This is a genomic window from Streptomyces sp. NPDC047886 (assembly GCF_043204435.1).
GTDB lineage: Bacteria > Actinomycetota > Actinomycetes > Streptomycetales > Streptomycetaceae > Streptomyces.
In genome coordinates this window covers 198,874-255,609 of record NZ_JBIDCF010000009.1, presented here as the reverse complement: position 1 = coordinate 255,609, position 56,736 = coordinate 198,874, and the positions used below count along the sequence as shown (strand labels likewise).

Below are 56,736 nucleotides of genomic sequence, written 5' to 3'. Positions count from 1 at the left end.
TCCAGGCCGCGCACCAGCTTCGGGTCGTCCTCGAAGGAGACGCCGGCGGCCGTGATCAGCTCGCGCACCTCCTCGTGGTACGCCTTGCACGCGTCGCACAGGTAGTCGCGCAGCAGCGGCGCGCCGACGAGCTGCTTCTGGACGTCGGCGCGCTTGTCGTCGAGGACGCGCAGCGGGTTGATGTCGACGCGGCGACGGGTGTCCTCGTCCAGGTCCAGGCCGCGCAGGAAGTCCTGGAGGGCGGCGCGGTAGACCGGGCGGCACTCCTTGTCGCCGAGCGAGTTCAGCAGGATGCGGAAGTTCCGCAGGCCGAGCGAGCGGTACGCCTGGTCGGCGAGGATGATCAGCTCGGCGTCCAGGGCGGGGTCCTCCGCGCCGATCGCCTCGGCGCCGACCTGCGAGAAGTGGCGGTAGCGGCCCTTCTGCGGGCGCTCGTAGCGGTAGTACGAGCCCGAGTACCAGAGCTTGACGGGGAGGTTGCCCGCCTTGTGCAGGTTGGCTTCGAGAGCGGCGCGCAGGACGGACGCGGTGCCCTCGGGGCGCAGGGCGAGCCGGTCGCCGCCCTTGGTCTCGAAGGCGTACATCTCCTTGGTGACGATGTCGGTGGATTCACCGACACCGCGCGCGAACAGCTCGACGTTCTCGAAGCCGGGCGTCTCGATGTAGCCGTACCCGGAGTTCCGCAGCGGCGCGGCGATGGCCTCGCGCACGGCGAGGTAGGTGGCGCTGTCCGGCGGGAGCAGGTCGTAGGTGCCCTTGGGGGCCTGGAAGGTACTCACGGGGTTCTCTCGTCACATTCCTCGTCGGGGAGCGTCCGCGCTCCCGAGGCCGGCGGCCACGTCCCTGAGGTACGGGTTGGTGGCGCGCTCGCGGCCGATGGTCGTCTGGGGGCCGTGGCCGGACAGCACCACGGTCGAGTCGTCGAGGGGCAGGCACACGCGGGCCAGCGATCCGAGCATCTCGTCCATGTCACCGCCGGGCAGGTCGGTGCGTCCGATGGAGCCGGCGAACAGCAGGTCGCCCGAGAAGAACACGGACGGCACGTCCGCGGCCTCGGGCATCCTGAAGGTCACCGACCCCTTGGTATGGCCGGGCGCATGCGCGACGGAGAACTCCAGACCTGCCAGCGTCAGCCGCGCGCCGTCGGTGAGCTCGCGGACGTCGTCCGGCTCCCCCACGGTCAGCTCGCCCATCAGCGACGCCCCCACGGAGCGGCCGAGTGCCTTCTCCGGGTCGCTCATCATGTAGCGGTCGGCCGGGTGGATCCAGGCCGGAACGTCATGGGCCCCGCACACCGGGACGACGGAGGCGACATGGTCGATGTGGCCGTGGGTGAGGACGACGGCCACGGGCTTGAGCCGATGCTTCGCGAGCGTCTCCTCGACTCCTCGGGCCGCCTGGTGGCCCGGGTCGATGATCACGCACTCCTCGCCCGCGGCAGGGGCGACCAGGTAACAGTTGGTCCCCCAGGCCCCGGCGGGGAACCCGGCAATAAGCACGATCGTCCTCAAAAAGTCGTCCGGCGGAAGAATGCAGCAGTTCAGAGCCTACCGGCGCTGCTCATTCCACAGCCAACCCGTATACCGTACGGGCACATCCGGCCCGGACAGAACATTCGATCGACAAGGAGAAGACCCGGTGGTCAGCAGCGATCAGCGGCGGCGGCAGCTCGCCAGGGAGAAGTTCGAGCGGCAGCGGCAGCGCCGTGAGGAGGCGCGCAAGAAGGCCAGGCGCCGCAACTCGATCATCGCGGCGGCGCTCGCCGTGGTGATCGCGGCGGGAGTGGCCGCGTACGCCTCGGTCGGGCTGTCGGACGGGGACAGGAACGACTCGGCGTCGGATGCCGCCGGCAGCCCGTCGCCGAGCGAGAGCGCGACGCCGGAGCCGTCGATGGCCATCGACGAGAAGGCCGCGTACACGATGTCCCTCAAGACCGGCCAGGGCGACATCACGATCGCGATGGACGCCGCGAAGACCCCTCGTACGGTGAACTCGTTCAAGCACCTCGCCGACAAGAAGTACTTCGACACCACCAAGTGCCACCGCCTCACCACCGAGGGGATCTTCGTCCTCCAGTGCGGCGACCCGAAGGGCGACGGCACGGGCGGCCCCGGCTACAACATCCCGGACGAGAACCTGACCGCCCTCGGCAAGGCCGGCGCCGACGGCACCGTGACCTTCAAGGCGGGCACGGTGGCCATGGCCAACACGGGCCAGCCGGACAGCGGCGGCAGCCAGTTCTTCCTGGTGTACAAGGACACGAAGCTGCCGCCGTCGTACACGCCGTTCGGCACGATGGACGCGGCCGGTCTGAAGGCCGTCCAGAAGATCGCCGCGAGCGGTGTCGAGGGCGACGTCAAGGACGGCGCGCCCAAGAAGGCGGTCGTCATCCAGAAGGCCACCGTCAGCAAGGCGTGACCGGCGGCGCGGGCCCTCGGGAGGCGTCGGCGGGACCGCTCGCAGGGAGGCCCGGACGGCCCCGCCGAATTCGGTCGCGCTGGGAGCGGACAGCCGGGCGGCCGGTCGCCTAGATTGGCGTTGTGCAGCGCGGGCTGGTTTCGCGCTGTGGAGGGCGGGCGAGGCCCGCCGGGAAACTGTGGACGATGCCCAGGGGTGGGAACCCCTCGTCGGCATCATGTGGAGGAGGCGCTGTGAGCAGCGACCCGTGGGGCCGCGTCGACGAGACCGGCACCGTGTACGTGCGTACAGCCGACGGCGAGAAGGTCGTCGGATCGTGGCAGGCCGGTACTCCCGAGGAGGCGCTGGCCTACTTCGAGCGCAAGTACGAGGGCTTGGTTGTCGAGATCGGCCTCCTCGAACGGCGGGTGAAGACCACCGACCTGTCGGCGAAGGACGCGATGGCCGCCATCGACCACCTTCGTACGCAGGTCGACGAGCACCACGCCGTCGGTGACCTGGACGCGCTGTCCAAGCGGCTCGACAAGCTGGTCGCGACGGTGGAGTCCCGGCGCGAGGAGCGCAAGGCCCAGAAGGCCAAGCAGACCGACGAGGCCCGGCACGCCAAGGAGGCGCTGGTCGTCGAGGCCGAGGAGCTGGCGCAGAGCGAGCAGTGGCGGGCCGCCGGGGAGCGGCTGCGGGCGCTGGTGGACACCTGGAAGGGCCTGCCCCGGCTCGACCGGAAGTCCGACGACGAGCTGTGGCACCGCTTCTCGCACGCCCGGTCGGCGTTCTCCAAGCGGCGCAAGGCGCACTTCGCGTCGCTCGACGCGCAGCGCGAGGAGGCCCGCAAGGCGAAGGAGAAGCTGGTCGCCGAGGCCGAGGCGCTCTCCGGCTCCACCGACTGGGGTGCGACGGCCGCCCGCTACCGCGAGCTGATGGCGGACTGGAAGGCCGCGGGCCGTGCGCAGCGCGAGCACGAGGACGAGCTGTGGAACCGTTTCCGCGGCGCCCAGGACGTCTTCTTCGCGGCGCGCAGCGCGGTCTTCGCCGAGCGTGACGCGGAGCAGAGCGAGAACCTCAAGCTGAAGGAGGAGCTCGCCGCAGAGGCCGAGAAGCTGATGCCGGTGAAGGACCTGAAGGCGGCCCGCGCGGCCTTCCGGGCCATCAACGAGCGCTGGGAGGCGATCGGTCATGTGCCGCGTGACGCCCGCCCGAAGGTCGAGGGCCGGATGCACGCGGTGGAGCGGGCGATCCAGGAGGCCGAGGAGGCGGAGTGGCGCCGTACGAACCCGGAGGCACGCGCGCGTGCGGCGGGTCTGACGGGGCAGCTCCAGGACGCGGTCGACAAGCTGCGGAAGCAGATCGACGCGGCTCGCGCGGCGGGCAACGACGCCAAGGCGGACAAGCTCGCGCGTGAGCTGGAGGGCCGTCAGGCGCTGCTGGACCAGGCCCTGAAGGGTCTTCAGGAGTTCGGCGGCTGACCCTCTTTCGCGGGTGCTGACGCACTCCGCGCGACGGCGGCCTCGGTACGGGTGTTCCGTACCGGGGCCGCCGTCGTGTCGGGGCCTCGTGCGGAGCCGGCGTACAGGGCAGTCGTACGGGGCCGGCGTACAGGGCCGGCTCACGAGCAGTTGCACGGGGCCGACGTACGGGCAGTCGTACGGGGCCGACGTGCCGCGTCGCGCGCGGGCAGGCGTACACGGGCGGCGGCCGGAGCCGGGGCCGGGACGGGGCAGTCGTACGGCCCTGTCGTCCGGCCCCGGCCTCCGGGGGTTACGGGCGGCGCGCCGAGGTCACGCGGTACACGTCGTACACGCCCTCCACGCCCCTGACGGCCTTCAGGACGTGGCCCAGGTGCTTCGGGTCGCCCATCTCGAAGGTGAAGCGGGACGTGGCCACCCGGTCGCGGGACGTCTGCACGGCCGCCGACAGGATGTTGACGTGCTGGTCGGACAGGACGCGGGTGACGTCCGACAGGAGCCGGGACCGGTCCAGGGCCTCGACCTGGATGGCGACCAGGAAGACCGACGACTGGGTCGGCGCCCACTCGACGTCGAGGATCCGCTCGGGCTGCTGCGACAGCGAGTCCACGTTGACGCAGTCGGCGCGGTGAACCGATACGCCGCTGCCCCGGGTGACGAAGCCGATGATCGGGTCGCCGGGCACGGGCGTGCAGCACCGGGCGAGCTTGACCCACACGTCCTCGACGCCCTTGACCACGACACCCGGGTCCGCCTTCGTACGGCGCTTGCCGCGGCCGCGCGACGGCGGCACCGACTCGGCGATGTCCTCGGAGGCCGCCTCCTCGCCGCCGAGCGCCTGCACCAGCTTCTGCACGACGCCCTGGGCGGCGACATGGCCCTCGCCGATCGCCGCGTACAGCGACGAGATGTCGGGGTAGCGCATCTCGTGCGCGAGGGTGACGAGGGAGTCGCCGGTCAGGATCCGCTGGATCGGCAGGTTCTGCTTGCGCATGGCGCGCGCGATGGCGTCCTTGCCCTGCTCGATCGCCTCGTCGCGGCGCTCCTTGGAGAACCAGGCGCGGATCTTGTTGCGGGCGCGGGGCGACTTGACGAAGCCCAGCCAGTCGCGGGACGGGCCCGCGCCGGCCGCCTTGGAGGTGAAGACCTCCACCAGGTCGCCGTTGTCCAGGGTCGATTCGAGGGGCACGAGGCGCCCGTTGACGCGGGCCCCTATGGTGCGGTGCCCGACCTCGGTGTGGACGGCGTAGGCGAAGTCGACCGGGGTGGCGCCCGCGGGCAGCGCTATGACATCGCCCTTGGGGGTGAAGACGAAGACCTCGTTGCGCGACAGGTCGAAGCGCAGGGACTCCAGGAACTCGCTGGGGTCCTCGGTCTCCTTCTGCCAGTCCAGCAGCTGCCGCAGCCACGCCATGTCGTTGATGTGGTCGTCCTTGCCGGCCTTCTTCGGTACGTCGGTGCGCACCTTGGAGGCGCCGGCGACAGCGTCCTGCTTGTACTTCCAGTGCGCGGCGATGCCGTACTCGGCGCGGCGGTGCATGTCGAACGTGCGGATCTGGAGCTCGACGGGCTTGCCGTTGGGTCCGATGACCGTCGTGTGCAGCGACTGGTACATGTTGAACTTCGGCATCGCGATGTAGTCCTTGAACCGGCCGGGGACCGGGTTCCATCGCGCGTGGACGGTGCCGAGCGCGGCGTAGCAGTCGCGGACCGTGTCGACCAGGACGCGGATGCCCACCAGGTCGTAGATCTCGGCGAAGTCCCGGCCGCGGACGATCATCTTCTGGTAGACGCTGTAGTAGTGCTTGGGGCGTCCGGTGACGGTGGCCTTGATCCGGGCGGCCCGCAGGTCGGCCTGGACCTCGTCGGTCACTATGGCCAGGTACTCGTCCCGTTTGGGGGCGCGCTCGGCGACGAGCCGCACGATCTCGTCGTACATCTTGGGGTAGAGGATCGCGAAGGCGAGGTCCTCCAGCTCCCACTTGATGGTGTTCATGCCCAGGCGGTGGGCGAGCGGCGCGTAGATCTCCAGGGTCTCGCGGGCCTTCTTCTCCTGCTTCTCCCGCTTGAGATAGCGCATCGTGCGCATGTTGTGCAGGCGGTCGGCGAGCTTGATGACCAGGACGCGCGGGTCCTTGGCCATGGCGACGACCATCTTGCGGACGGTCTCGGCCTGCGCGGCCTCGCCGAACTTGACCTTGTCGAGCTTGGTGACGCCGTCGACGAGGAGCGCCACCTGGTCGCCGAAGTCGCGGCGGAGCGCGTCGAGCCCGTACTCGGTGTCCTCGACCGTGTCGTGCAGCAGACCCGCCATGAGGGTCGCCGGGTCCATGCCGAGCTCGGCGAGGATGGTGGTGACGGCGAGCGGGTGCGTGATGTACGGGTCGCCGCTCTTGCGCTTCTGGCCCCGGTGCCAGCGCTCGGCGACCTGGTAGGCGTGTTCGATCTGGCGGAGCGTCGAGGTCTCGATCTTCGGGTCGTTGCCGCGGACTATCCGGAGCAGCGGCTCCAGGACCGGGTTGTACGGCGACGAGCGCTGCACGCCCAGCCGGGCGAGGCGGGCGCGGACGCGGTTGGACGAGGCGCCCGCGCGGGCCACGGCGGGCGGTGCGGGCTTGGGTGCCGAAACCGGGGTCGGAGCGGAGTCACCGGCGCGCTGGGGCGTGGCGGGGCTCGGCTTCTCGCCGGGCCTGGGCCCGGCGGGCTTGTTCGGCGGCGTGGCCGAGGCTGCCGCGGCCTTGTCGGCCCGCTGGTCGGGGTTCGCGGCGGAGAGTGGCTGGGCCTCGTCTGGCAAGAGCGCTCCTCGTGCGGGTCCGGGTCCCCCGGTGAGGCCCGGAAATCCCATGGTATCGACCCCGGGCGTCACAGTGCTCACGGAGTTCCCGCACCGGGCGGCCGTGGGCGGGCGGCCCGTCCCCGGTGGGGGCGGGCCGCCGGTCGGGCAGCCGGGCCCGGACGCGCCGATGGGCGCTCCGGAGGGGTCCGGAGCGCCCATCGGGGCTCGTTCATCGCGCCGGCCGGGAGGCCGTGCGTACCGCGTATGCCGTGCGTACGGCGGCGGTCAGATCCGGATGAGGGCCTCCAGCGGGGCGCCCTCGAGGGAGCGCTCCAGCCGGGTGCGGCCGTCGAGGAAGCCGAGCTCCATGAGCACGGCGACCCCGGCGACCTCGGCCCCGGCCCGCCGGATCAGCTCCAGCGACGCCTCGGCCGTACCACCGGTGGCGAGGACGTCGTCGATGACCATGACCCGGTCGCCCGGTACCAGGTCCTCGGCGTGCACCTCGATCTCGGCGGTGCCGTACTCCAGCTCGTACGCCTGGCGCAGCGTCGCTCCGGGCAGCTTGCCCGCCTTGCGCATGGGCACGAAGCCCAGTCGCGCGGTGACGGCGACCGGGGCGGCGAGGATGAACCCGCGCGCCTCCAGACCGACGATCTTCGTGGCCTGCTGGCGTACGCACAGCTCGGTGAGGGCCTCGGTGAGCGCGGCGAAGGCCACCGGATCGGCGAGCAGCGGCGTGATGTCCTTGAACGTGATGCCCGGCGTGGGGTGGTCGGGAACGTCGCGGATACGGCTGAGCAGGAGCTCCCGGGTGTCGACGGTCATCAGCGCTGCCCGGTGGAGCGGCCGCGGACGCGGCTCGCCGGGTGGTTGCCGCGCGGGCCGACGACGGGTCCGGCGCCGACGCGGCCCGGCTCGTCGTCGGAGACCCGGGTGGAACCCTCGTCCGGCCCCGCCGTGCCGTTCTCCTCGTCGTCGGGGTCGTCCTCGCCGAGGCCGCGCTCGGCTCGCTTGGCCCGCTTGGCCAGGACGCGCCGGTCGTGCGCCACGACGTCCGGCTCCCGGCCCTTCAGCTCGACGACCACCGGGGTGGCGAGCATGATCGAGGAGTAGGTACCCGCGGTGAGGCCGACGAACAGCGACAGGGCGATGTCCTTCAGCATGCCGCCCCCGAGCAGGCCGGCGCCGATGAAGAGCAGGCCGCCCACCGGCAGCAGGGCGACGATCGAGGTGTTCACCGAGCGGACCAGGGTGGCGCTGAGCCCCTGGTTGGCGAGATCGCCGTAGGTGTAGCGGGACTGGTGGGTGAGGGTCTTGGTCTTCTCGTTGACCTTGTCGAACACCACCACGGTGTCGTAGAGCGAGTAGCCGAGGATCGTCAGCAGGCCGACCACCGTGCCGGGGGTGACCTCGAAGCCGACGATGGCGTACACGCCGACCGTGATCAGCAGGTCGTGGACGAGTGCCACGAGAGCGGCGGCCGCCATACGCCACTCGAAGGCGATCGCCAGGTAGACGCTCACCAGCACCAGGAAGATCGCCATACCCGTGAGGGCCTTGCTGGTCATCTGGTCGCCCCAGCTCGGGCCGACCAGCTCCGCGTCGAGCTTGTCGGACGCGATGCCGAGGTCCTTGGCGAGGGCTTCGCGGGTCTCACCGGAGGTCTCGGTGTCCAGGCCGGTCACCGTGATGCGCAGCGCGCCGTTGCCGAGCTTCTGCACCCGGGCGTCGCTGCCGGAGGCGGCCTGCGCGGTGGAGCGGGCCTCCTCGATGGAGATCGGGGCGTCGGCCGGGGTCGTGAAGACGGCACCGCCCTGGAACTCGACGCCCATGGACAGGCCCTTGAAGCCCAGTCCACCGAGCGAGATCGCGATCATGATCAGCGAGATCGCGTACCAGACCTTGCGGCGACCGATGAAGTCCACAGCGGTCTCGCCCCGGTACATGCGGGCGCCGAAGCTGCCGATCCGTGACATCTCAGGCCTCCTTCGGGTCGGCGGACTTCAGGGCCGAACGGCGTCCGCCTCGGATCGGTGGCCGGCCGGCCAGCCGCTTGGGGTCAAGACCGGACCACGGGTGGCCACTGGAGAAGAACTTCCGCCGGGCCAGCAGGCTGGTCAGCGGCTTGGTCAGCAGGAACACCACCACGACGTCCAGGAGGGTGGTGAGCCCGAGGACGAAGGCGAAGCCCTGGACCGAACCGACGGCGGCGAAGAACAGCACCACGGCCGCGAGGAAGGAGACCACGTCGGAGACGAGGATGGTGTGCCGGGCCCGGGGCCATGCCCGTTCGATGGCGGGGCGCACCGACCGCCCCTCGCGGACCTCGTCCCTGATCCTCTCGAAGTAGACGATGAAGGAGTCGGCCGTGATACCGATCGCCACGATGGCACCGCAGACGGCGGGCAGGCTGAGCGCCAGGCCGATGGCCGGACCCAGCAGGCTCATGATCGCGTAGGTCATGGCGCCCATGGCCAGGAGGCTGGCGATCGCCACGGCGGCGAGAGCCCGGTAGTACATGATCAGGTAGAGCATGACGAGCGCCAGACCGATGGCACCCGCGATCAGGCCCGCCTTCAGCTGCTCCCCGCCGAGCGTCGGCGAGATGGTGAGGACGTTGGCCTCTTCGAAGCTGAGCGGCAGCGCACCGTAGGACAGGATGTTGGCCAGGTCCTGCGCCGACTCCTGGGTGAAGCTGCCGGAGATCTCGGCGTTGGCGCTCAGCGTCTGCTGCACGGACGGGGCCGAGACGACCTGGCCGTCGAGCGTGATCGCGAACTGGTTCATCGGCGGCGACTGCTGCGACAGCTTGCTGGTGATCTTCTGGAACTTCTTGGAACCGGCGGAGGTGAACTCCATCTGCACGATCCACTGGCCGCGCTGCTGGTCGATCGTGGCGTTGGCCTTGTCCACGTCGGTACCGGCGACCTCGGCCGGGCCGAGGATGTACTTGGCGTCGCCTTCGGTGCCGCATGCCACGGTCGGCTTCTCCGCCGGAACGTTGCTGGCCGGGTTGGGCACGGCCTTCTTGTCGCCGGACTTGGCCGCCTTGGGCGTGCAGTCGAGCGCGGCGAACTGCTGCTCCAGCTGCGCGTCGGCCGCGTCGCCGGGAGGCGTGGGCGCCGTCGGCGTCGGGGACCCCGAGGCGTCCGGCGAGGTGGAGGCGCCGGGAGTGGTGCTCGGGGTGGGCGCCTTCTTCAGAACGTCGCTGGCGGCACGGCCCTGCGTGGTGGCGCTGGCGGAGGGTGTCGCCGAGGTGCCCGCACCGGCCGAGGCCGAGGTCGACGGGCTCGCGGAGGGCTCCGTGGACGAGGTGGGGCTGTCGGACGGCGTGGGCGCGGTCGGTCCGCTCGGGGCCCAGGTCAGCACCGGACGGAAGTGCAGCTGAGCGGTCGTGCCGACCTGCTCTCGCGCCTGCTTCTCGTTGGTCCCCTTGGGGATGGTCACGACGATGTTGCGGTCACCCTGTGTCTGGACCTCGGCCTCGGAGACACCCAGACCGTTGACCCGGCGGTCGATGATGCCGACCGCGGTGTTCAGGTTGGTCGGGTTGACCGCTTCCTCCTGACCCGGCTGCGCCTTCGCCTCCAGCGTGATGGTCGTCCCACCCGCGAGGTCGATGCCCAGCCGCGGCGTGGTGGCCTTGAAGAGGAACATTGCCCCCCCGAGGGCCACCATGACGCTCAGGATGAGGGCGAGCGCACGGCCCGGCCTGCCTGGGCCGCTGGGCCTCCGGCCCTTCTTCGGTGCTGCCACCTTCTCGATTCTCCCTGTCCAACCGCCCCGCGCAGGGTGTGCGCGGGGCGGCCACGAAGTGTGTGTGGGGACCTGCCCCCGCAGATACCGATGTGGACACGACCCGGGGACCGCGGACGCCGGTGGGCGTCACCGCGGTCCCCGTACGCGTCTACTTCGCGTCGGCCTCGCCGCCGCCCTTGCCGTCCCGCGGCTCGGCGTCGTCCGTGTCGGCCTTCTTGGTGAGGTCCGGCTTGGCGTCGCCCGAGGCACCGCCGGCGGCGTCGGTGGGCTCGGTCAGCGAGGACGCGTCGTCCGGGACGACCGGGCCGTCGACCTTGAGGTCGCCGGCGGTCTCACCGTGAACGATGCGGTTGTACTCCTCGTCGTCGAGGACGGCGCCGATCGCGTTCTTCGCGTACACCGCGTGAACGCCGGGCGCGACCTCGAGGAGGACCGTGTCGTCGCCGACCTCCTTGACGGTGGCGTACATCCCCCCGATCGTGCGCACACCGGTGCCGGGCTGCATCTGGTCGCGCATCGCCGCCGCCGCTTGCTGCTTCTTCTTGGCGGAGCGGGTCATCAGGAACATGGCCCCGATGAGCACGATGAAGGGGAGGAGAGTCACGAAATCCACGGGACGGTATTCCTTCGCACGACCGCGCTGGTGAGCGGCCTGGTCTACGGGGGTGGGCACGCCGACCTGAAAGGGCGGCATCGGCGGAGTCTAGGCGAGTCCGCATCAATGGAACAACGCCCAGCATCGCACCGCGGTTCCTGACCCCGCGAGTCTCCGCGCCGTCACGTCCCGAACAGCCCCTGTTGTCCGCTTGCGGGCCCGCCCGCCTGCGGCGCGACCAGTCCGAGATGCGCCCACGCGGCGGGCGTCGCTACCCGGCCACGGGGCGTGCGCGCCAGCAGCCCCTCCCGCACCAGGAACGGTTCGGCCACCTCCTCGACCGTCTCGCGCTCCTCCCCCACGGCCACCGCGAGGGTCGACAGACCGACCGGTCCGCCGCCGAACAGCTTCAGCAGGGCCTCCAGGACGGCACGGTCCAGCCGGTCCAGCCCCCGGGCGTCGACCTCGTACACCGCGAGGGCCGTCGCCGCGATGTCCCTCGTGACCAGCCCGTCCGCCTTCACCTGCGCGTAGTCCCGGACGCGGCGCAGCAGGCGGTTGGCGATGCGGGGCGTGCCACGGGAGCGGCCGGCGATCTCGGCGGCGCCCGCCGGGTCGATCTCGACGTCGAGGAGCTGGGCGGAGCGGTGCACGACGCGCTCCAGCTCGGCCGGGGCGTAGAACTCCATGTGGGCGGTGAAACCGAACCGGTCGCGCAGCGGGGGCGGCAGCAGGCCGGCCCGGGTGGTGGCGCCGACCAGGGTGAACGGCGGCAGTTCGAGGGGGATGGCGGTGGCGCCCGGGCCCTTGCCGACGATGACGTCGACGCGGAAGTCCTCCATCGCCATGTAGAGCATCTCCTCGGCGGGCCGGGACATGCGGTGGATCTCGTCGAGGAAGAGGACCTCGCCCTCCTGGAGGGAGGAGAGGATCGCGGCGAGGTCGCCGGCGTGCTGGATGGCGGGGCCGGACGTGATCCGGATGGGGGCGCCCATCTCCGCCGCGATGATCATGGAGAGGGTGGTCTTGCCGAGGCCGGGCGCACCGGAGAGCAGGACGTGGTCGGCGGTCGCGCCGCGCGCCAGGGCTGCCTTGAGTACCAGGTCGAGCTGCTCGCGGACGCGCTCCTGCCCCACGAACTCGTCCAGCGACTTGGGCCGGAGCGCGGCCTCGACGGCCTGGTCCTCGCCGTCGGCGGACGCGCCGACGAGCCGCTCGTCGGCCCCGTGCCCCGGCGCGGGCACCCGGCCGGCCGGGGTCTCGCGGGCGGTGTCGTCGCTGGTGTCGTCCCAGTCCATGGGGGTGTGCCTCACGGTCTTCCGGTCGTCGCCGCTGGTCAGCGGGTGCGGTTCAGGGTCTGGAGGGCGGCCTTGAGCAGCTGCCCGATCTGCGGTTCACCGGCGGCCGCCTCGGCCTGCGGGGCGACCGCGGCCACCGCGTCGTCCGCCTCACGCGTCGCGTAGCCGAGGCCGATCAGCGCGGCGTGCAACTGGTCGCGCCACGAGGGGGCGGCCGCGGCGGCGGCCCCCTGGCGGCCGATGTGCGCGCCGGTCGGCTCGCCGAGCCGGTCCTTGAGCTCCAGCAGCAGCTTCTGGGCGCCCTTCTTGCCGATGCCGGGCACGGCGGTGAGCGCCTTCTCGTCGCCGGTGGCGACCGCGACGCGCAACGCGTCCGGGGTGTGCACGGCCAGCATGGCCTGGGCGAGGCGCGGGCCGACGCCGCTGGCGGTCTGGAGCAGTTCGAAGACCTGGCGCTCGTCGTCGTCGGCGAAGCCGTACAGGGTCAGCGAGTCCTCGCGGACGACCAACGACGTGGCCAGCCGGGCCTCCTGACCGACCCTCAGGCCAGCGAGGGTGCCGGGGGTGCACTGGACGGCCATGCCGACGCCGCCGACCTCGATCACGGCCGTGGTCGGGGCGAGGGCGGCGACGGGGCCGCTCACGAAGGCGATCATGCGGTATGGCCTTTCGCTGCGCGTCGCGCGGATACGGGGGCGGGGCCACGCGCCGGGGGCCGCGCGGCCCGGTGCGCCGCGGCCGCCTGCTGGAGGCGGTTCTGCGCGGGCGCCCGCCAGATGTGGCAGATCGCCAGGGCGAGGGCGTCGGCCGCGTCGGCCGGCCTGGGCGGGGCGTCGAGCCGCAGCAGCCGGGTCACCATCGCGCCCACCTGCGCCTTGTCGGCCCGGCCGCTGCCGGTGACGGATGCCTTGACCTCGCTGGGCGTGTGCAGCGCGACGGGGATGCCACGGCGGGCCGCGCACAGCATGGCGACCGCGCTCGCCTGGGCGGTGCCCATCACCGTCCGTACGTTGTGCTGACTGAACACCCGCTCGACAGCGACCAGTTCGGGGCGGTGCGCGTCGAGCCACTCCTCTATGCCGCGCTCGATGGCGACGAGGCGGTCGCCGATGTCCGCGTCGGCGGGGGTACGGACGACTCCGACTCCGAGCATGGTCAACGGCCGCCCTGCCACACCCTCGACGACACCGATACCACAGCGGGTCAGACCCGGGTCCACACCGAGAACGCGCACGCCACCCCTCCCCTCTCCGCACCTGACGACTGCGGTCAGACTAACCGCCGCCTCTGACAACGCGACGGGCCGACGGGGGTGTGTTCCCGTCGGCCCGTCGTGCGTACGCGGATCAGGCGTCGACCTTCTCCATGACGTCGTCGGAGACGTCGAAGTTGGCGAAGACGTTCTGCACGTCGTCGCTGTCCTCCAGCGCGTCGATCAGCTTGAAGATCTTGCGCGCGCCCTCCTCGTCCAGCTCGACCTGCATGGTCGGGACGAAGCTGGCCTCCGCCGACTCGTAGTCGATACCGGCGTCCTGGAGCGCGGTGCGGACCGCGACGAGGTCGGTGGCCTCGCTGATGACCTCGAAGTTCTCACCGAGGTCGTTGACCTCTTCGGCACCGGCGTCGAGGACGGCACCGAGGACGTCGTCCTCCGTCAGCTCGCCCTTCGGCAGGACGACGACGCCCTTGCGGTTGAACAGGTACGACACCGAGCCCGGGTCGGCCATCGAGCCGCCGTTGCGGGTCATGGCGACCCGGACGTCCGACGCGGCGCGGTTGCGGTTGTCGGTGAGGCACTCGATGAGCACCGCGACACCGTTCGGGCCGTAGCCCTCGTACATGATCGTCTCGTAGTCGGCGCCACCGGCCTCCAGGCCGGCACCGCGCTTGACGGCGGAGTCGATGTTCTTGTTCGGGACCGAGCTCTTCTTCGCCTTCTGGATGGCGTCGAAGAGCGTCGGGTTGCCGTCGGGGTCGGCGCCGCCGGTACGGGCCGCCACCTCGACGTTCTTGATCAGCTTCGCGAAGAGCTTGCCGCGCTTGGCGTCGATCACGGCCTTCTTGTGCTTCGTCGTAGCCCATTTAGAGTGGCCGGACATCTGCCTGTCTCCTTCGCGTAACCCATACTGAACGAACCCCAGAGATCCTACCGGGATCCTCTCAGGCCGCCGCGCGCACCATCTCGACGAACAGCGCGTGCATCCGGTGGTCGCCGGTGAGTTCCGGATGGAACGAGGTGGCCAGCGCGTTGCCCTGGCGCACGGCGACGATGTGACCGTCGTACTCGGCGACGACCTCCACCCGCGCTCCCGTCGACTCGACCCACGGGGCGCGGATGAACACGCCCTCCACGGGGCCGCCCTCGACACCGGCGACCTCGACGGACGCCTCGAACGACTCGTTCTGCCGCCCGAAGGCGTTACGGCGGACGATCATGTCGATGCCGCCGAACGTCTCCTGGCCCGAACGCGGGTCGAGGATCTTGTCGGCGAGCATGATCAGACCGGCGCAGGTGCCGTAGACCGGCATCCCGGCCGCGATGCGCTCACGGAGCGGCTCCAGCATGCCGAAGAGGTTCGCCAGCTTGGAGATCGTGGTGGACTCGCCGCCGGGTATGACCAGGCCGTCGACCTCGGCGAGCTCCTCGGGGCGCCGGACCGGCCTGGCCACGGCGTCGGCCGCGGCCAGGGCGATCAGGTGCTCCCGTACATCGCCCTGGAGCGCCAGGACGCCGATGACGGGAGTGGTCATCACCAGCCCCGGTTCGCGTAGCGCTCGGCCTCGGGCAGCGTGTCGCAGTTGATGCCGACCATGGCCTCGCCCAGGTTGCGGGAGGCGTCCGCGATGATCTTCGGGTCGTCGTAGAAGGTGGTGGCCTTCACGATGGCGGCGGCGCGCTTGGCCGGGTCGCCCGACTTGAAGATGCCCGAGCCGACGAAGACGCCCTCGGCGCCGAGCTGGCGCATCAGCGCGGCGTCGGCCGGGGTCGCCACGCCACCGGCGGAGAACAGCACCACCGGCAGCTTGCCGAGCTGGGCGACCTCCGCGACGAGCTCGTACGGGGCACGCAGCTCCTTGGCCGCGGCGTACAGCTCGTTGTTGTCGAAACCGCGCAGCTTGGCGATCTCGTTCTTGATCTGGCGCAGGTGGCGGACCGCCTCGACGACGTTGCCGGTGCCGGCCTCGCCCTTGGAGCGGATCATGGCCGCGCCCTCGGCGATCCGGCGCAGGGCCTCACCGAGGTTGGTGGCGCCGCACACGAACGGGGTGGTGAAGGCCCACTTGTCGGAGTGGTTGACCTCGTCGGCCGGGGTCAGGACCTCGGACTCGTCGATGTAGTCCACACCCAGCGACTGCAGAACCTGGGCCTCGACGAAGTGCCCGATGCGGGACTTGGCCATCACGGGGATGGAGACCGCGTCGATGATCTCTTCGATCATGTTGGGGTCGGACATACGGGCGACGCCGCCGTCCTTGCGGATGTCGGCGGGGACCCGCTCCAGCGCCATGACGGCGACGGCGCCGGCGTCCTCGGCGATCTTGGCCTGCTCGGCGTTGACCACGTCCATGATCACGCCGCCCTTGAGCTGCTCGGCCATGCCGCGCTTGACGCGCGCGGTGCCGGTCTCGGGGGACTGCGGGCTGGTGGGGAGCGTGCTGGACACGGAGGACCTCACTGGGGAAAACGGGACGGGTGGAACACCCGAGGACAACACCAGTGAGGAAACACGGACCGACCAGGCCACAGCAAGGGCCAATGGGGAGCCGGTGGCTCGTTTTGGGGTGGCTAGGACGCGCGGTCGGCGAGCGCGACGGGCGGCTCGTCGTCCATCTCGAACGCCATCGGGAACGGCGCGTGCCCCGCGAGCCGGAACCAGCGCACCTTGCGGTGCCTGCGCAGCGCGCGTGCGGCCCGTACGGCGTCGTTGTGGAACCGCCGGGCCATCGGCACCCGCCGTACGGCGGCGGCGAGCTCCCCGGCCGCCTCCTCACCCCCGGGCGCCTCCCGTACCGCGTCCACCTGCTCCTGCTCGCCGAACACGGCCCGCAGCGCCTGGCTCAGCTCGCTCTCGGCGACCTCCCGCTGCTCCTCCTCGGCCTGCCGGGCCGCGTGCGCCGCCTGGTACAGCACGATCGACGCCGCCGGATCCAGCACCCCCGATGTGGCCAGCTCCTGGGTGACCGAGGCCCGGCGCAACAACTGGGCGTCGAGCGCGGCACGCGCGGCGTCGATCCGGGCGTGCAGCCGGTCGAGCCGCCCCGCGGTCCAGCTGAGGTACAGGCCGATCGCGAACAGGGCGACGACGATCCAGATCAGGGTTACGGTCACGGCCCGAAAGGCTACCCCCGCCCACCGAGGAGACCACGACACAGACCGCACCCGGCGACAACAACGCACGCGGCCGCAACCAACCCCCAAAGGCCCAACCCACGCCACACACGCACCCGGCCACAACAACGCACGCGGCCGCAACCAGCCCCCCAAGGGCCACAACCCACACCACACAGAGACCCGCACCCGGCGACGGCGACGGGTGGGGCCGTGGAGGGTCGTCCCCGCAGGGGTCGGCGGCCGCTGTCGGGCACGCGATACGTGTACGGAGGGCCGCCGGCCCCGAGGAGTCGAGCCCGGAACGGTCACGCCCCCACCCACCGCGCCGGCCGCGCCGGAGAGGCGCTAGTCCCGGGCGAGGCCCCAGCGGGCCCAGAGGCCGGTGCGCTCGTCCGTGGCGACCGACGCCGCGCCGTCCGTCACCGTCTCGTACACCGCCAGGATGTCCGCGCCGACCGTCGACCAGTCGAAGCGCCGGACGTGCGCGCTGCCCCGCTCGCTCAGCTCCGCCCGTCGCGCCGGGTCGTCGAGCAGCCGGATCGCGGCGCGCGCGAGGGCGTCGGCGTCCTCGTTGGCGAACAGCTCTCCCGCCGCGCCCTGGTCCAGCACCTGCGCGAACGCGTCCAGATCGCTCGCCAGCACGGGCGCGCCCGCCGACAGCGCCTCGACCAGGATGATCCCGAAGCTCTCGCCGCCGGTGTTGGGCGCCACGTACACGTCGACGCTCCGCAGCAGCCGCGCCTTGTCCTCGTCGCTGACCATGCCGAGGAACTCCACCCGCTGCCGCATGTCCTCCGGCAGCGACGCGACGGCCTCCTCCTCGTCGCCGCGTCCCGCGACGAGCAGCCGCGTCCGGGGCCGGGCTTCGAGGATCTTCGGGAGCGCCTTCATCAGCACGGGCAGGCCCTTGCGGGGCTCGTCGATCCGCCCGATGAACCCCAGGGTGTCGCCCTGCCACGCCTCCTTCGGCTCGGCCCTGGCGAAGAAGTCCACGTCGACGCCGTTGGGGATGACCACCGCGTCGCCGCCGAGGTGCTCCACCAGGGTGCGCCGCGCGTACTCGCTCACCGCGATCCGGGCGCTGATCTTCTCCAGCGCCGGCTGGAGGATCGGATACGCCGCGATCATCGCCCGCGACCGGGGGTTGGAGGTGTGGAACGTCGCGACGATCGGCCCCTGCGCCGCCCAGCAGGACAGCAGGCCCAGCGACGGCGACGCCGGCTCATGGATGTGGATCACGTCGAACGTGCCGTCGTGCAGCCAGCGACGTACGCGGGCGGCCGACAGGAAGCCGAAGTTCAGCCGGGCCACGGACCCGTTGTACGGCACGGGTACGGCGCGGCCCGCCGACACCACGTACGGCGGCAGCGGCGTCCCGTCGTCGGCGGGGGCCAGCACGGAGACCTCGTGACCGAGCCGGATCAGATGCTCCGCGAGGTCCCTGATGTGGAACTGGACGCCGCCGGGGACGTCCCAGGAGTAGGGGCAGACGATGCCGATCCTCACGAGGCGCCCTCCGCAGAAGAGTCTCCGGCCGCGGACGAACCCCCGGCAGGCCCCCCAGGTCCCTCATCACCCACAGAACGCACATCACCCACAGAACCCACAGAACCCACCGCACCCACATCACCCGCAGAACCCACCGCACCCACCGCACCCACATCACCCGCAGAACCCACCGCACCCACATCACCCGCAGGGGCCTTCGCCGGATCCAGGTCCGCGAGCCAGAGCCGCTGGAGCATGTGCCAGTCCTGCGGATGGTCGGCGATACCGGTCGCGAACGCGTCGGCCAGCGCCTGCGTCATCACGGCGGTCCGCTCGCCGCGGGTCCCCGCCTCGGGGACGTCCACCGGCGGGTGCACCCGCCCCTTCATCACCGGGGAGTCGTCGTACCACAGCGTCACCGGGAGCAGCAGCGCCCCGGTCTGCTGGGCCAGCAGCGCGGGCCCGGCCGGCATCCGCGCCGTCTCGCCGAAGAACTTCACCTCGACACCCGAGGCCGACAGGTCACGGTCGGCGACCAGGCACACCAGCCCGCCGGACCGCAGCCGCCGCGCCAGCGTCCCGAACGCCGCGCCACCCGTGTGCGGCAGCACCTCCATGCCCAGCGACTCCCGGTACGCCACGAACCGGTCGTACAGCGTCTCGGGCTTCAGCCGTTCCGCGACGGTGGTGAACGGCACGCCCAGGGCACGGGTCACCCACACCCCGGCCAGGTCCCAGTTCGCCAGGTGCGGCAGCGCCAGGACCACTCCCTTCCCGGCGGCGAGCCCGTCCGTCAGGTGGTGCACGTCCCGCACGTCGAAGCCGCGCTTCACCCGCTCCGCGCTCCATGTCGGCAGCCGGAACGACTCCATCCAGTAGCGCATGTACGAGCGCATCCCGGCCTTGGACAGCTCGGCGAGCCTGGCCGGCGAGGCATCGGGGACGACCCGCGCCAGATTGGACTCCAGCCGCCGCACGCTCGTACCGCGCCGCTTCCACGCCGTGTCGGCGATGCGACGCCCGAGCCCCGCGGCGACCGGCTCCGGAAGCTTCTTCACCGTGCTCCACCCCAGCCCGTACAGGGCGTCGGTCAGCCGGTCCCTCGCCGCGCTCATGACGTGGCCTCACTCCCCCTCGCGCCTTCGGCACCCGCGCCCCCGGCACCCGGCTCGGCGCCCGCCGCGGCATCCGCCTCGGCCGCCTCGCGCCGTACCGTCACCACTCGCTGCCCCAGTGTCACCGCGCTGCCGACGGCGACCACCCAGAGGGCGATCGGCAGCAGGATCTGGATCCCCGGCACCCCGAACCCGTGCAGGCCCGCGAGTCCCGCCGCCACCAGCGAGACCACCAGCCGCTCCGCCCGCTCCACCAGGCCGTTCACCGCCACCGGAAGCCCGATCGACTCACCGCGTGCCTTCGTGTACGACACCACCTGCCCGCTCGCCAGGCAGAAGATGGCCACGGCACACAACACATTGTCGTCGCCACGGCCCGCGTACCACAGGGCGAAGCCACCGAAGACGGCGCCGTCGGCTACCCGGTCCAGCGTCGAGTCGAGGAACGCGCCCCACCGGCTGGACACACCGGCCTGACGGGCCATGTTGCCGTCGACGAGATCGGAGAACACGAACAGCGTGATGACGATCGTGCCCCAGAAGAACTCCCCGCGTGGGAAGAAGACCAGCGCACCCGCCACCACACCGGCCGTACCGATCAGGGTGACGGCGTCGGGACTCACCCCGCGACGCAGGAGAAACGCGGCGAACGGTGTGAGAACACGCGTGAAGAACGCACGCGCGTACTTGTTCAGCATGGCCTTCCCGAGGGGTCGGAGAGCCGCGCGGCCCCATCGGCCACCGGCTGGCCCATCGTAGTCACGCCCACCCCCCGTCGGCGCCGGGCACCCGGCGCCACCCGCCCCGACGTCGCCGTATGTCCGACGTATGGACGCGGCGCCACGGGAGTGGAAAGCTCGAAAGACCACCGCGGGCACCGCCGGAGCTGCCCCGCCAGCGCCTGGGCCCGTGCGGCTCCCCCGCGCCCGCGCCCCCCACCTCACCGTCCCCTTGCGATCGGGAGGAAGAACCATGGGCGACAAGGCGAACACCCACCCCGGGGCCGCCGGCAGTGCGGTAACGGCCGACCAGCCGTCATCGGTACGGAATGTGGTGCTGGTCGGCCACAGCGGATCGGGCAAGACCACCCTCGTCGAAGCCCTCGCCCTCACCGCGGGAGCGATCAACCGGGCGGGGCGCGTCGAGGACGGCGGCACCGTCTCGGACTACGACGAGATCGAGCACCGCCAGCAACGTTCCGTACAGCTCTCCCTCGTCCCCCTCCAGTGGGGCACCTACAAGATCAATCTGCTGGACGCCCCCGGTTACGCCGACTTCGTCGGGGAGCTCAGGGCCGGTCTGCGCGCCGCGGACGCGGCCCTCTTCGTCGTCTCGGCCGCTCAGGAGGCCGACGCCGTCGCCGGATCCACGCGCATGGTGTGGGAGGAGTGCGCAGCCGTCGGCATGCCGCGCGCCATCGTCGTCACGCACCTCGACACCGCGCGGACCGACTTCGAACAGCTCACCGCCATCCTCAGCGACATCTTCGGCGGGGACGACCCCGACGCCGTCCTCCCGCTCTACCTGCCCGTACTCGGCGCCGAGGCACCCGACGGACACGCGCCGGCCACCGGACTCGTCGGACTCCTCACGCAGAAGATCTTCGACTACTCCACGGGTGAACGAAAGGAGAACCCGCCGGACGACACCCAGCGCGCCCTCATCGAAACGGCCCGCAACCGGCTGATCGAAGGGATCATCGCCGAGAGCGAGGACGAAACCCTCATGGACCGCTACCTCGGCGGCGAGGACATCGACCTCAAGACCCTCATCGACGACCTCGAGAAGGCCGTCGCCCGCGGCACCTTCCACCCCGTGCTCGCCGCCGCACCCGCCGCGCCGGGCGGCCGGCAGGGACTCGGCACCGTCGAACTCCTCGACCTCATCACCCGCGGCTTCCCCACCCCCCTGGAACGCCCCTCGCCCACCGTCACCGCGCCCGACGGCTCCCCGCGCCCCGAGATCGGCTGCGACCCGGACGGGCCGCTGGTCGCCGAAGTCGTCAAGACCTCGTCCGACCCGTACGTCGGACGCATCTCCCTCGTCCGGGTCTTCTCCGGCACCCTCCGCCCCGACGAGACCGTCCACGTCTCCGGGCACGGACTGACCGACCGCGGCCACGAGGACCACGACGTCGACGAACGGATCGGCGCGCTCTCCGCCCCCTTCGGCAAGCAGCAGCGGCAACTGGCCCACTGCGTCGCCGGCGACCTCGCCAGCGTCGCCAAGCTCAACCGCGCCGAGACCGGCGACACCCTCTCCGCCAGGGACAACCCGCTCCTCATGGAGCCCTGGACGATGCCCGACCCGCTCCTGCCGCTCGCGATCGAGGCGCACAGCAAGGCCGACGAGGACAAGCTCTCCCAGGGTCTGGCCCGGCTCGTCGCCGAGGACCCCACCATGCGCCTCGAGCAGAACCAGGACACCCACCAGGTCGTCCTGTGGTGCCTCGGCGAAGCCCACCGGGACGTGGCGCTCGACCGGCTCCGCAACCGCTACGGCGTCCAGGTCGACGTCGTCCCGCACAAGGTCGCCCTCCGCGAGACCTTCGGCGACAGGGCCGCCGGACGCGGACGCCATGTGAAACAGTCCGGCGGACACGGCCAGTACGCCATCTGCGAGATCGAGGTGGAACCCCTGCCGCCCGGCTCCGGCATCGAGTTCGTCGACAAGGTCGTCGGCGGAGCCGTACCCCGCCAGTTCATCCCCTCCGTCGAGAAGGGCGTCCGCGCGCAGGCCGCACGCGGCGTCGCCGCCGGATACCCCCTGGTCGACGTCCGCGTCACCCTTGTCGACGGCAAGGCCCACTCCGTGGACTCCTCCGACGCCGCTTTCCAGACCGCCGGTGCCCTCGCCCTGCGCGAAGCCGCCGCCGACACCCGCATCCACCTCCTGGAACCCGTCGCCCAACTCCAGGTCCTGGTCCCCGACGAGTACGTCGGCCCCGTCATGAGCGACCTCTCCGGCCGCCGGGGCCGCGTCGTCGGCACCGAACAGGCGGGCCAGGGCAGGACCCTCGTACGGGCCGACGTACCCGAGATCGAGATCGGACGGTACGCCGTCGACCTCCGCTCCATCTCCCACGGCACCGGCCGCTTCGACCGCGTCTACGCCCGGCACGAGGCCATGCCGCCCCAGATCGCCGACAAGGTCCGCGAGGAGACCGCGGCCTGACCCCTGGTGAGAACCGGTGGACCCGGCCGCCCGCCAACTCCCCTCCGGCGGGCGGCCTTCACCGCCCCGTACGCCCGAATCGGCCGAATCCGCCGTCCACTGACGCGCGCGCCACGACCCCGATAGGCTGTAGTGCCCAGCTCAGCAGGTGTGCGAAGCACGCCAGTTGGGAACAGGGCGCAGTGCGGACACATACGGCAGCGGCGGATGCGGCAGCCGCACACGCGGCGAGGGGGCGGCAGTGACCATGGACAGTTTTGGCCCCGGGGCGCAGATCCCGCTCCAGGGCTCGGCCGGAGCGACGGTGGCCACGCACGCACTGGCCTCCGCGGCCTACCGCGACGACCCCGTCGAGAAGATCCTCGAAGCCAACAACGAATGGCACCAGTCGACGGTCAAGAAGGGCAAGTTCTCCCTCTTCGAACCCAACCTCGGCGAAGCGTTCTCCCGGGCCGTGCAGGTACGCATGCTCGGCGGCGGCCGCAAGCCCCTCATCCAGTCCTTCGGTACCGAACCCCAGCCGATCGTCGAGCACTGCCTCGCCGCCACCCGCATCCGCAAGCAGCGCGACAAGCTCCTCACCCTGATCACCGTGGTCTGCGGAGTCGTCTTCCTGCCCGGCATGCTGCTCTGGCTCATCGTCTTCCAGCTGCGCCGCAACCTCGCCGGAGCCTCCGGCAAGCGGTCCGGCGCCCTCGGCACCGCGCTTCTCCTCGGCGTCGGCGCCCTCGCCGTCGTCTACCTGCTCCGGCTGCCCTTCACCGGACTCGTCGCGCTCTACCTCCGCGCGATGATCATCGCCCCGGTGGTCGGCTGGTTCCTCGCCAAACGCGTCTGCGAGACCACCGCCAAGGACCTCCGCGCCCGCTGGGACGCCCTCCTCAGCGGCGGCGGCGTCGCCGCCAAGATCCCCGAGGCCGTTCCCCAGGACCCCAACGAGACCGCCGCCGAAGAGCTCCGCCAGTCCCTGGAGAAGCTCACCGCCGAAATGCGCTCCAACGTCGTCTTCTACGCCGGCCCCAAGGGCATACTCGGGATGGGAACGCGCTGGGGCAGCTGGCAGCTCGCCGAAGAACTCGTCCCCCGGGACGGCAAGGAGATCCACGCCTTCCGCACCTGGGACGTCATACGGCCCATCCACGACCAGCTGAAACTGCTCGAACGCGGCACCCTCAAGACCGGCTTCCCGACGCCGTCCGTCAACCACTGGATCGTCGTCCCCGTCGGCGAAGGCGCCAAGGAGGTGGCCCGCCCGGAAGGCGAGGACGTCGTCACCTTCCAGGTCAAGCCGCACGAGATACAGCGCGTCTGCAACGAGAACCAGTTCGGCAAGGGCAACCGCCACTACCTCGGCGTGCAGTTCGTCCTCTGGGACGGCCAGCTCGTCCTGACCATGATGGTCACCGTCACCGCGCTCCTGCACACGCTGCGCATCGAGGTCACCGGACACGCCCTCGGCCCGGTCCACTCCCTCTTCACCGGCAAACCCGCCGCGAAGACCAAGGAAGTCGCCAAGCAGATCCGCTTCTGGGAGACCAAGGAGATCACGCTCCCCTTGGTGGAGACCAACGAGGTCGTACGCCTCGCCGTACGGGCACCCCTCACCTGGTTCCCGCCCGTGCTCGACTTCCTCGGCGGCAAGCTGGTGCTCCCCGAGCCCTTCGGACTCCGTCACGCATGGGCCGACAAGCCCTGGCGCCACCGCTTCATGGCCGACGACGCCATCCGCGCCGCCACGCCCGTGATGCGCGCCGTCCACGCCGCCACCATCAAGATGCTCGAAGAGCACGGCGTGGACACCGAACGCTTCACCAACCGCTCGCTCGTCCTCAGCGGCCTCGTCCAGGACCCGGGCCCGAAGAAGGCCGACACGTACGACGCGTGACCGGGCGCCGGCCTTCCGTCGACTCAGGCGGGAGGCCAGGCGTCCGCGAGCATCCGGCGGGTGTCGGCCAGCAGCTGCGGCAGCACCTTCGTGTGTCCCACGACCGGCATGAAGTTGGTGTCGCCGCCCCAGCGCGGCACGATGTGCTGGTGCAGGTGTGCGGCGATACCGGCACCGGCCGCGTCCCCCTGGTTCATCCCCAGGTTGAACCCGTGGGCCCCCGACGCCGCGCGCAGCGCGGTCATCGCCCGCTTGGTGAACACCGCCAGCTCGGCCGTCTCGGCCTCGTCCAGCTCCGTGTAGTCGGCGACGTGCCGGAACGGCACGATCATCAGGTGACCGCCGTTGTACGGGTACAGGTTCAGCACGGCGTAGACCCGGTCGCCCCGGGCGACGATCAGACCGTCCTCATCGGACTTCGACGGAAGGGAGCAGAACGGGCAGCCGTCGCCCGCGCCCGAGCCGGTGGGCTTGTTCTCCCCCTGGATGTACGCCATCCGGTGGGGCGTCCACAGGCGCTGGAACGCGTCAGGCGTCCCCACTCCGATCTGCTGCTCCGGCTCAGTCGTCATGCGGGCCAGCATATTCGCTGCACGTCAGGTGAGAAGCGGTGAGGGGCGGCCCCGGAACGGGACCGCCCCTCACCGCGTCCGCGGCGTGCGGATCAGACCTGTACGCGGCGCTCCACGACGTCCACCAGCTTGGCGATCGCCTGGTCACGGGGGATGCCGTTCTCCTGCGAGCCGTCGCGGTAGCGGAAGGAGACCGTGCCCGCGTTCATGTCGTCGTCACCGACGATGATCATGAACGGGACCTTCAGCTTCTGCTGGTTGCGGATCTTCTTCTGCATCCGGTCCGACGACCCGTCCACCTCGACCCGCAGGCCCTTCTTCTTCGCCTCGGCGGCGAACTCCCGCAGGTACTCGACGTGGGCGTCGCCGATCGGGATGCCGACCGCCTGGACCGGGGCCAGCCAGGGCGGCATGGCACCCGCGTAGTGCTCCAGGAGCACCGCGAAGAACCGCTCGATCGAACCGAACAGCGCGCGGTGGATCATGACCGGTCGCTGCTTGGAGCCGTCGGGGCCCGTGTACTCCAGGTCGAAGCGCTCCGGCAGGTTGAAGTCGAGCTGGACGGTCGACATCTGCCAGGTCCTGCCGATGGCGTCCCGCGCCTGGACGGAGATCTTCGGGCCGTAGAAGGCCGCGCCGCCCGGGTCGGGGGTCAGCGGGAGGCCCTGCTTCTCGGCGACCTGCTGGAGGACCGCGGTGGCCTCCTCCCAGATCTCGTCCGAGCCGACGAACTTCTCCGGGTCCTTGGTGGACAGCTCCAGGTAGAAGTCGGTGAGGCCGTAGTCGCGCAGCAGGTTCAGGACGAAGGTGAGCGTCTTGTCGAGCTCGTCCGCCATCTGCTCCTTGGTGCAGTAGATGTGCGCGTCGTCCTGGGTGAAGCCGCGGGCGCGGGTCAGGCCGTGCACGACGCCGGACTTCTCGTACCGGTACACCGTCCCGAACTCGAACAGCCGCAGCGGCAGCTCGCGGTACGAGCGGCCCCGCGCGTCGAAGATCAGGTTGTGCATCGGGCAGTTCATGGGCTTGAGGTAGTAGTCCACGCCCTCGTCGAGCTGCATGGGCGGGTACATGCCCTCGGCGTACCAGTCCAGGTGGCCGGACTTCTCGAAGAGCTTGCCCTTGGTCGCGTGGGGCGAGTAGACGAACTCGTACCCCTCCTCCTCGTGGCGACGCCGCGAGTAGTCCTCCATGACCCGGCGGATGATGCCGCCCCTGGGGTGGAAGACGGCGAGGCCGGAGCCGATCTCCTCCGGGATGGAGAAGAGGTCCAGCTCGCTGCCGAGCTTGCGGTGGTCGCGCTTCTCGGCCTCGGCGAGGAAGTCCAGGTGCGCCTTCAGCTCGTCCTTCGACGGCCACGCGGTGCCGTAGATCCGCTGGAGCATCGGGTTCTTCTCGCTGCCCCGCCAGTACGCGGCCGCGTTCCGCATGAGCTTGAACGCGGGGATGTTCCGGGTGGTCGGCAGGTGCGGGCCCCGGCAGAGGTCCTTCCAGCACAGGTCGCCGGTCTTGGCGTCCAGGTTGTCGTAGATGGTCAGCTCGCCGCCGCCCACCTCGACGTCCGCGCCGTCGTCGCTGGACGCGGCGCCCTTCAGGCCGATGAGCTCCAGCTTGTACGGCTCGTTCGCGAGCTCCTCGCGGGCGGCCTCGTCCGTGACCACCCGGCGGGAGAACCTCTGGCCCCGCTTCTGGATCTCCTGCATCTTCTTCTCGATGGCCTTGAGGTCCTCGGGCGTGAACGGCTTCTCGACGTCGAAGTCGTAGTAGAAGCCGTCCTTGACCGGCGGGCCGATGCCGAGCTTGGCCTCGGGGAAGAGCTCCTGCACGGCCTGGGCCATGACGTGCGCGGTGGAGTGGCGCAGGATGTCGAGTCCGTCCGGGGAGGAGATCTCGACCGGCTCGACGGTCTCGCCGTCCTTGACCGCGTACGCGAGGTCCTTCAGCTCGCCCGCGACACGGGCGGCGACGACGGTGCGCTCGCCGGCGAAGAGTTCGGCGGCCGTAGTGCCCGTCGTCACCACGCGCTCTTCCCGCTCGGAATCGCGTTGGATGATCACACGGACGTCTGACACCGGTCTCTCCTGACTGACGGGGAAGCGCACCCGGTGAGGGGCGCGCGCAATGTAGTACGGAATGGTACCGAGCCGTCGGCGTCGGCCGCGAAACGGTTTGCGTCCCCGTGCGACGGCCGGTCCCCCTGCCGCGGCCCCCAGGCCGTCCCCGTCCCCGCCTCCGCTTCCGCCTCCGTCCCCGTCTCCGTCTCCGCCTCCGTCCCCCGTCGTCTCAGTCCCCTCAGTCCCCTCCGTCCCCTAGTCCCGGGTCCCGGTGTCGTCGCCGAAGGGTCCCTGGCCCTCCTGGAGCGCCTTCATCAGGCGGTCGCGTTCCGCCTCGTCCACCTGTACGGCGGTGAGGCCGGTGGCGTCGGTGAGGCGCCGGAAGCCGCCCCGGCTCTCCAGGCGTCCGGCGACGCGGACGGGGAGCCCGGCGATGTGGGCGTGGCCGGCGGCCCTGTAGGCGTCCTCGTCGAGGGTGACCCGTACGTGCGGCACCTCGGCGCCCGCGAGGACCCGGAGCCGTACGGTGCCGGGGCCGTGCGGGCCCGGCCTGCGCATGCGGACGACGGAGCCGGTGATCCGCACCGGGACGGAGGGTTCGTCCTGGAGGTACCGGGAGCCGGCTTCGCGGAGGGCGGGCAGGTCTCCGGGGGAGAACTCGACCGGCTCCGGGCGGGCGGCGCAGCCGTCGGGGGGTCCGGCGGCCGGGGCCCAGGCGAGGGCGACGCCGGCTCCTTCGGCGCCGCGTACGAGCGCGATGAGCGCTTCGGTGAGTTCGCGGCTGACGCCGGCGCGGACGGCGGCGTCGAACGCTTCCATGCCGCCGGTGGCCCGCTGGTAGTCGATGGCGTCGCGGGCGGCGTGCAGGGCGTGGTGGAGGCGGGTGGTGACGGTGCGGCCGGGGTCGACGGGGACGAAGGCGGTGAGGCCGCGCCCGTCGTGGTCGGTGCCGACGAGGACGCCTTCGAGGAGGGCCTGGGCCTGTCGGCGGTGGCGGGCGCCGTGGTAGCCGGTGCGGGCGCGTACGGCGAGGGCGGCGGCGAGGAGGATCTGGCGGGCGGCGGAGCGGAGGCGTTCCTGGACGGTCCAGGGGACGGTGCCGGTGGAGCTGTGGGGGGTGTCGCGCCGCCAGCGGATCTCGTCGCTGGGGACGGTGAGGCCGGTGAGGACGTCACGGGCGGAGGGTGCGGCGCAGCGGGCGAGGGCGGCGATCGCTTCGGCGAGGAGGTCGTCGCAGTCGGGGAAGGCACGGCTTTCGGGGACGAGGAGGCTGGTGGTGCCCGGGGTGGGGCCGGGCGGGGTCCAGCGGGCGTAGCGTCCGGCGGCGCCGCCGCGCCGGTGCCAGCCGTGGCGGTCGAGGAGTGCGCCGAGGACGAGCGGGTCGACGCGGTCGGGGCGTGGTGGGCCCGGCCAGTGGTAGTCGGCCGGGCGGGGCGCGCCGAACGGGGGGTCGCCGGTGGGGTGGGGGCGCAGGGGTTCGTCGGCGGGTGGGCGCATCAGGGTTTTCCTCCCAGCCCGACGCGGGTCATGATCTCGCAGAGTGCCCGGTCGTCGAATATCCGTGAGGTCGGTACGCGCACGGTGGTGCGGCGCCTGCCGGTGACGGGATGGCCGGCGAGGTTGGTCCAGTAGCAGCAGTGGCGCAGGTCGAGGCGGTCGTGGCCGGCGCGGATCCATTCGTCCTGGGTCCGGGGGACGAGCATCACGACGAGGATCTTGTGTACGGAGACGGGGGTCCGGGCGAGCTTCACCAGGTGGTCGTTGTCGAGGGTGAAGGAGAAGGCGGGGCCCGGGGGGTGCGGGGGGATCTGGTAGGTGCATTTGAGCTGCACCTTGATGGTGACCTCGTCGTCGACGGTGTGTCCGGGTGCGCTGTGGCTGAGGTGCCAGTCGATGCCGTTGTCGGGGAAGGGCTGGGAGAGCGAGCAGCCGGCGGCGGCCGCGACCGCGTGCAGGTAGCCGACCTGGAGGGTCTCCATGCAGGCGGTGGTCGCGAGTGTGCCGCGTAGGGGTGGCGTCGGCTGCGGGGGCAGCAGTGTCTGCCCGTGACCTTCGGTACGGGAGGTGCCTCCAGGGTCGGGCTGCGCGAGCGCCATGGCTCTTCGTGCCTTCCGGGCGTGCGGTCCGGCGGTGTCCCTTTCCCTGACGGCTCATCAGCTTGGTTTCCGCCGGGATCTGTTCCGGGCGTCGTCGTGCGACGTCTCTGCTCGTCATCTGTGTTGTCACCGGGTTGCGTACGGCGCAAACGGCCCGGGTATCACCGATTCGGCAGGGGGATCAGGCCATCTGCCGGGCAAGGGCGAGGAGTTCGGGGTATGACGCTCTGGTATGAGGGGCCCCTGGCCGCATTCGACACGGAGACGACCGGAGTCGACGTCGAGCGGGATCGGATCGTCTCGGCGGCGGTGGTCGTCCAGGATGCCGCCGGTGGGCGGTTGCGTACGACGCGTTGGCTGGTGAATCCGGGGATTCCGGTGCCGGCCGGGGCGACGGAGGTGCACGGGCTGACGGACGATCACCTGCAGCGGCACGGTCGTTGGCCGGCGCCGGTGATGGAGGAGATAGCCCGGTCGCTGGCCGAGCAGTGCGCCGCGGGGCGGCCGTTGGTGGTGATGAACGCGCCGTTCGATCTGACGTTGCTGGACCGTGAGCTGCGCCGGCATCGCGCCTCGTCGCTGGCGCGGTATCTGCAGAACGCGCCGCTGTGCGTGCTGGATCCACGGGTGCTGGACAAGCATCTGGACCGCTACCGCAAGGGGCGGCGGACGCTGACGGATCTGTGCGCGCACTACGAGGTGGTCCTGGACGGGGCGCATGACGCGGCGGCCGACGCGACGGCGGCGCTGGAGGTCGTACGGGCGGTGGGCCGGCGGTTCGCGGAGCGCCTGGAGGAGCTGTCGGCGGCGGAGCTGCATACGCGGCAGGCCGTGTGGCACGCGGCGCAGGCGCGGGGTCTGCAGGCCTGGTTCGCGCGGAACGGTTCGCAGGAGGCGGTGGATCCGGCGTGGCCGTTGCGGCCGGACGCCCCGGCGGCGGCCGCGTGACGGACGCGGAGTGTCGTACGACGGGCGTGACGACGCAAGAAGGCCGGTCCGTCGTGACGGACCGGCCTTTCCCGGTGGGCGATACTGGGTTCGAACCAGTGACCTCTTCGGTGTGAACGAAGCGCTCTCCCACTGAGCTAATCGCCCGGGAACGCACTGAACCATACAGGTCCCCGCGTGTTTCGTTCAAACTGCTTCGGGGGGGCCGTGAGACCCCGGCGGCGGACGCGTGTCGCGCACGGGCCCGGTACGCACCCGGGGGCGCCCGAGTGACGGGTCTGAGTATCAGGTCTGAGTATCCGTACGCATGTGCCGCCGGTGTGGCGGGGGCCACACTGCGCGCATGGGAAACGTTCCGCCACCTGCTGAGGAACTGGCGCTCCTCGACCGGGAACTGGCTCGACTCGACGCGCGCCGTTCGGTTCTGCTGGCCCGCCGCGCGTGGCTGGTGAGTGTGCTGTCCGTACCGGCGTCGGTGCCCGTACCGGGACCGGTGCCGCCTTCGCGTGGAGCGGTGGCGGCGCGGGCCGAGACGTCGCCGCGCGGTGCGCGCAATGTGCTGCTGTCGCTGGGCGGGGCGTTGCTGGGGATTGCCGCGGTGGCGTTCACGCTGGTCAGCTGGGGTCACATGGGGATCGGCGGGCGGGCGGCGGTACTGACGGCCGTGACGGTCGCGGCGCTCGCGGTGCCGGTGCCGCTGGTGCGCCGGGGGCTGGGCGCGACGGCGGAGACCGTGGCGGTGCTGGGTCTGGTGCTGATGGTGCTGGACGCGTTGGCGCTGTATCTGGTGACGCTGTCGGAGATGGGCGGGGTCGCGTACGCGGCCGTCGTGTCGGCGGTGCTGGCGACGGTCTGGGCGGGGTACGGCACGGTGGTGGCCGGGCCGCGTACGCCACGGCCCGCGGCGGTGGTGGCGGCGCAACTGCCGTTGCCGCTGTGGGCGCTGGCGGCGGACGCGGGTGGTCTGACCGTGGCGTGGGCGCTGCTGGCGACGGCCGCGGCGGATGTGGCGGTGGCGCTGTGGGTCCGGTCGGCTTCGGTGGCCGGCGTGCGGGTCGTGGCGTGGACGGCCGCGGCGGCGGCCGGTGGCTGGGCGGTGCTCGTGGGCGGTGCGCTGTCGGTGGTGGACGGCGGTGCGGGGCCCGCCGTGCTGCTGCTGGTGGCGTCGGGTGTGGCGGTGGCCGCGGCGTGGCGGGTCGCGTCGTCCTCGGCGGCAGTGGCGTGCGCGTCGGCGGCCGGGCTGGTGGCGGTCGTGGGTGCGGGCGGCCTGGTGCGGGAGGCGCTGCCGACGGACTGGGTGTTCGTGGCGTACGTGCTGTGCGCGGTGGTGGTCGCCGCGGTCGCCGCGGCGGTACGGGGTGTGGCGCCGCGCGGTGTGGCACCGGGGCTGGCCGGGGCGTCGGCGGCGGTACAGGGGCTGGCGGCCGCGTGGGCGCTGGTGCCGGTGGTGGCGGCACTGGCGGCCCCGGCGGTGACCGCGGCCGCTGTGTGGTCGGGTGCGGTGCCGTCGGGCCCGGGGGTGCCGTGGCAGGCCACGGTGGTGTCGCTGCTGGTCGCCGGTTGTCTGGCGGCGGTACGGGGGGTCGTCGCCCGGTCGGGGGCGGTGGCGCTGGCGTGGGTGACGGCGCTGTCCCTGCCGTCGGTGTGGGGTGCGGGATATGCGGCGACGCTGGTCGCGCAGTCGCTGGTGACCTTCGCGGCGGTGGCGCTGGCGGTACGGCCGGAGGCGGCGGCGTGGCGCCTGCGGGAGACCGTCGGCACCTGGAACGCGGGAGGGTCCGTCGGCACGGGTGGGTCCGGAGGTGCTGACGGGGCCGGAGGCGCTGACGGGTCCGGCGATTCCGAAGGTGCCCGCGGGGCCTCCAGGGGCGCCGGGGCCGCTCGGGTGGCTCCTGTCACGGTGTTGGCGCGCGTGGCGCTCGGCTGCGGGATCGCGTCGGCGGTCGTCGTGCTCCTGCCGGCGCTCGCGCGGGAGGCCGCGACGCTCGCGGTGCTCGGAGTGCTCGGCGCCCTGTTCGCGGGGGCGGCGGCCCTGGCGGGCGGTGGGACGAGGGCGCTGTCGGCCGGGGTCGCCGGGGTGGCGGTGACCGGCCTGGTGGCCGCCGCTGCCGCCGCCGGGGGGCTGCCCGCGCATCAGGTGGCGCTGGCACTGCTGGTGGTGCCCGCCTCGGCGGCGCTGCTGGGGGCCCGGCTGCGGCACGATCCGGCGGGGCTCCCGGTGGAGGGGGTCGGTGTGGCCGCCGCGCTGTCGGCGCTGGGGCTGGCGGCGGACCGCCCGGCGGTGCTGGCGCTGGCACTGGGCCTGTGCGGGGTGATCGCGGCGGCGACGGCGGTACGGCCGGAGCGGCGCCGGGTCGCCGGGTACACGGCGGCCGGGCTGTTCGTCGCGGCGTCGTGGGTGCGGCTCGCCGTGTGGGACGTGTCGGCACCCGAGGCGTACGCCCTGCCGGTGGCGGTGCCCGCGCTGGTGGTGGGCGTGCTGCGCGCGCGCCGCGACCCGGAGGTGTCGTCGTGGACGGCGTACGGGCCGGGTCTGGCGGCGGGGCTGTTCCCCGCGCTCGTCGCGGCCTGGGCCGACACGCAGTGGCCGCGGCCGCTGCTGCTGGGGCTGGTCGCGCTGGGTGTCACGCTCGTGGGGGCGCGGCTGCGCCTGGCGGCGCCGCTGCTGCTGGGCGGCGCGGTGCTGCTGCTGGTCGGGGCGCACGAGCTGGCGCCGTACGTGGTCCAGGCCGTGGGCGTGCTGCCCCGGTGGCTGCCGCCGGCGCTGGCGGGGGTACTGCTGCTGGCGGTGGGCGCCACGTACGAGCAGCGGCTGCGTGATGTGCGGCGGCTGCGGGAGACGGTGGGCCGGATGCGCTGACCGGCCGTCCCGCACCGCTGTCACCCCCGTACCGGGATATCGGCGCGGGGGCGACGGCGGTACGCCGAAGGCCCCGGAGACGGTCTGTCTCCGGGGCCTTCGGTCCGGGTGGTGGGCGATACTGGGTTCGAACCAGTGACCTCTTCGGTGTGAACGAAGCGCTCTCCCACTGAGCTAATCGCCCGGGCGCACCGCAAACATTACCGCATGTCAGCGGGTGCCCCTGACCCGATTCGGGGGTGGCCGGCGGTCACTGGGGGATCTTCCAGGGCATCACGATCCCGAACTTCCAGACGTAGACGCCGACGAGCGCCGCGGTGATCGCCAGCCCCACGGTGGTGAGGATCAGGTTCCGGCGCCGTACGCGCGGATCGAGGGCGCGTTGCGCGGCTTCGGTGACCTTGCGCTTGGTCCAGCGGAGCACGAGCTGCGCCCAGACGAACTCGGTCCCCCAGATCGCCATCCCCGCGAAAATCACCAGCCAGCCGGGGCCGGGCAGCGGGAGCATCACGATGCCGGTGCCGACGACGGCGAGGCCGACGACGAAGACGCCGACCTGCCAGCTGATGTGCAGCGCCCGGACGGCCTTGATGAACTCGGGCGCCCGGGACCCCAGGGGCCGCTCACTCTTGGCGGCCGGCGCCGCCTCCCCCGTCGCGCCGCCCCCCGCCCCGACCGCCGCCCGGTCGGCCGGCGCGTCTCCCGGCGCGTCTCCTGGCGCACGCCGTGGCGCGCCCCGGGTCACGTCCCCCGTCGCGGGTGCCGGGGCCACCGGGTCGTCGGCGACCTTCCCCCGCTCGTCACTCTCCGCATTCATGGGGCCCAACCTACCGGACCGGCGCGGCCTCGGCGAGAAGTGTGCGCACCACTGGAATGGGGGCGTTCAAGCTGGTTACACACCGCCGTACGAGCTATCCCAAGGGCCACAAAACAGACAGAGGGGTTTACAACGGCACCGTAGGTGGCATGTCGATTTCGCCGACGTGCGAATCCCCGAGCGCACACTGAGCGAAAGGCCTTGGCGCTTATGAACACCACGGTCAGCTGCGAGCTGCACCTGCGCCTCGTTGTATCGAGCGAGTCCTCACTGCCTGTACCGGCGGGCCTGCGGTATGACACGGCCGATCCGTATGCCGTGCACGCCACCTTCCACACCGGAGCCGAGGAGACCGTCGAGTGGGTCTTCGCCCGCGATCTCCTGGCCGAGGGTCTGCACCGCCCCACCGGTACCGGCGACGTCAGAGTCTGGCCGTCCCGCAGCCACGGCCAGGGCGTCGTCTGCATCGCGCTGAGCTCCCCGGAGGGCGAGGCGCTGCTCGAAGCCCCCGCGCGGGCCCTGGAGTCGTTCCTGAAGCGGACCGACGCCGCGGTGCCCCCGGGCACCGAGCACCGTCACTTCGACCTCGACACGGAACTCTCGCACATCCTGGCCGAAAGCTGAGCCAGGCCGAGAGCCGAACGGCGCCGTCCGACTCGGGGCGACGGCGCCGCCCGGACTACCTCATACGCCCGTGAACGGCAGCCGTCGGCGCCGTCACCGCGCAAGCCGGCGCGGGGACGGCGCCGACGCCTTTTCCCCGGCCCCCTCCCACACCGCGGACGCGGCCCCGGCGCCGCCAGGGCGAGCCGCTAGAGTCGGGCGGAATTCGGCGGGCACCGGCCCGCAGCAGGCCAGGGAGCGTATCGTGCTGATCCCCCACGACACCCGGATCGCCCTCGACACCGTCGTCGATCTCATGAACACCGCGCCGGAAGGCGGCCGCGGCGACACCCTCGGGGACGTTCCGTCGCTGTACGCGTTCGTACGCGGTCACGACGTCAGCGGCGTCGGCGAGCTCACCCCGCAGGACCTGAGGGCCGTACGGGACGTGCGGACCCGGTTCGCCGAGGTGTTCGCGGCCCCCGACGCCCGTACCGCCGCCGAGCTGGTCAACCAGCTGGTCGCCGCCGCAGGCACGACCCCGCAGCTCACGGACCACGACGGCTACGACTGGCACGTGCACTACTTCGCGCCCGGCGCATCCGTCGCCGACCATCTGGCGGCGGACTGCGGGATGGCGCTGGCGTTCATCGTGGTGGCGGGCGAGCAGGAGCGGCTGCGGCGCTGCGAGGCGCCCGACTGCGGCCGCGCCTTCGTCGACCTGTCCCGCAACCGCTCGCGCCGCTACTGCGACAGCCGCACCTGCGGCAACCGGCTGCACGTCGCGGCCTACCGGGCGCGCCGCAAGGAGGCGGCCGGCTGATCGTCCGGCGTGCGTGCCGGTCCCGCGACCCGGCACGGGGCGGGCGCCCACGGCGGTCCGGGCGCCCCCGGCGGTCCAGGCGCCCCCGGCCGTCCGGGCGGTCGTGTCAGTCCCGGCGGTCTGGGCGGTCCGGGCGGTCACAGGAGAAAGAGATCGTGCACGGCGGCCATCAGGAGAAGAAAGCCGATCACCGCGAGGAAGATCATCAGCGGTGGCTGGGAGAGCGCGAACAGGCAGCCGCGCGGTTCTTCGGTGGAGGCGGGGTTCTGCTCCCGCGAGGTATCCAGCATCTCGGGGCAGATCATGGCGTACGCGAAGGCCCCTCCATGACCAAAAAGCGTCCCTGAGAGGCTAGTTCACCGTCTGGTGCACCAGTCGCCATGCCAACGCCACCCTTCGCCAGGGTCCCGCCGGGCCCGCCGCCGGGCGGACCGCGTCGTGGAGCGCCGCACCGACGCCGGCCGGGGGCCGTAGGCGGATCGCGCGGGCGCGGTCGGGGTGGCCGTCAGATGCCGTGCTTCTTCAGGATGGCCTCGATGTCGCTGAAGTCGTCGGCGGGCGCGGCCTGCGACGGCCTGCCGGGCTTCCGGGCGGGCTTCCCCGCGTCCAGCGAGGGCGCCGAAGCGCCGGGCTCGACCGCCTCGCGCGACCGTCCGGCCCGCGCGGCCTTGCGCTCCTCACGGGTGGTGCCGCCCCGGCGCCGCTCCACGGCACGGGTACTCGTGAACAGCAGCCACGACAACCCCAGGACCCCGAAGCCGGCCCACGCCACCGGGCTGAACGCCGTGTCGGCCAGCCACTGCACCGCGCCCGTCATCACCAGGCCGAGCGGGACCAGCGCGTACGCGGCGATCCGCCCCGCGGCCAGGAACCGCTTGCGGTAGGCCGTGATGGCCGCGATCCCCAGCCCCGCCGCGGACACCGCGGAACATATGGTCTCGGCAAGCATCCGGTCCTCCAGGCGTGTGGGGCGTCGCGTCGGTCCCTTCCATCGTGCACCTCCCGACGGTGCGGCGGCCACGGTGCGTGGCGCCCCGGGACGGATCTCCGGGAGATCTCCGGGACGGCCTCCTCCCCAGGTGCCGGTCCGCCGGCCCGGCCCCGGCGCGGTTCGGGGTCGGATCCCGGTTGGGGCGGCGGCGCGCGGGCTGGGAGACTGCTGTCATGAGCGACCCCACCTCCGCCAGCAGCGCCGCGCCCGTCGTCCTCGACGTCTGGTGCGAGCTCCAGTGCCCCGACTGCCGTACCGCCCTGGACGACCTGCGCGCACTGCGCGCCCGGTACGGGGACCGGCTGGAGCTGCGGCTGCGCCACTTCCCCCTGGAGAAGCACAAGCACGCGTACGCCGCGGCGCAGGCGGCCGAGGAGGCGCTGGCCCAGGGCATCGGCTGGCCCTACGCCGAGGCGGTGCTCGCCAGGACCGAGGAACTGGAGGCGAAGGGCCAGTCGTTCCTGCTGGAGGTCGCGCGCGGACTCGGGCTGGACGCGGAGGAGTTCGACACGGCTCTCATCGACGGCCGGCATCTGCTGGTCGTGGACGCCGACGAGGCGGAGGGCAAGGCCATCGGGGTGACCGGCACGCCCACCTATGTGATCGGTGACGAGCGGCTGGACGGCGGCAAGAGCCAGGAGGGGCTGCGGGCCCGTATCGAGGAGATCGTGGACCGCCTGCTGGCCCGGGACTGACCCCGGGCCCTGCCCGGGCGGCACTGCGAGCGAGGCCCCCGGGAGACGGCCCTAGAGCAACGGCTTGTGGCTGTTGATGTGCGTCGTCCGGTAGCCGAGCGACTCGTACAGCCGGAGCGCCGGGGTGTTGTCCGCGAAGACGTGGAGTCCGAGCCGGTGCGCCCCCGAGTCCCGCGCGACCCGCTCGGCGAAGAGCATCAGGGCCCGGCCGTACCCCTTGCCGCGCTCCTCCGCCGCGACGGCGACGTCCCAGACGTACGCGCCGTGCTCGGCGCCGTCCGGGGCCGGCCCCGTCCACACCTGGCCGACGATCGCACCGTCCCGTACCGCCACATGGAAACGCGTGCCCCCGGTGGCGAGCCCGTCCGGCAGGAGCTGTCGGTGGCTGGTCTCGGACTTGGCCCTCGCCTCCTCCTCCGACAGGCCGCGGGCGACCCACTGGCGCGCGAAGTCCTCCGTGGCGGCCGCGTACCAGCCATGGAACTCGTCCTCGGTCATGGGCCGGACCGACAGTCCTGCCGGCAGTACGGAACCACCTGTGCCGGGTGCCTCGCGGAGCTCGTCCTGCTCGCGGGAGCCGACGAGGTCCTTGGACATGTTGCGGCCGCGCTCGGTGTAGCCGAGGGCGGCCGCCAGGCGGAGCGCGACGGAGGCGTCGGCGGGCACGGAGACCTGGATCCGCGCACAGCCCCACCCCCGCAGCACCTCCTCGGCGGCGAGCGCGGCCACCGTGCCGCGTCCCCGCCTGCGGTCCGCCTCGTCGATGCGGAGGGAGCGGATCACGCCCGCCGTCCGCCCCAGGCCGGGCACCGTGCCGAGTTCGACCGCCCCGACGGGGCGGCTGTTGACACAGACCTCGTAGGAGCGGGTCAGGGTGCCGTCGTCGGCCTGCTGAAGCGGCCCTGTCGGCCGCAGGGTGGTGGTCATCACCGCTGTTCTACCCGCCCCGCGCGGGAGGGGCATCACGTTTTCCGTACGGGACTTCGGCCCTGCGGGCCCTTCGGCCGTTCGCCGCGGCGGCCGCTCGTCCCGGGTGTCACATCTGTGCCGCTCGCTCCGTGAAGACGCGCATGGCCTTCGTGGTCACGGGGCCGGGCGCTCCGGGCAGCTCGCGGCCGTCGACCCGGTGGACGGCCTGGACGTCGCGGAGTGTGGAGGTCAGGAAGATCTCGTCGGCGTGTTCCAGGACGTCCATCGGCAGGTCGGTCTCCTCGGCGCCCGTCCACTCGACGGTCAGCGCGCGGGTGATGCCCGCCAGGCAGCCGGAGGCGAGGGGAGGGGTGTGGATCCGGCCGTCCAGGACGACGAAGACGTTGGAGCCCGTGCCCTCGCAGAGCTGTCCGACGGTGTTGGCGAACAGCGCCTCGGACGCGCCGTTGCCGTGCGCCCGGGCGAGGGCGACGACGTTCTCCGCGTACGAGGTGGTCTTGAGCCCGGTCAGCGCGCCGCGCTCGTTGCGGGTCCAGGGGACGGTGATCACGGCGGTGGTGTCGGGGCGGTGGGCGCTCTCGCCGATGGCGACCACGAGTGTGGGTCCGGCGTCGCCCCGGTCCGAGCCGAGGGGGGACAGGCCGGCGGTGTACGTGATGCGGAGCCGGCCGAGCCGCATGGGGTTGGCGTCCACCACGGCGGCGCAGGCGCGGCGCACCTCGTCCAGGTCGGGGTCGGGGAGCCCGAGGCCGCGCGCGGAGCGGGTGAGCCGGTCGAGGTGGAGGTCCAGGGCGAAGAGCCGGCCGTCGCTCGATTTGACGGTCTCGAAGATCCCGTCGCCCACGGTCAGGCCGTGGTCCAGTACGGAGACCCGTGCGGTGTCCGCTTCGTGCAGCCCGCCGTCGACCCACAGCTTCATGTCCGGATGGTCCTTCCGCTCGCCTCGTGCGTGCCCGACGCTACCGCGAGCAGCCGGGATGCCTTGAGTTCGGTCTCCGCCCATTCGCGTTCGGGGTCGGACCCCCAGGTGATGCCGGCGCCGGTGCCGAAGCGGAGCATTCCTTCGGCCCGGTCGAGCCAGAAGGTGCGTATGCCCACCGCGAGCTCTCCGGTGCGGCGGTCGGCGTCGACCCAGCCGATACCGCCGCAGTACGGGCCCCGGGGGGCGGTCTCCAGCGTCTGGATGATCTTCAGGGCGCTGGACTTGGGGGCGCCGGTGACCGAGCCGGGCGGGAAGGTGGCGTCGAGCAGCGCGGACCAGCCGGCGCCGGGCCGGAGCTCGCCCCGCACGGTGGAGACGAGGTGCACGAGGCCGGGGTGGGGTTCGACGGCGCAGAGTGCCGGGACGGTCACGGATCCGGTGGCGCAGACCTGTCCGAGGTCGTTGCGGACGAGGTCCACGATCATCACGTTCTCGGCGTGGTCCTTCTCCAGCAGGTCGTCGGCGGTCCTGCCGGTGCCCTTGATGGGTCCCGACTCGACGGTGCCGCCCTGGCGCCGCAGGTAGAGCTCGGGCGAGGCGGTGGCGATCTCGACGCCGTGGGCGGGCAGCCGAATCGTTCCGGCAAAGGGTGCGGGGTTTCCCCGGGCGAGGAGGGCGGTCAGGGCGTCCACGTCCGCGCGCGGGTCGCGGAGCGGCGCCGACAGCACCCGGCACAGGTTCGCCTGGTAGACGTCGCCGGCCGCGATGTGCTCGCGGATGCGGCGTACGCCCGCGATGTACGCCTCGCGGTCGAGCGACGACGTCCAGTCGTCGGGCGCGGGCCCGCGCCACCGGCCGGGGACGGGAGCGGGTACCGGGTCGGGGCGTACGTCTCCGAAGCGGGCGCAGGTCAGACGGCCTTCGAAGTCCGCGCAGACGGCCCAGAAGCCGGCGGAGTCCAGGGCCTCGGGGTCACTGGTGACATCCCGCAGGTCGGTTGCGACGAGGCCGCCGAAGCGGGCCAGAGGAGCGAGGTCGTGCACGGATGCGAGTGTAGGGCGGGAGGCCGGTCGAGTGACGTGCGCCGAGGTCAGCGGGGTCGTCGGCGCGGGCTCGGGCGGGCAGTGGCGCAGCACGCTGGGGAAACGCGTTTTTGTACTGGCCCGGGAATCCGCTAGAGTTCAACACGTCGCCGGGACGCGCAAGCGAAACGAAACGACAGGCGGACGTGGCTCAGTTGGTAGAGCATCACCTTGCCAAGGTGAGGGTCGCGAGTTCGAATCTCGTCGTCCGCTCGAAGTGGGGGATCCTTCCCGAACCCCTGCACTCCAGGTGGAGTGGCCGAGAGGCGAGGCAACGGCCTGCAAAGCCGTCTACACGGGTTCAAATCCCGTCTCCACCTCCAAGGACGATTAGCTCAGCGGGAGAGCGCTTCCCTGACACGGAAGAGGTCACTGGTTCAATCCCAGTATCGTCCACTGGATCCGCGAGGATCTGCGCGCGATTAGCTCAGCGGGAGAGCGCTTCCCTGACACGGAAGAGGTCACTGGTTCAATCCCAGTATCGCGCACGCAGTACACACGCAGTAACCGCGCCGGTACTCCGGTGCGTCGCCCGCGCGATTAGCTCAGCGGGAGAGCGCTTCCCTGACACGGAAGAGGTCACTGGTTCAATCCCAGTATCGCGCACAGATCACACCCCCGGTCGCCTCGTGCGGCCGGGGGTTTCTCTCGTCCCGGCCCTGGGTGGTGCGGTCAGCGCGGTGGGGAGGACGGGCCGCAAAGAGCGGTGGCCGGTCGGCTCCCCAGCTGACCGGCCACCACTGCCGTCCGCCGCACCCCCGTCCCCACGGGGTTGTTGGCCGGATGTCCCCGACCCGGGCCGCTCTCCCGGGTCCGGAGCGCCGCTCAGCGCCCCAGCATCACGCCCACGGACGACGCCTGTGTCACCACCGCCTCCCAGCCGCCGAAGGCGACGACCAGGAGCGTGGCGAGAGGAAGGACCATGGCCGTGGCCACCAGCGGGTGGCGCCGGCCCGACGGACGACCGCCGAACGAGTCGAAAGCCTTCCGTCCCCGCGTGCGGATCATCGTCCGCGTTGCCGTGTCCGCCATGGCCCTCTCCTGTCGTGTCTGGCAAGCGGCGGGTGTCCGACCTCGGGGGACGAGTGCTGCACCCGCCGCTTGACCTCAACACTAGGGAGACGAACGTGCCGGGGCGTCATGCCCGCGTACCGATTGCCGGGCCTCCCGGAGTATGAGGCGACCGCGGATCGCGTACTCCCGTGGTTGGACACGGGGGCTCCGCTCTGAGGGTGTTCCCGGAGGGGATCACCCCGTCGCCCCGGCCCGCCGCCCCGCCCGGCCCTCTGAGGGGCGCCCCGCCCCGGGGTCCGGGTGACTTCGATCACGTACGCCGCTCCGGCTCCGTACCGGCCCGGCCCACGGCCGTCCGGGGCCCGTCCAACGCACGCGCCACCGCCCCTCGGGCCCCGCGTCCCGTCCGTCGCGGCGCCCGCGTCAAGTGCCGTCCGCCATGGGCGCCTTGGCGGCGGGGCGGCGCCGGTCGGCGTACGGGCGGGGGCGCCTGACCACCCTTCACATCAGGGCGCCAGCACTGACAATCGATGCCGACGAGAGGGCGCGGCCTATGAGCGCACCAGGGCGCGGGTACGTAAGCTGGGCCACGTCATTAGGACCGCGACAGCGGGGTGGGGCCTCCCCACCGTAGGTAGGGGACGGACATGGCGATGATGCGGCTCCGGCGCGAGGATCCGCGTGTCGTCGGGTCGTTCAGGCTGCACCGGCGGCTGGGCGCAGGCGGCATGGGGGTCGTGTACCTCGGCTCCGACCGGCGCGGACAGCGGGTCGCCCTGAAGGTGATCCGGCCGGACCTCGCCGAGGACCAGGAGTTCCGTTCCCGGTTCGCCCGTGAGGTGTCGGCCGCGCGGCGCATCCGAGGCGGGTGCACGGCACGGCTGGTCGCGGCCGACCTGGAGGCGGAGCGCCCCTGGTTCGCGACGCAGTACGTGCCCGGTCCTTCGCTGCACGACAAGATCGCCGAGGAGGGCCCGCTGCCGGCGGCCGACGTCGCGGCGATCGGCGCGGCGCTGTCCGAGGGTCTGGTGGCCGTTCACGAGGCCGGTGTCGTGCACCGGGACCTGAAGCCGTCGAACATCCTGCTCTCGCCCAAGGGCCCGCGCATCATCGACTTCGGCATCGCCTGGGCGACCGGCGCGTCCACGCTCACCCATGTGGGTACGGCCGTGGGCTCGCCCGGCTTCCTCGCGCCCGAGCAGGTGCGCGGCGCGGCGGTCACGCCCGCGACGGACGTCTTCGCGCTGGGCGCCACCCTGGCGTACGCGGCGATGGCCGACTCGCCGTTCGGGCAGGGCAGTTCCGAGGTGATGCTGTACCGGGTGGTGCACGAGGAGCCGCAGCTGCGGGGGGTGCCGGACGCGCTGGCCCCGCTGGTGCGGGCCTGTCTGGCCAAGGACCCGGAGGAACGTCCCAGCACGCTGCAACTGTCCATGCGGCTCAAGGAGATCGCCGCCCGTGAGGCGCAGGGGCTCTCCGACAGCCGGCCGGCCGGGCCGCGCGCGGAACGCGGTGGCGGTGTCCATGAGCGTGGCGGACACGAGAGGGCCGGGCACGAGCGGCACACCGGGCCGCTGACCGAGCGGTACACGGAACGGACGACCCAGCAGGGGCGGTCCCAGCGGACGCCCGCGCCCCGACCGGCCGCGCCGCGCGCCTCGTCGCCGCGCACCGGCGGCTCCGGGCCGCACCGCAAGCCCCCGCGCACGGGCGGGCGTACCGGACCCGGCACGGGGTCCGGTCCCGCGTCCGCGTCCAGGCCCGGGGTCCGCACCGGGTCCGGTGCGCTCCGGCCCGCCAATCCGCGCCTGCTGCGGCAGCGGATCGTCGTCTTCGTGGTGGTGACGCTCGTGGTCCTGCTGGGCATCGCCGCCGCACAGGCCCTGCAGGGGTAGGAGGCGGCCGGCGGATGTCCCCGGGCCCGTGACGCCCCCCACGGGGTCGCGCGGTGCCGGGTGGCCCTGTCGGGCCGGTGCGTCAGCTCGCCGGGCGTCCCGTGGCGACCGCGTAGAACGCGACCGCGGCCGCGGCGCCCACGTTGAGCGAGTCCACGCCGTGCGCCATCGGGATCCGCACCCACTCGTCGGCCGCCCGCAGGGCCTGCGCCGACAGGCCCTCGCCCTCGGCGCCCAGCATCAGCGCCACCCGCTCCAGCCGGTGCGGGGCCGCCTCGTCGATCGACGTGGCCTTCTCGTCGGGCGTCAGCGCCAGCAGCGTGAAGCCCGCCTCGCGCACCGCCTCCAGGCCCTTGGGCCAGGTGTCCAGCCGCGCGTACGGGACCGAGAACACGGCGCCCATCGACACCTTCACCGAGCGCCGGTAGAGCGGGTCGGCGCAGTCCGGTGACAGCAGCACCGCGTCCATGCCGAGTGCGGCGGCGCTGCGGAATATGGCTCCGATGTTGGTGTGGTCGTTCACCGACTCCATGACGACCACCCGGCGGGCCGTGCGCAGCAGGTCGGCGGCGCGCGGCAGCGGTTTGCGCTGCATCGAGGCGAGCGCGCCCCGGTGCACGTGGTAGCCGGTCACCCGCTCGGCGAGGTCCGGGTTCACCGCGTACACCGGAGCGGGCACCTCGTCGATGACGTCCCGCATCACGTCGACCCACTTGGCGGAGAGCAGCATCGACCGCATCTCGTATCCGGCCTGCTTCGCGCGGCGGATCACCTTCTCGCCCTCGGCGATGAACAGGCCCTCCGCCGGCTCGCGCCGGCGCCTCAGCTCGACGTCGGTCAGGCCCGTGTAGTCGCGCAGGCGCGGGTCGTCGGGGTCGTCGACGGTGATGAGTTCTGCCACGGGGGTGATACTGCCTTGTCGGTGGTGCGGTGCCAACGGCCTGAACGAACGGGGTTACTTCCGGTTACACCGGTGATCGCCCGGCGGTCTTCGCGGTCGGGCCCTCGGTGACGACATCGCCGATGACGATGACCGCGGGCGGCCGTATGTCCTCCGCCGTGACGCGCTCGGCGACCGTCGCGAGGGTCGCGTCCACCCGCCGCTGGGACGACGTCGTCCCCTCCTGCACCACCGCCAGCGGCGTGTCCGCGGGCTTGCCGTGGGCCACGAGGGCTGCGGCGATCGCACCGATCTTGTCGACGCCCATGAGGATCACCAGCGTGCCGCGGAGTTTCGCCAGCGACGCCCAGTCCACCAGCGACCGCGGGTCGTCCGGCGCGACATGGCCGCTGACCACCGTGAACTCGTGGGCCACGCCCCGGTGTGTGACGGGGATGCCGGCCGCGCCCGGCACGGAGATCGAGCTGGAGATGCCGGGGACCACCGTGCACGGGATGCCGGCCTCGGCGAGCGCCTGCGCCTCCTCCATGCCCCGGCCGAACACGAACGGGTCACCGCCCTTGAGGCGGACCACGGACCTGCCCCGCTTGGCGTGCTCGATCAGCGCGTTGTTGATCGCCTCCTGGGCCATGAAACGGCCGTACGGGATCTTCGCCGCGTCGATGACCTCCACGTGCGGCGGCAGTTCGTCCAGCAGGTCGCGCGGGCCGAGGCGGTCGGCGATGACCACGTCCGCCTCCGCCAGCAGCCGACGGCCGCGCACGGTGATCAGGTCCGGGTCCCCCGGGCCGCCGCCGACGAGGGCGACGAAGGGGGCGCGGGCGCGATGCCTGGGCGCCGCCAGCGAGCCGTTGCGCAGGCCCTCCACGATCGCGTCCCGCACGGCCGCCGAACGGCGCGGGTCATGGCCGGTGAGCACCGCGACCGTCACGCCCTCGCTGCGACCGGTGGCGGGGGTCCACGCCGTGGCCGCCTCGGCGTCGTCCGACCGTACGCACCATGTCTTCGTCCGCTCCGCCTCCGCCGATGCCCGCTCGTTCGCCTCCCTGTCGGCCGTGGCGATCAGCGCGTACCAGGCGTCGGCGATGTCGCCCTCCTCGTACCGGCGGCGGACCCAGCGGATCTCCCCCGCCTCGGCCATCGCTTCGACGGACGGCGTCGCGGACGGTGAGACGAGGGTGATGTCGGCGCCCGCGGCGATCAGCGCGGGCAGGCGCCGCTGGGCCACCTGTCCGCCGCCGATCACGACGACACGGCGCCCGGAGAGGCGAAGTCCGACGGGGTAGGCGGGCTGCTCGGCGTACTCGACCATGGCGGTGTGGTCTCCTCGGCGGGTGGTGCGGTGTGCGGGGCCACTGCGGCGGTGAAGCGGCTGGTGAGGCGGGGGGTGGGGCGTTGACGACCACCATACGGCGCCCACGGGCCGCCGCTCAGTGCTCGCGCGCGTTGCCATCGTCACTGCGGGCGGGACGGGGAGGTGGTGGGTGGGCGCCCGGCGGTGGGGCGAGAGGGTGCCTGGCGTGGGGTGGTGGGGCGGTGGAGATGGGCGGCGGCGCCCCCACACCGCATCTGGCGGTGCGGGGGCGCCGTACGTCACTTCTCCGTGACGCCCGCCGAGTCGAACGTCGCCACCTCGTGCATCGCCCGCGCCGCGCTCTGCACCAGCGGCAGGGCCAGCAGCGCGCCGGTCCCCTCGCCGAGACGGAGGTCGAGGTCCACGAGCGGGCGCAGTCCCAGCTTGTTGAGGGCCGCGACATGGCCGGGCTCGGCGCTGCGGTGTCCGGCGACGCAGGCCGCGAGGGCCTCCGGTGCGACGGCCCGGGCCACGAGCGCGGCGGCTCCCGCGCTGACGCCGTCGAGGATCACCGGTGTGCGCAGGGAAGCGCCGCCGAGGATGAAGCCGACCATCGCCGCGTGCTCCAGACCGCCGATCGCCGCCAGGACACCGATCGGGTCCGCCGGGTCGGGCTGGTGCAGTTCCAGTGCGCGGCGCACGACGTCGACCTTGCGGGCGTGCATCTCGTCGTTGATGCCCGTGCCGCGACCGGTCACCTCGGCGGGGTCGACGCCCGTGTACACCGAGATCAGCGCGGCCGAAGCGGTGGTGTTGGCGATGCCCATCTCACCGGTGAGCAGCGCCTTGTTGCCCGCCGACACCAGGTCCCTGGCCGTCTCGATACCGACCTCGACGGCCGAGTGGACCTCCTCACGGGTGAGGGCCGGTCCGGTGGTGAAGTCGGACGTTCCGGGACGCACCTTGCGCGGCAGCAGGCCCGGGGTGGCGGGCAGGTCGCCGGCGACGCCCACGTCGATGACGCAGACCTCCGCGCCGACCTGGTTGGCGAACGCGTTGCACACCGCGCCGCCGCCGAGGAAGTTGGCCACCATCTGGGCCGTCACCTCCTGCGGCCAGGCGGTGACGCCCTGGGCGTGGACCCCGTGGTCGCCCGCGAAGATCGCCACGGCTGCCGGTTCCGGGATGGGCGGGGGGCACATCCGGGAGAGCCCGCTGAGCTGCGCGGAGATGATCTCCAGCATGCCGAGCGCACCGGCCGGCTTGGTCATGCGCTTCTGCCGCTCCCACGCCTCGCCGAGCGCCTTGGCGTCCAGCGGGCGGATGTTGGCGACGGTCTCCTGGAGCAGGTCGTGCGGATCCTCGCCGGGCAGGGCACGGCGGCCGTACGTCTCCTCGTGGACGACCCAGGCGAGCGGGCGGCGCTTCGACCAGCCCGCCTGCATCAGCTCGGGCTCCTCCGGAAATTCGTCGACGTAGCCGACACAGAGGTACGCGACCACTTCGAGGTGCTCGGGCAGGCCCAGGGCACGGACCATCTCGCGCTCGTCGAAGAAGCTGACCCAGCCGACGCCGAGGCCCTCGGCGCGGGCGGCGAGCCACAGGTTCTCGACCGCGAGCGCGGAGGAGTACGGCGCCATCTGGGGCTGGGTGTGACGGCCCAGGGTGTGGCGGCCGCCCCGGGTGGGGTCGGCGGTGACGACGATGTTCACGGGCGTGTCGAGGATGGCCTCGATCTTCAGTTCCTTGAACTGCTTCGCCCGGCCCTTGGGCAGCGACTTGGCGTACGCCTCGCGCTGGCGCTGGGCGAGCTCGTGCATCGTGCGGCGGGTCTCGGCCGACCGGATGACCACGAAGTCCCAGGGCTGCGAGTGGCCGACGCTGGGTGCCGTGTGGGCGGCTTCGAGGACGCGCAGGAGCACCTCGTGCGGGATGGGGTCGCCGCGGAAGCCGTTGCGGATGTCGCGGCGCTCGCGCATGACCCGCAGGACCGCTTCACGCTCGGCGTCGGCGTAGCCGGGGGCCGGGGCCGACGGCGCCCCCGCGTCCGTCTCCACCGGGGCCTCGGCCGAGGCGTCGGCGGGGCCGGCCGAGTCGGTGGCGGCGTCCTCGGCGGGGGCGGGGGCGGCGGCGTCCTCGCCGGACGCGGGGGCCGTCGCCTCGCCGGACGCGGGGGCCGTCGCCTCGGCGGGTGCTTCGGTCGTCGCCTCGGCGGGTGCTTGAGGCGTCGCCTCGGCGGGTGCTTCGGTGATGGGGTCCTCCGTCGCCTGCGCGGCCTGCGTCTGCGCCTCAGGCGCCGGCTCGACGATCTCCGGGGTCTCGATCACCTGAGCCGTCTCGGCCTCCTGGGCCTGCTCCTCCGGCTCGGGCGCCGAGCGGGCGGCTTCCGGCGCGGCCGGGTCGACCGGCTGGGCCGGGTCCGCAGCGCCGTCACGGGGAGCCGGGACCGTCACGGCCGCCTCGGGGGCCGGGACCGCTTCCGGTACGGGGGCCGTTTCCGGTACAGGGGCCACTTCCGGTACGGGGGCCGTCTCCGGGGCCTGGTCCGCTACGGGCTCGGGCTCGGCGACCGGCTCGGCGGCGGGCTCGTTCTGTGCCACGGGCGCGGCCTCCGGCGCGGGGGCCGGTTCCGGCACGGGGGCGGCCTCGGGCTCCGGCGCGGGTTCCGGGGCCACCGGGGCCACCGGGGCCATGGCCTCCGGTGAGGGCTCCGGGGCGGCGGCGACCGGCTCGGGCTCGGCGGCGACCGGGGCTTCGGGCCCCGCCGTTCCGGCCTGTTCGGGTGCCGTCGGCTCGGGTGCCGTCGGCTCGGCGGCGGTCTGCTCCGGTGCCACGGGCACGGCGACCGGCGTGGGCGCGAGGTGCGGGGTCGTCGGGACGGAGCCCTCAACCGGCACGAAGTGCGCGGCGGGCGCGGGCGCCTGCGCCTGCGCCTGCGCCGGAGCGGGAGCCGTCGGCGCGGGGATCGCGGTAGGCGGAACGACCGTTTCTGCTGAGGCCGGTGGCTGGCCCTGATGATCCTGGGGCTGGTGTGCCTCGTGTGACTGCTGCATGAGCTGCTGCATAGGCTGCTCCATGGGCTGCGAGTACGCCGGGGGCTGCGCCGACCACGGCTGCGCTCCCTGCGGCGGGATCTCGGCGAGCTGCGGACCCGGCAGTACGGGCGCGGGCTCCTCACGCGGGGCGTCCAGGTACTCGGGCCCGGCCTGCGCCGGGGCCGGCTGCCGCACGGGGGCGGGCGCGGGCGCGCCGGCGGGGCCGCGGTCGGCGAGCGAGCGCACCACGCCGCCGGTCGCGTCGGGCATCGGCGGGCCCATGTGCAGCGGGCGCCGGGACGAGGGCGGGGTCTGGGCGGTCTGCGCGGGAGGCGGGATCCGTACGGCCCCGAGGTCGACGGAGCCGGAGTCACGGCCACCGGCCTCGTGGGCGCCCGTCTCGTGCACACCGGCTTCGTAGGCGGGCGCGAACTGCTCGGGCGCGAACTGCTCGGGCGCGGGCTGCTCCTGCGCGACCGGTTCGTAACCGGGCTGCGGCTGCTCGGCGACCGGCGCGGGCGCCGCCACCGGCACTCCCTGGGCGGGCACCACCGGCTGCGCGGCCTGCCCGGCCACGGCTGCGGGCTCCGGCGCGGGGACCTGCGCGGCCGGTGCTGTCGGAGCGGCGGGAGCGGCCGCGGGTGCCGGAGGGGCGGGGCTCACCGGGACGGCACCCGTGTGCGGCTCGGTCCAGGCACCCTGGGTGCCCGGCATCAGCAGCAGGTCGTCGTCCTCGGCGGTGTTCTCGGAGGGGTCCAGGAAGGCGTACGCACCCGGAGCGGGCATGCCCGGCTGCTCCACCATGCCTGCGGCCTCCGGCTGTCCCTCGCCCGGGACCTGGCCGGTGTCAGTCATGCGTACCCCTCGCCCATCGGTTGTGCTCCTTCAGACCTTCGCCCGCCATGAAGAACGAGCGTGCGCGCCGCGCGGCACGAACGGCACGCGGACACCCAGCATTCTCGCGGCGTTCGGCGTCCCTGGCAGCGAGATCCGCCACGGTCGGCTGTGGACTGCGCCACGTCGCGCAACCCCCCGGTAGCGCCGTACCACAGCGAACCCTCAGGAGAGGGCCGTTTCCGGATGTCGGCCGGGGCACCTCCCTGCGGTGACCGGGGAGGCTCGCGGAACGCCGGACTGCGGTACAACGGTCGGTCAGCCTACCCGGCCCTGCGTAGCGGCAGGATCACGGGGCGGTGGTGAACCGGCGTCCGGCCAGCAGGAAGACGACCGACCGGTCGCGTTCCGACCAGGCTCCCGGGTCCAGGTCGACCGACTGGAGGAGTGCGCATTCGACCTCGTAGCCGCCGTCGCCGAGGGCCGCGCCGATCGCCTCGGCCTCGTCCCGGGTGGCGGCGTGCGCGACGATGCGTTCGGGGCGGCGGTCCGCGCAGGCGGCGGCGACGGCCGCTCCCCCGCCCCCGATCCGTACGACATCGGGTTCCGGCAGCCGCTCCAGCGCGTAGGGCGCCCGTCCGGGAACCGCCTGGAGCTGTACGCCCGCCTGCCGGGCGGTGGCCTCGGTGCGGGCGCAGGCGCCCGGGTCGGCGTCCACGGCGATCACGGCCGCCCCGAACCGGGCGGCCTCCACGGCGAACAGGCCGGAGCCGCAGCCGATGTCCCAGACGAGGTCGCCGACGCGCGGCCCGAGCCGGGCGAGCTGGGCGGCGCGCAGTCCGGCGGCCTCCCCGGGGGTGGGCGGCGGGTCCTGGTCGACGCCGTACGCGTCGGGGGCGAGTCCCCAGCCGCGTACGGGGCCGGGCTCCGGGCCCATGAGCCAGCCGCCGCCCTGGACGGTGGCGGTTCCGCCGATGACGATGACGACGTTGGGGTCGCGCCAGGCGTGGTCGGCGGCCTTGTCGGACGTGAGGACCGTGACCTGTTCGCGTGCGGTGCCCAGGGCCTCGCAGATGACGAAGGTGCGGTGCACGCCGTCGAGCAGCAGGGCCAGTTCGGCCGGGCCCGCGCCCGGCGAGGTGAGCACGGCGACCTTGGGGTGCGCCCGGCAGACGTTGACGGCGCGGCGCAGCGTACGGCCGTGGGCGACGACGATCCTGGCGTCGTCCCAGGGCATTCCGGCGCGGGCGAAGGCGGCGGCGACGGAGGAGACGGCGGGGACGACCTCGACCTCCAGACCGTGCTGGGGTGCGCGCAGGGTGCGGACGACTCCGAAGAAGCCGGGATCGCCGTCGGCGAGGACGACCGCGGTGCCGCGGTGGCCGGCGATGCGGCGGGCGGCGAGGTCGACGCTGCCGAGGCGGATGCGTTCGGCGTCGGCGGGGACTTCGGGCAGCGCCAGGTGGTGGGCGGCCCCGGCCACCAGGGTGGCCGCCGACAGGGCGGACGTCGCGGCCGCGGTCAGGGGTGAGCCGTCCCAGCCGATCACCGTGACCCGGTCGGCCATCTTCGTCTCTCTCCTGAGTATCGGTGCAGGTCGGGGCAGGGCCGAGCGTACTCGCATCCCGGGGTCGGCGCGCTGGTGACGCCGCGCGGCGGGGGCGGTGGTCAGTGCCAGTCGGTGTAGGAGGAGTATCCGGCGTCGGCGAGCTGGTCGCGGGAGCCTTCGAGGTCCTCGGGGAGCAGGCTCCAGACGATCAGGTCGGTTCTGATGTCGGTCCAGCCGCCGTCCTCCGTCTGGGTCCGCGCTATCCAGGCGTTGCGCAGGACGCCTTCGCTGATGCAGCCGATCTTCTGGGCGACCTGCTGCGAGGCGGTGTTGCCGGCGGCGGTCCGCAGTTCGAGCCGTTCGAACCGCTGGTCGTGGAAGAGCCATTGGGCGACGGCGAGGAGGGATTCGGTGGCGTAGCCCTCTCCGCGAGCCCAGGGGGCGGTGACGTACGCGGCCTCGGTGGCGCGGGTGCGCCAGTTGGTGTTGCGGAGGTGCACGGTGCCGACGAGGCGCTGGGTGAGGAACTCGGTGACGGCGAGGGCGACGCCTCGGCCCGTGGCGCGTTCCGCAGGAGCGATCCTGCGGACCCATTCCTCGGAGTCGGCGGTGGTGTACGGGTGGGGGGCGGTGGCCCAGGCGACGATCAGCTCGTCGTTCATCATCTCGGTGTGCGCCGGGATGTCGGCCTCTTCGTAGGGGCGCAGCACCAACCGTTCCGTGCTGATGGAGATATCCGGAAAGGTGGAAGTCATGTGCCGCTCCATGCCGAAGTCCGAGGCCGAAGTCCGAAGTCCGAAGGCCGAATTCCGAGGCCGAAGTCCGAGGACTGTGGCTAAGGCCGTGAACGCACAGCATGCAGCATCGACCCGGCGGTGCGCATGGCCGGGTCGTCCCGTGCGCGGGGTCCTCCGGCACGGTGGCGGCCCCGCGCACCGGGCGGGTGCGCGGGGCCTGTTGGGCGCGTGCGTCGCCTCGCGGGGGCGTGGGCTACCGCGCGGGGGCGTGGGTCACTTCGTCGCGCCGGACGCGGCGACGACCGAGCCGTTGTAGGTGTCGTCGATGTACTTCTTCACCTCGGGCGAGCGCAGCAGCTCGGCGAGCTTCCGCACCCGGGCGTCGTTCTCGTCGCCCTTCTTGACGGCGAGGAAGTTGGCGTACGGGTTGCCTTCGGCCTTCTCCAGCGCCAGGGCGTCGTCGGCCGGGGTGAGCTTGGCCTCGATGGCGTAGTTGCCGTTGATGACGGCGGCGTCGACGTCGTTCAGGGCGCGGGGCACGGTGGCGGCCTCCAGCTCCTTGAACTCCAGGCCCTTCTTGTCCGCGATGTCGGACAGCGTGGCTTCGGCGCCGACGCCCGCCTTGAGGGTGATCAGACCGTTGTCGGCGAGGAGCTTGAGCGCGCGGCCCTCGTTGGTGGTGTCGTTGGGCACGGCGACGGTCTGTCCGGCCTTGAGGTCGGTCAGGGACTTCAGCTTCTTGGAGTAGAGGCCGAGGGGCTCCAGGTGCACATCGGCGACCGGGACGATGGTGGTGCCGTTCTTCTTGTTGAAGTCGTCCAGGTACGGCTTGTGCTGGAAGTAGTTGGCGTCGACCTGGCCCTGCTGCGTGGCGGTGTTCGGCAGGACGTAGTCCGTGAACTCCTTCACCTCCAGCTTCAGACCGGCCTTGTCGGCGAGGTTGTCCTTGACGAAGGTCAGGATGTCGGCGTGCGGCGTGGGGGACGCGGCGACGACGAGGGGCTTCGACGCGTCGGTGCCGGAGCCGCCCTTGGCGGAGGCCGGGTCGGACGCGGTGCCGCAGGCGGTGAGGCCGAGGGTGGCGGCGGTGATGGCGGCGAACGCCGTGGTGATCTTGATGTTCTTACGCACGAAAAGTGCCTCTTTCTGGTGGTGCGGGTGACGCCCGGACAAGGAGTGCGGGCTTCTTCGACGCGGGCGGTGCCGCGCCAGGTCAGGAGGTGGTGCGGCCTCGGCGGGCGAGGAGCCGGACGATGCCGTCACCGACGAGCTGGACGACCGTGACGACGGCGATCAGGATCACGACCGTGACCAGCATGAAGGTGGTGTCGAAGCGCTGGTAGCCGTAGGTGATGGCCTTGGAGCCGAGCCCTTCGCCGCCGACCGCGCCGGCCATCGCCGAGTAGCCGATGAGGACGATCACGGTGGTGGTGACGGCGGAGACGAGCGAGGGCAGGGCCTGCGGCAGCAGCACCTTGCGGACGATGGTCGGGATGGACCCGCCCATCGACTGGACCGCCTCGACCAGTCCGTGGTCGACCTCGCGGATCGCGGTCTCGACCAGGCGGGCGAAGAACGGGATGGCGCCGACGGCGAGCGGGACGATCATCGCGGTGGGGCCGATGAACGTGCCGACGACGAGCGTCGTGAACGGGATGAGCGCGATGAGGAGGATGATGAACGGCAGTGAGCGGCCGATGTTGACGATCGCGCCGACGACCTTGTTGACCACCGCGTTCCGCAGCAGGCCGCCCTTGTCGGTGAGGACGAGGAGGATGCCGAGCGGCAGTCCGCCGAGTACGGAGACGACGGTGGCCCACAGGACCATGTAGAGGGTGTCGATGGTGCCCTGGCTGAGCAGGGGCTGCATCTCGGACCAGGTCACTTGGCACCTTCCTCGGCCAGGGCGGCGGTCACGATCCCGGTGGCCGCGGCGCGCGGCTCCACGACGTCGACCTGGAGGCCCTGTTCGCGCAGGAAGCCGACGGGGACGACGTTCTCCTCGTAGCGGCCGGGGAGTTCGATGCGCATCCGGCCGATCTGCCGGCCGCCGACGGTGTCCATGGCGGCGCCGAGGATCGAGATGTCGATGTTGTACGTACGGGAGAGCTGCGAGATCACCGGCTGGGTGGCGGCCTCGCCGTGGAAGGTGACGTCGATGACGGTGCTGTCCGGGCCGGTGGCGTGGCCGCCGACCGGGAAGAGTTCGCCGGCCAGTTCGGAGCCGGGCGTGGCGAGGAGTTCGGCGACGGTGCCGGACTCCACGACGCGGCCCTTCTTCATGAGGGCGGCGGAGTCGCAGATGGTCTTCACGACGTCCATCTCGTGGGTGATGAGGAGGACGGTCAGGCCGAGCTGCCGGTTGAGGTCCCGCAGGAGCTGCAGGATGGAGCGGGTGGTCTCCGGGTCCAGGGCGCTGGTGGCCTCGTCGGAGAGCAGCACCTTGGGGTTGCCCGCGAGGGCGCGGGCGATGCCGACACGCTGCTTCTGGCCGCCGGAGAGCTGGCCCGGGTAGGCCCCGGCCTTGTCGGCGAGGCCGACGAGGTCGAGGAGTTCGCGTGCGCGGCGGGCGCGCTGGGCGCCGGAGACGCCGAGGATCTCCAGGGGCAGTTCGATGTTGGCCTGGACGGTGCGCGAGGACAGCAGGTTGAAGTGCTGGAAGACCATGCCGATGCTGCTGCGCGCCCGGCGCAGGTCCTTGCCCGCCCGGCGGCCGCGTCCGGCGAGGGCGGTGAGGTCGGTGCCGTCGACCGTCACGGTGCCGGACGTGGGGCGCTCCAGGAGGTTGACGCAGCGGATGAGCGAGGACTTGCCCGCGCCGCTCTGTCCGATGACGCCGAAGACCTCGCCTTCGCGGACGTGCAGGTCGACGCCGTCCAGGGCGGTGACCTGGCGGCCGCGCGACTCGTAGACCTTGGTCAGGCCCGAGGTGGTGATCACAGGGGTTTCCGTCACTGTCGAGTGCGCGGCGCGGTGTCCGCCGGGCACGGGGCGTTCGTCGTTCCGACGCGCGGCACGGCTGTTCGGCGGGTGGCCGGGAGGAGGCGCGTGCGCGGGGCAGGGCTCGGTCCGACACGTCCGACGCCAGGTGCGTCACGACGGGGCCGACTCTGCCGTCGGGGGTCTCGCTTCGGGGCGCGAGGCTCGTTCAGGGGCCCTCAGAAGGCGCACATTCGACACATACAACGAGCACCGGGCGTCTTCATCGCCTCGGTCGCAAGGGTGCGGCTGCTCGTCGTGGTCATGGTGGCCAGTAAAGCAGACGGCCTCGCACGCCGATCGCGGCTGTCCGTATATCGGACATCGGTGTCGCGCCATATGGACGGTCAGGGGGTGCGGGAAAGCTCCCGACGACACCGGCGTCCGGCGGCTGACCTGCGTGGACAACCTCGGTGACGGAGTCGGGGCCGGTGCGGTGGGCGGCACGCGAAGGGCACTTCTGTGGTCAAGACCACTGCCGTCGCGGGCAGGGCGTCCGCCGGCGCGCGGGGGCGCCCGCACGGGTCCGTTTGGCCCGTAATAGTCTCGGGCCCATGCTTGACGCCCTGACGGTCGCGGTCTCCGCGGCCGCGCTCGCCCTCGCCGCCTGGTGCGGCTTCGCCGCGTACCGCGACCAGCCGACCAAGGACTGGCACTTCATCGGTATGGCGGTGGTGTCGGCACTGGCACTGGTGCAGCTGGTGGTCGGGATCGTGCAGCTCGTAGGCGGCGAGAAGGCCGAGGAGGGTACGACGATCTTCGTCGCGTATCTGCTGGGCGCGTTCTTCGCCGTCCCGGCGGCGGGTTTCCTGTCGCTGGTGGAGCGCAGCCGGTGGGGGTCGGCGACGGTCGCGGCCGGCGCGGTGGTGCTGGCGGTGCTCGAGGTGCGGCTGTACGACATCTGGTGGAAGGGCTGAGATGACCGGGACCGTCGCCGGACAGGAACCGGGCAACCGGAAGCCGGGAGAGCCGGAGCCGGGGAACCGGAGGCCGGAGGACCGAAAGCTGGAGGGCCGGGGGCCGGGCAGCCGGCTCGTCAAGGGGCCCGGCATCCTGCTGGTGTGGCTGTACGGGGTGATGTCGGTCGGCGCGGTCTCGCGGTCGGCGTACCAGATCGCCACCGAGTTCGACCGGGCGCCGCTCGCCTACACGCTGTCGGCGGCGGCGGCCGTCGTCTATGTCTTCATCACCTACACACTGGTGCGCGGCGGTGAGACCGCCCGCAGGGCGGCGCTGGTGTGCTGCGCCGCCGAGCTGGTGGGCGTGCTGACCGTGGGGACGTGGACGGTGCTGGACCCGTCGGCGTTCCCCGACACCACGGTCTGGTCGGAGTTCGGCTACGGCTATGTCTTCATCCCGGTCCTGCTGCCGGTGACCGGGATCCTGTGGCTGCGCCGCTCGCGCCGGGCGGCCGGGGAAGCGGCCGGCTGAGACCGGCCCCGGGACCGGCCGGTCAGGCGGCCTTCTCCAGGGTGACCACCGTGAGGCGCGGACCGACCTCCTGCTGGGCGACCGCCTCGTAGCCCTTCTCGCGGTACAGCCGCAGGTTGCCCTCGCTGCGGTGGCCGGTGAAGAGCTGGAACCGCTTGGCCGCGGCCGCCTCGCCCGCGAAGTGGGCCTCGATGGCGTCGAGGAGACGCCCGCCCAGGCCGTGCCTGCGCATCCGGGGGTGCACGATGAGCTTGGCGATTCTCGCCGTACCGGTGGCGTCGACCTCTCCGCGTACGGAGGCGACGACCTCACCGCCGAGCCGGGCGACGAGCCCGTGGCCCCGGCCGAGTTCGGCCTTGAGGTCGTCCAGGGACTGGGTGAGGGGCTCGATCGTCCAGTCGCCGTACAGCTCCGCCTCACTCTGATAGCAGAGGTACTGCAGTTTGAGGATGTGCTCGGCATCCTGCGCGCTTGCCGCTGAGATGGTCACGCTCATGCCCATGTGTGCATGCCTCCGGCTCACCTGATACGCCCTGTCGGTCTACCGCACCTTTCCCCGATGTTCAGGAGCGGCAACCTCTGCCATGAGCATTCTGCGCAGGCATCCCAGGCAGCGGGAACGCATTGGCCCCAAACTTCCTTGTGAGATACCCAACTTCCCTGCGATTTCGCGGTACGTGGGGTCGTTGGACGACAGCATCGCAGTCAGCAACCGGCGGCATCGCGCGGGTGACCGGCGTACGGCCGCGCGCAGCGCACGGCGTCGTTCGGCGACCAGGGCGGCGGGTTCGGGCGCGGCGTCGGTCGCGGGCTCGTCGGGCGTGGGCTCGTCGTGGTACGGGCGTTCCCGTACGGCGGTACGGCGGGCCCTGCGCGCCTCGGCGCGGACGGCGCGGCGCAGCCAGTCGGCGGGGGCGTCGGGTACGCCCGGCCCGTCAAGGCGCTCCAGGAGACGGAGCCAGACGGCCTGTTGCAGGTCGCGGGACTCGATGCCCGCAGCGGCGGCCTCCGCGTCGGACTCGGCGGCCAGCAGGGGTCCGAGGGCGCCCACCAGTTCGGGCACGGGGACGGGTGCGGCGGCGGGTTGTTCACGGGACGTCATGCCGGGCATGACACGCCGCGCGGCGGGGACGGTTGCCGCACGGCGCGCGGTTCGCCCGACCGGGGGTGCGCGGGTGCCGGCGGCTGACGCGCGGGGGCGACGGGACGCGGCGACCGGGCGGGGCTACGGACAGGGCGACGAGGCGGCGGGACGCGCCGGGGGGGGGGGGGGGGGGGGGGGGCGGGGGGCGGGGCGGGGGGGGCCCGCGGGGGGGGGGGGCGCCGGGGGGGGGGGGGGGGGGCGCGGGGGGGGGGGGGGGGGGCGGTCG

General features: G+C 72.4%; 50 protein-coding genes and 7 tRNA genes (1 of these 57 only partly in view). 17 read left to right on the top strand and 40 right to left on the bottom strand.

The window, feature by feature from the left end; genetic code table 11:
• Positions 1-779: the 5' portion of a histidine--tRNA ligase gene (hisS, locus tag ACGF5U_RS26720; protein WP_392718354.1), read on the bottom strand. It extends 484 nt beyond the left edge of the window; the window shows 779 of its 1,263 coding nt (coding positions 1-779); it begins with the start codon at positions 777-779; the stop codon falls past the left edge of the window.
• Between the two features lie 12 nt (positions 780-791).
• A complete protein-coding gene (locus tag ACGF5U_RS26715) occupies positions 792-1,499 on the bottom strand; it encodes an MBL fold metallo-hydrolase (RefSeq protein WP_392718356.1) in 708 nt (235 codons plus the stop codon).
• Between the two features lie 139 nt (positions 1,500-1,638).
• On the opposite strand from ACGF5U_RS26715, the gene ACGF5U_RS26710 reads away from it, so the two are divergent.
• Both ACGF5U_RS26710 and ACGF5U_RS26705 read left to right on the top strand, forming a co-directional pair.
• The gene (locus tag ACGF5U_RS26710) at positions 1,639-2,418 is read left to right on the top strand and encodes a peptidylprolyl isomerase (protein WP_392718358.1); all 780 of its coding nucleotides are present in this window, start codon (positions 1,639-1,641) and stop codon (positions 2,416-2,418) included.
• A 233-nt stretch (positions 2,419-2,651) separates the two neighbouring features.
• Positions 2,652-3,881, top strand: coding sequence for a DUF349 domain-containing protein (locus ACGF5U_RS26705; protein WP_392718360.1), 1,230 nt, complete (start codon positions 2,652-2,654; stop codon positions 3,879-3,881).
• Between the two features lie 292 nt (positions 3,882-4,173).
• On the opposite strand, the gene ACGF5U_RS26700 is transcribed toward ACGF5U_RS26705, so the two are convergent.
• The 15 genes from ACGF5U_RS26700 to pgsA form a co-directional block, all read right to left on the bottom strand.
• A complete protein-coding gene (locus tag ACGF5U_RS26700; protein ID WP_392718362.1) occupies positions 4,174-6,675 on the bottom strand; it encodes a RelA/SpoT family protein in 2,502 nt (833 codons plus the stop codon).
• 267 nt (positions 6,676-6,942) lie between these two features.
• The gene (locus ACGF5U_RS26695) at positions 6,943-7,485 is read right to left on the bottom strand and encodes an adenine phosphoribosyltransferase (protein WP_392718364.1); all 543 of its coding nucleotides are present in this window, start codon (positions 7,483-7,485) and stop codon (positions 6,943-6,945) included.
• Complete coding sequence (secF, locus tag ACGF5U_RS26690; protein WP_392718366.1) at positions 7,485-8,636, bottom strand: protein translocase subunit SecF; 1,152 nt, start codon at positions 8,634-8,636, stop codon at positions 7,485-7,487. The genes ACGF5U_RS26695 and secF overlap by 1 nt, the downstream gene beginning before the upstream one ends.
• Before the next feature lies 1 nt (position 8,637).
• Positions 8,638-10,416, bottom strand: a complete 1,779-nt coding sequence (secD, locus tag ACGF5U_RS26685; protein WP_392718368.1) for a protein translocase subunit SecD — start codon at positions 10,414-10,416, stop codon at positions 8,638-8,640.
• A gap of 151 nt (positions 10,417-10,567) precedes the next feature.
• Positions 10,568-11,032: a preprotein translocase subunit YajC gene (gene yajC / locus ACGF5U_RS26680; protein WP_392718370.1), complete on the bottom strand. Its 465-nt coding sequence runs from the start codon at positions 11,030-11,032 to the stop codon at positions 10,568-10,570.
• 164 nt (positions 11,033-11,196) lie between these two features.
• Positions 11,197-12,312, bottom strand: a complete 1,116-nt coding sequence (gene ruvB, locus ACGF5U_RS26675) for a Holliday junction branch migration DNA helicase RuvB (protein WP_392718372.1) — start codon at positions 12,310-12,312, stop codon at positions 11,197-11,199.
• 38 nt (positions 12,313-12,350) lie between these two features.
• Positions 12,351-12,968, bottom strand: coding sequence for a Holliday junction branch migration protein RuvA (gene ruvA, locus ACGF5U_RS26670; RefSeq protein WP_392718374.1), 618 nt, complete (start codon positions 12,966-12,968; stop codon positions 12,351-12,353).
• Positions 12,965-13,546, bottom strand: a complete 582-nt coding sequence (ruvC, locus tag ACGF5U_RS26665; RefSeq protein WP_392718376.1) for a crossover junction endodeoxyribonuclease RuvC — start codon at positions 13,544-13,546, stop codon at positions 12,965-12,967. The genes ruvA and ruvC overlap by 4 nt, the downstream gene beginning before the upstream one ends.
• A 112-nt stretch (positions 13,547-13,658) precedes the next feature.
• The gene (locus ACGF5U_RS26660; protein ID WP_392718378.1) at positions 13,659-14,411 is read right to left on the bottom strand and encodes a YebC/PmpR family DNA-binding transcriptional regulator; all 753 of its coding nucleotides are present in this window, start codon (positions 14,409-14,411) and stop codon (positions 13,659-13,661) included.
• A 61-nt stretch (positions 14,412-14,472) separates the two neighbouring features.
• The gene (gene pdxT, locus ACGF5U_RS26655; RefSeq protein WP_392718380.1) at positions 14,473-15,066 is read right to left on the bottom strand and encodes a pyridoxal 5'-phosphate synthase glutaminase subunit PdxT; all 594 of its coding nucleotides are present in this window, start codon (positions 15,064-15,066) and stop codon (positions 14,473-14,475) included.
• The gene (gene pdxS / locus ACGF5U_RS26650; RefSeq protein ID WP_392718382.1) at positions 15,063-15,977 is read right to left on the bottom strand and encodes a pyridoxal 5'-phosphate synthase lyase subunit PdxS; all 915 of its coding nucleotides are present in this window, start codon (positions 15,975-15,977) and stop codon (positions 15,063-15,065) included. Before pdxS ends, pdxT begins: the two co-directional genes overlap by 4 nt.
• A gap of 122 nt (positions 15,978-16,099) precedes the next feature.
• Positions 16,100-16,642 carry a hypothetical protein gene (locus tag ACGF5U_RS26645; protein ID WP_392718384.1) on the bottom strand — a complete coding sequence of 181 codons (543 nt, stop codon included), beginning with the start codon at positions 16,640-16,642 and terminating at the stop codon, positions 16,100-16,102.
• A gap of 348 nt (positions 16,643-16,990) precedes the next feature.
• The gene (locus ACGF5U_RS26640; RefSeq protein WP_392718386.1) at positions 16,991-18,151 is read right to left on the bottom strand and encodes a glycosyltransferase family 4 protein; all 1,161 of its coding nucleotides are present in this window, start codon (positions 18,149-18,151) and stop codon (positions 16,991-16,993) included.
• On the bottom strand, positions 18,148-19,248 hold the full coding sequence (locus ACGF5U_RS26635) for a phosphatidylinositol mannoside acyltransferase (protein WP_392718388.1): 1,101 nt from the start codon (positions 19,246-19,248) through the stop codon (positions 18,148-18,150). The genes ACGF5U_RS26640 and ACGF5U_RS26635 overlap by 4 nt, the downstream gene beginning before the upstream one ends.
• A complete protein-coding gene (gene pgsA, locus ACGF5U_RS26630; protein WP_392718390.1) occupies positions 19,245-19,946 on the bottom strand; it encodes a phosphatidylinositol phosphate synthase in 702 nt (233 codons plus the stop codon). The genes ACGF5U_RS26635 and pgsA overlap by 4 nt, the downstream gene beginning before the upstream one ends.
• Positions 19,947-20,220: 274 nt before the next feature.
• On the opposite strand from pgsA, the gene ACGF5U_RS26625 reads away from it, so the two are divergent.
• Positions 20,221-22,422, top strand: coding sequence for an elongation factor G-like protein EF-G2 (locus ACGF5U_RS26625; RefSeq protein WP_392718392.1), 2,202 nt, complete (start codon positions 20,221-20,223; stop codon positions 22,420-22,422).
• 247 nt (positions 22,423-22,669) lie between these two features.
• Positions 22,670-24,307, top strand: coding sequence for a hypothetical protein (locus ACGF5U_RS26620; RefSeq protein WP_392718394.1), 1,638 nt, complete (start codon positions 22,670-22,672; stop codon positions 24,305-24,307).
• 23 nt (positions 24,308-24,330) lie between these two features.
• Here ACGF5U_RS26620 and ACGF5U_RS26615 read toward each other — a convergent pair whose 3' ends face one another.
• The 4 genes from ACGF5U_RS26615 to ACGF5U_RS26600 form a co-directional block, all read right to left on the bottom strand.
• A complete protein-coding gene (locus tag ACGF5U_RS26615; protein ID WP_392718396.1) occupies positions 24,331-24,891 on the bottom strand; it encodes an HIT family protein in 561 nt (186 codons plus the stop codon).
• 80 nt (positions 24,892-24,971) lie between these two features.
• Positions 24,972-26,948 (bottom strand): threonine--tRNA ligase, encoded by a 1,977-nt coding sequence (thrS, locus tag ACGF5U_RS26610; protein ID WP_392718398.1) that lies wholly within the window; start codon positions 26,946-26,948, stop codon positions 24,972-24,974.
• Between the two features lie 237 nt (positions 26,949-27,185).
• The gene (locus ACGF5U_RS26605) at positions 27,186-28,427 is read right to left on the bottom strand and encodes a hypothetical protein (protein ID WP_392718400.1); all 1,242 of its coding nucleotides are present in this window, start codon (positions 28,425-28,427) and stop codon (positions 27,186-27,188) included.
• Positions 28,427-29,026, bottom strand: coding sequence for a DUF4365 domain-containing protein (locus ACGF5U_RS26600; protein ID WP_392718402.1), 600 nt, complete (start codon positions 29,024-29,026; stop codon positions 28,427-28,429). The genes ACGF5U_RS26605 and ACGF5U_RS26600 overlap by 1 nt, the downstream gene beginning before the upstream one ends.
• 219 nt (positions 29,027-29,245) lie before the next feature.
• On the opposite strand from ACGF5U_RS26600, the gene ACGF5U_RS26595 reads away from it, so the two are divergent.
• Complete coding sequence (locus ACGF5U_RS26595) at positions 29,246-29,974, top strand: 3'-5' exonuclease (RefSeq protein ID WP_392718404.1); 729 nt, start codon at positions 29,246-29,248, stop codon at positions 29,972-29,974.
• A gap of 75 nt (positions 29,975-30,049) precedes the next feature.
• Here ACGF5U_RS26595 and ACGF5U_RS26590 read toward each other — a convergent pair.
• Positions 30,050-30,121, bottom strand: a tRNA-Val gene (locus ACGF5U_RS26590).
• 196 nt (positions 30,122-30,317) lie between these two features.
• On the opposite strand from ACGF5U_RS26590, the gene ACGF5U_RS26585 reads away from it, so the two are divergent.
• The gene (locus tag ACGF5U_RS26585) at positions 30,318-32,834 is read left to right on the top strand and encodes an SCO7613 C-terminal domain-containing membrane protein (protein WP_392718406.1); all 2,517 of its coding nucleotides are present in this window, start codon (positions 30,318-30,320) and stop codon (positions 32,832-32,834) included.
• A gap of 109 nt (positions 32,835-32,943) precedes the next feature.
• Here the strand turns inward: ACGF5U_RS26585 and ACGF5U_RS26580 are convergent.
• Both ACGF5U_RS26580 and ACGF5U_RS26575 read right to left on the bottom strand, forming a co-directional pair.
• A tRNA-Val gene (locus ACGF5U_RS26580) sits at positions 32,944-33,018 on the bottom strand.
• Positions 33,019-33,084: 66 nt separating this feature from the next.
• A complete protein-coding gene (locus ACGF5U_RS26575) occupies positions 33,085-33,651 on the bottom strand; it encodes a TIGR02611 family protein (protein ID WP_392718408.1) in 567 nt (188 codons plus the stop codon).
• 210 nt (positions 33,652-33,861) lie between these two features.
• Between ACGF5U_RS26575 and ACGF5U_RS26570 the strand changes: the two genes are divergently transcribed.
• Positions 33,862-34,275 (top strand): SsgA family sporulation/cell division regulator, encoded by a 414-nt coding sequence (locus tag ACGF5U_RS26570; RefSeq protein ID WP_003959770.1) that lies wholly within the window; start codon positions 33,862-33,864, stop codon positions 34,273-34,275.
• 244 nt (positions 34,276-34,519) lie between these two features.
• Entirely contained in the window at positions 34,520-35,077 is a 558-nt protein-coding gene (locus ACGF5U_RS26565) for a CGNR zinc finger domain-containing protein (RefSeq protein WP_392718410.1), read from the top strand.
• A gap of 137 nt (positions 35,078-35,214) precedes the next feature.
• On the opposite strand, the gene ACGF5U_RS26560 is transcribed toward ACGF5U_RS26565, so the two are convergent.
• Together ACGF5U_RS26560 and ACGF5U_RS26555 are read right to left on the bottom strand one after the other, a co-directional pair.
• On the bottom strand, positions 35,215-35,382 hold the full coding sequence (locus ACGF5U_RS26560; protein ID WP_392718451.1) for a hypothetical protein: 168 nt from the start codon (positions 35,380-35,382) through the stop codon (positions 35,215-35,217).
• A gap of 200 nt (positions 35,383-35,582) precedes the next feature.
• Complete coding sequence (locus ACGF5U_RS26555; protein WP_392718412.1) at positions 35,583-36,026, bottom strand: hypothetical protein; 444 nt, start codon at positions 36,024-36,026, stop codon at positions 35,583-35,585.
• 215 nt (positions 36,027-36,241) lie between these two features.
• Between ACGF5U_RS26555 and ACGF5U_RS26550 the strand changes: the two genes are divergently transcribed.
• Entirely contained in the window at positions 36,242-36,763 is a 522-nt protein-coding gene (locus ACGF5U_RS26550) for a DsbA family protein (RefSeq protein WP_392718414.1), read from the top strand.
• A 51-nt stretch (positions 36,764-36,814) separates the two neighbouring features.
• On the opposite strand, the gene ACGF5U_RS26545 is transcribed toward ACGF5U_RS26550, so the two are convergent.
• From ACGF5U_RS26545 to ACGF5U_RS26535, 3 genes are all read right to left on the bottom strand, one after another.
• Positions 36,815-37,690, bottom strand: coding sequence for a GNAT family N-acetyltransferase (locus ACGF5U_RS26545; RefSeq protein ID WP_392718416.1), 876 nt, complete (start codon positions 37,688-37,690; stop codon positions 36,815-36,817).
• A gap of 109 nt (positions 37,691-37,799) precedes the next feature.
• Complete coding sequence (locus ACGF5U_RS26540) at positions 37,800-38,612, bottom strand: aminotransferase class IV (RefSeq protein WP_392718419.1); 813 nt, start codon at positions 38,610-38,612, stop codon at positions 37,800-37,802.
• The gene (locus ACGF5U_RS26535) at positions 38,609-39,658 is read right to left on the bottom strand and encodes a chorismate-binding protein (protein ID WP_392718421.1); all 1,050 of its coding nucleotides are present in this window, start codon (positions 39,656-39,658) and stop codon (positions 38,609-38,611) included. Before ACGF5U_RS26535 ends, ACGF5U_RS26540 begins: the two co-directional genes overlap by 4 nt.
• Positions 39,659-39,837: 179 nt before the next feature.
• Here ACGF5U_RS26535 and ACGF5U_RS26530 point away from each other — a divergent pair.
• The 5 genes from ACGF5U_RS26530 (at position 39,838) to ACGF5U_RS26510 (ending at position 40,303) form a co-directional block, all read left to right on the top strand.
• Positions 39,838-39,910, top strand: a tRNA-Gly gene (locus ACGF5U_RS26530).
• A gap of 36 nt (positions 39,911-39,946) precedes the next feature.
• Positions 39,947-40,020 (top strand) — tRNA-Cys (locus ACGF5U_RS26525).
• 1 nt (position 40,021) lies between these two features.
• Positions 40,022-40,093 (top strand) — tRNA-Val (locus ACGF5U_RS26520).
• A 20-nt stretch (positions 40,094-40,113) separates the two neighbouring features.
• Positions 40,114-40,185, top strand: a tRNA-Val gene (locus ACGF5U_RS26515).
• Positions 40,186-40,231: 46 nt separating this feature from the next.
• Positions 40,232-40,303 (top strand) — tRNA-Val (locus tag ACGF5U_RS26510).
• Positions 40,304-40,522: 219 nt separating this feature from the next.
• Here the strand turns inward: ACGF5U_RS26510 and ACGF5U_RS26505 are convergent.
• A complete protein-coding gene (locus ACGF5U_RS26505) occupies positions 40,523-40,729 on the bottom strand; it encodes a hypothetical protein (RefSeq protein ID WP_392718423.1) in 207 nt (68 codons plus the stop codon).
• Positions 40,730-41,358: 629 nt separating this feature from the next.
• On the opposite strand from ACGF5U_RS26505, the gene ACGF5U_RS26500 reads away from it, so the two are divergent.
• Positions 41,359-42,606 (top strand): serine/threonine-protein kinase, encoded by a 1,248-nt coding sequence (locus tag ACGF5U_RS26500; protein WP_392718425.1) that lies wholly within the window; start codon positions 41,359-41,361, stop codon positions 42,604-42,606.
• 82 nt (positions 42,607-42,688) lie between these two features.
• On the opposite strand, the gene ACGF5U_RS26495 is transcribed toward ACGF5U_RS26500, so the two are convergent.
• The 8 genes from ACGF5U_RS26495 to ACGF5U_RS26460 form a co-directional block, all read right to left on the bottom strand.
• A complete protein-coding gene (locus ACGF5U_RS26495) occupies positions 42,689-43,507 on the bottom strand; it encodes a TrmH family RNA methyltransferase (RefSeq protein ID WP_392718427.1) in 819 nt (272 codons plus the stop codon).
• A gap of 64 nt (positions 43,508-43,571) precedes the next feature.
• A complete protein-coding gene (gene cobA, locus ACGF5U_RS26490) occupies positions 43,572-44,819 on the bottom strand; it encodes a uroporphyrinogen-III C-methyltransferase (RefSeq protein WP_392718429.1) in 1,248 nt (415 codons plus the stop codon).
• Positions 44,820-45,100: 281 nt separating this feature from the next.
• Positions 45,101-48,691 (bottom strand): nicotinate-nucleotide--dimethylbenzimidazole phosphoribosyltransferase, encoded by a 3,591-nt coding sequence (cobT, locus tag ACGF5U_RS26485; RefSeq protein ID WP_392718431.1) that lies wholly within the window; start codon positions 48,689-48,691, stop codon positions 45,101-45,103.
• A 328-nt stretch (positions 48,692-49,019) separates the two neighbouring features.
• Positions 49,020-50,237, bottom strand: a complete 1,218-nt coding sequence (gene cbiE, locus ACGF5U_RS26480) for a precorrin-6y C5,15-methyltransferase (decarboxylating) subunit CbiE (protein ID WP_392718433.1) — start codon at positions 50,235-50,237, stop codon at positions 49,020-49,022.
• A gap of 101 nt (positions 50,238-50,338) precedes the next feature.
• A complete protein-coding gene (locus ACGF5U_RS26475) occupies positions 50,339-50,986 on the bottom strand; it encodes a GNAT family N-acetyltransferase (RefSeq protein WP_392718435.1) in 648 nt (215 codons plus the stop codon).
• A gap of 243 nt (positions 50,987-51,229) precedes the next feature.
• On the bottom strand, positions 51,230-52,087 hold the full coding sequence (locus ACGF5U_RS26470; protein WP_392718437.1) for a MetQ/NlpA family ABC transporter substrate-binding protein: 858 nt from the start codon (positions 52,085-52,087) through the stop codon (positions 51,230-51,232).
• An 82-nt stretch (positions 52,088-52,169) separates the two neighbouring features.
• Positions 52,170-52,841 carry a methionine ABC transporter permease gene (locus ACGF5U_RS26465; protein WP_392718439.1) on the bottom strand — a complete coding sequence of 224 codons (672 nt, stop codon included), beginning with the start codon at positions 52,839-52,841 and terminating at the stop codon, positions 52,170-52,172.
• Positions 52,838-53,896: a methionine ABC transporter ATP-binding protein gene (locus ACGF5U_RS26460; RefSeq protein WP_392718441.1), complete on the bottom strand. Its 1,059-nt coding sequence runs from the start codon at positions 53,894-53,896 to the stop codon at positions 52,838-52,840. The genes ACGF5U_RS26465 and ACGF5U_RS26460 overlap by 4 nt, the downstream gene beginning before the upstream one ends.
• 593 nt (positions 53,897-54,489) lie before the next feature.
• Here ACGF5U_RS26460 and ACGF5U_RS26455 point away from each other — a divergent pair.
• Entirely contained in the window at positions 54,490-54,852 is a 363-nt protein-coding gene (locus ACGF5U_RS26455) for a hypothetical protein (RefSeq protein WP_392718443.1), read from the top strand.
• Between the two features lie 160 nt (positions 54,853-55,012).
• Positions 55,013-55,366: a hypothetical protein gene (locus ACGF5U_RS26450; protein WP_392718449.1), complete on the top strand. Its 354-nt coding sequence runs from the start codon at positions 55,013-55,015 to the stop codon at positions 55,364-55,366.
• Between the two features lie 22 nt (positions 55,367-55,388).
• Here ACGF5U_RS26450 and ACGF5U_RS26445 read toward each other — a convergent pair whose 3' ends face one another.
• On the bottom strand, positions 55,389-55,868 hold the full coding sequence (locus ACGF5U_RS26445; protein ID WP_392718445.1) for a GNAT family N-acetyltransferase: 480 nt from the start codon (positions 55,866-55,868) through the stop codon (positions 55,389-55,391).
• Between the two features lie 39 nt (positions 55,869-55,907).
• Entirely contained in the window at positions 55,908-56,468 is a 561-nt protein-coding gene (locus ACGF5U_RS26440) for a sigma-70 family RNA polymerase sigma factor (RefSeq protein WP_392718447.1), read from the bottom strand.
• Positions 56,469-56,736: the final 268 nt, after the last annotated feature.

Coding starts and splice junctions, on each gene's coding strand:
- ACGF5U_RS26540 (WP_392718419.1), bottom strand. CDS start 38,612: ATGAAGCTGTGGGTCGACGGCGGGCTGCACGAAGCGGACACCGCACGG.
- secF (WP_392718366.1), bottom strand. CDS start 8,636: ATGTCACGGATCGGCAGCTTCGGCGCCCGCATGTACCGGGGCGAGACC.
- ruvB (WP_392718372.1), bottom strand. CDS start 12,312: ATGGACTGGGACGACACCAGCGACGACACCGCCCGCGAGACCCCGGCC.
- ACGF5U_RS26550 (WP_392718414.1), top strand. CDS start 36,242: ATGAGCGACCCCACCTCCGCCAGCAGCGCCGCGCCCGTCGTCCTCGAC.
- ACGF5U_RS26660 (WP_392718378.1), bottom strand. CDS start 14,411: ATGTCCGGCCACTCTAAATGGGCTACGACGAAGCACAAGAAGGCCGTG.
- ACGF5U_RS26575 (WP_392718408.1), bottom strand. CDS start 33,651: ATGAATGCGGAGAGTGACGAGCGGGGGAAGGTCGCCGACGACCCGGTG.
- cobA (WP_392718429.1), bottom strand. CDS start 44,819: ATGGTCGAGTACGCCGAGCAGCCCGCCTACCCCGTCGGACTTCGCCTC.
- cobT (WP_392718431.1), bottom strand. CDS start 48,691: ATGACTGACACCGGCCAGGTCCCGGGCGAGGGACAGCCGGAGGCCGCA.
- ACGF5U_RS26440 (WP_392718447.1), bottom strand. CDS start 56,468: ATGACGTCCCGTGAACAACCCGCCGCCGCACCCGTCCCCGTGCCCGAA.
- ACGF5U_RS26455 (WP_392718443.1), top strand. CDS start 54,490: ATGCTTGACGCCCTGACGGTCGCGGTCTCCGCGGCCGCGCTCGCCCTC.
- ACGF5U_RS26450 (WP_392718449.1), top strand. CDS start 55,013: ATGTCGGTCGGCGCGGTCTCGCGGTCGGCGTACCAGATCGCCACCGAG.
- ACGF5U_RS26505 (WP_392718423.1), bottom strand. CDS start 40,729: ATGGCGGACACGGCAACGCGGACGATGATCCGCACGCGGGGACGGAAG.
- ACGF5U_RS26585 (WP_392718406.1), top strand. CDS start 30,318: ATGGGAAACGTTCCGCCACCTGCTGAGGAACTGGCGCTCCTCGACCGG.
- cbiE (WP_392718433.1), bottom strand. CDS start 50,237: ATGGCCGACCGGGTCACGGTGATCGGCTGGGACGGCTCACCCCTGACC.
- ACGF5U_RS26620 (WP_392718394.1), top strand. CDS start 22,670: ATGGACAGTTTTGGCCCCGGGGCGCAGATCCCGCTCCAGGGCTCGGCC.
- ruvA (WP_392718374.1), bottom strand. CDS start 12,968: ATGATCGCCTTCGTGAGCGGCCCCGTCGCCGCCCTCGCCCCGACCACG.
- ACGF5U_RS26595 (WP_392718404.1), top strand. CDS start 29,246: ATGACGCTCTGGTATGAGGGGCCCCTGGCCGCATTCGACACGGAGACG.
- ACGF5U_RS26570 (WP_003959770.1), top strand. CDS start 33,862: ATGAACACCACGGTCAGCTGCGAGCTGCACCTGCGCCTCGTTGTATCG.
- pgsA (WP_392718390.1), bottom strand. CDS start 19,946: ATGCTGAACAAGTACGCGCGTGCGTTCTTCACGCGTGTTCTCACACCG.
- ACGF5U_RS26545 (WP_392718416.1), bottom strand. CDS start 37,690: ATGACCACCACCCTGCGGCCGACAGGGCCGCTTCAGCAGGCCGACGAC.
- ACGF5U_RS26475 (WP_392718435.1), bottom strand. CDS start 50,986: ATGGAGCGGCACATGACTTCCACCTTTCCGGATATCTCCATCAGCACG.
- ACGF5U_RS26555 (WP_392718412.1), bottom strand. CDS start 36,026: ATGCTTGCCGAGACCATATGTTCCGCGGTGTCCGCGGCGGGGCTGGGG.
- ACGF5U_RS26605 (WP_392718400.1), bottom strand. CDS start 28,427: ATGCGCCCACCCGCCGACGAACCCCTGCGCCCCCACCCCACCGGCGAC.
- ACGF5U_RS26625 (WP_392718392.1), top strand. CDS start 20,221: ATGGGCGACAAGGCGAACACCCACCCCGGGGCCGCCGGCAGTGCGGTA.
- ACGF5U_RS26445 (WP_392718445.1), bottom strand. CDS start 55,868: ATGGGCATGAGCGTGACCATCTCAGCGGCAAGCGCGCAGGATGCCGAG.
- ACGF5U_RS26600 (WP_392718402.1), bottom strand. CDS start 29,026: ATGGCGCTCGCGCAGCCCGACCCTGGAGGCACCTCCCGTACCGAAGGT.
- ACGF5U_RS26635 (WP_392718388.1), bottom strand. CDS start 19,248: ATGAGCGCGGCGAGGGACCGGCTGACCGACGCCCTGTACGGGCTGGGG.
- ACGF5U_RS26560 (WP_392718451.1), bottom strand. CDS start 35,382: ATGATCTGCCCCGAGATGCTGGATACCTCGCGGGAGCAGAACCCCGCC.
- ACGF5U_RS26500 (WP_392718425.1), top strand. CDS start 41,359: ATGGCGATGATGCGGCTCCGGCGCGAGGATCCGCGTGTCGTCGGGTCG.
- ACGF5U_RS26615 (WP_392718396.1), bottom strand. CDS start 24,891: ATGCTGGCCCGCATGACGACTGAGCCGGAGCAGCAGATCGGAGTGGGG.
- ACGF5U_RS26695 (WP_392718364.1), bottom strand. CDS start 7,485: ATGACCGTCGACACCCGGGAGCTCCTGCTCAGCCGTATCCGCGACGTT.